Below are 57,671 nucleotides of genomic sequence, written 5' to 3'. Positions count from 1 at the left end.
CTGGCGGCGATGCTCAGCCAACTTCCCCCTGCTGACCTGGACACCCTGATGCAGGCGCTGGCTCCGCTGGAGCGGCTGGCCTCCGGCGAACCGGCCGCTGGACCCGCGGGTGAGCCAGCTGCCGCTAAAGAGGCGTGAAAAGGCCAGCCAGACAACGGCTTTCCCGGAACCCGTAGACTGCGTTACATGCCAACTGCACTCATCACCGGCGCGGGCGGCGGCCTCGGTGCCGCGATCGCCACAGCACTGGCCCCCACCCACACGCTGCTGCTGGCCGGCCGGCCTTCCGACCGGCTCGACGCCGTCGCGGAGCGGCTCGACGCGACGACCTTTCCGCTGGACCTGACCGACCCGTCCGAGATCGAGGCCACCTGCGAGATCGTGGACGAACTCGACGTGCTGGTGCACAACGCCGGCGTCTTTTTCCCCGGTCACGTCGCGGAGTCCAACGTGGACGAGTGGCGCGCCACGTTCGCCGTCAATGTGCTTGGGCCGGTGGAACTTACGCTGGTGCTGCTGCCGGCCCTGCGACGCGCACGTGGGCAAGTGGTCTTCATCAACTCCGGTGCGGGGCGCAACGTCTCACCCGGGATGGCCTCTTACTCGGCGAGCAAGTTCGCCTTGCGCGCCTTCGCCGACTCGCTGCGCGCCGACGAACCGCAACTGCGGGTGACCACCGTCTATCCCGGCCGCACCGACACCGACATGCAGCGGGAACTCGCCGCATTCGAGGGCGACCCGTATGACCCCGCGAAGCTTCTCAAGCCGGAAACGGTCGCGGCCACCGTCGCCAACGTGGTAGCCACTCCCCCGGACGGCCACGTCCACGAGGTCGTGCTGCGGCCCGCAGGCCGCTAGACGACAAGGTTGACCAGCCGTCCGGGGACGACGATCACCTTGCGCGGATTGGCGCCCGCCAGGAAGGCCTGGACCTTCTCGTCCGACAACGCCGCGGCTTTCAAGGTGTCTTGATCGGCATCGGCGGCGACCACCACGCGCCCCCGCACCTTGCCGTTGACCTGTACCGGGTATTCGACGCTGTCGTCGACCAGGTAGGCGGGGTCGGCCTGCGGGAACGGGCCGTGCGCCAGCGACGCGGTGTGGCCTAGCCGCAGCCATAGCTCCTCGGCCATATGCGGGGCCAGCGGCGCCAGCATCAGCACCAGCGGCTCGACCGCCGCGCGCGGCACCGCTTCGCGGTGCTCCTTGGTCAGGTGGTTCGTGTATTCGATGAGCTTGGCCGCGGCGGTGTTATTCCGCAGCGCCGCATAGTCTTCCGAGACTCCTGCGATGGTGCGGTGCAGCGCTCGCAGGGTGCCGGTATCCAGGCCTTGCTGACCGGCCCCATCGACCACCCGCGTCGCGCCGGTCTGCTCGTCGACCACCAGCCGCCACACACGTTGCAGGAATCGGTGCGCCCCGACAACGTCCTTCGTCGCCCACGGGCGGGAGGCCTCCAGGGGGCCCATCGACATCTCGTACACCCGCAACGTGTCGGCGCCGTACTCGTCGCAGATCTCGTCGGGCGATATCGAATTCTTCAGGCTCTTACCGATTTTGCCGAATTCCTGGAAGACCTCGATCTCGCCGCTGGGAGCAGGATAGAAGAAGCGGCCGCCGCGCTCGACCACCTCGTCGGCCGGCACATAAGAGCCCCGCGAGTCGGTGTAGGCGAAGGCTTGGATATACCCCTGGTTGACCAGCCGGCGGTACGGCTCCTTGGAGCTGACGTGTCCGAGGTCGTATAAGACCTTGTGCCAGAACCGCGCGTACAGCAGGTGCAGCACCGCGTGTTCGGCGCCTCCGACGTACAGGTCGACACCGCCGGGATCCCGTGGGCCGTGCTCGTCGGGCCGCGGGCCCATCCAATATTCCTCGTTCTCCTTGGCACACAACCGTTCCGAGTTGTACGGATCGGTGTAGCGCAGTTCGTACCAAGAGCTGCCGGCCCACTGTGGCATCACGTTGGTGTCGCGGGTGTAGGGCTTGAGGCCGTCGCCAAGGTCCAATTCGACGTGCACCCACTCGGTGGCCTTGGCCAGCGGCGGTGACGGCTCGCTGTCGGCGTCGTCGGGATCGAACAGCACCGGCGAGTAGTCCGGCACGTCGGGCAGCTCGACCGGCAGCGCGGCTTCGTCGAGCGCGTGGGCACGGCCATCACTGTCGTAAACGATCGGGAACGGCTCACCCCAGTAACGCTGCCGAGCGAAAAGCCAGTCTCGCAGCTTGAATTCGATCTGCGCCCAGCCGCGGCCATCCGCCTCCAGGTGAGCGGTGATCGCTTCCTTCGCCGTCGCCACGTCCATCCCGTCGAGGTAACCCGAGTTGACCAGCACACCGTCGCCCGGATAGGCAGCTTCCGAAACATTGCCGCCCGCAATGACTTCCACGATAGGAAGCCCGAATTGGTGGGCGAAGTCCCAGTCACGCTGGTCGTGGCCGGGTACCGCCATGATGGCGCCCGTCCCGTATCCGGCCAACACGTAGTCCGCGATGAAGATCGGCACCGGCTCGCCGTTGGCGGGGTTGGTCGCGTAGCTGCCCAGGAAGACGCCGGTCTTCTCCTTGCTCTCCTGCCTCTCGAGATCCGACTTCGCCGTGATCGCCTGTCGGTAGCCGGCGACGGCCTCCCCCGGCGTCGCGGCGCCGTAGGTCCACCGCGGGTCGGTGCCCTCCGGCCAGCTCGCGGCAACCAGGCCATCGACCAGGTCGTGCTCGGGCGCCAGCACCAGGTAGGTGGCACCGAACATCGTGTCCGGTCGGGTGGTGAAGACTTCGATGTCGACAGTCTCGCCGCTGATGTTGCGCGCCGAGAACAGCGCCCGGGTGCCGGTGGAGCGCCCAATCCAGTTGCGCTGCATGGTTTTGACCGGTTCCGGCCAGTCCAGGAGTTCCAGGTCGTCGAGCAGCCGGTCGGCATACGCGGTGATCCGCATCATCCACTGCCGCAATCGTTTCCGGAACACCGGGAAGTTCCCGCGGTCGCTGCGACCGTCGGCGGTCACCTCTTCGTTGGCCAGCACCGTGCCCAGGCCCGGACACCAGTTGACCATCGAATCGGCGCGGTACACCAACCGATGGCTGTCGATCACGTCAGCCCGCTCCCCCGCCGACAACGCAGACCATTCGCGTCCATCTTCGAGCTGCCTTGCCCCGGAATCGAATTCCGCGATCAAGTCTGCGATCGGGCGGGCCTTGTTGGCCGCAGTGTCGAACCAGGCGTTGTAGATCTGCAGGAAGATCCACTGCGTCCACTTATAGAACTCGACGTCGGTGGTCGAAAAGCTGCGCCGGCTGTCGTGGCCGAGACCCAGCCGGCCGAGCTGACGGCGGAAGTTCACGACGTTGGCCTCGGTTCGGATGCGCGGATGAGTGCCGGTCTGCACGGCATACTGCTCGGCGGGCAGCCCGAAGGCATCGAACCCCAACGCGTGCAAGACGTTATGCCCGGTCATCCGGAAATAGCGGGCGTAGACGTCGGTAGCGATGTAGCCCAGCGGGTGGCCGACGTGCAGTCCCTCCCCAGAGGGGTAGGGAAACATGTCCTGCACAAACAACTTGTCGGCGGGAATGGGGGTGCCATCCGTCGGGGCCAAGGATCCGACCGGGTTGGGCACGTTGAACGTGCCCAACTTCGCCCAGTTCTCCTGCCACGTGCTTTCGATACGGCCCGCCAGCGCCGCGGTGTAACGAAATTTCGGCGCGTCGGGGTCCGTCTGGACGGCACCGGGGTTGCTCTCGGCGGCGGTGGTCGGGGATTCGGTCACCTGAACAGGGTATAAGGGAGCCCCAGCCCGCCCGCCGGGCCACAGGATGGTCTCGGTTCCGTTGCGCACCGATCAGGGGTTCATCCCAGGTCGATTTCGAGCCTATTCACGGGCTTTGACCTGTAGTTACAGTCGGCCTCTGACAAGCCTGCTGGCAGTGCGCCATTGGAAGGACCGAGGCAGATGATTGAGATCGTCCCCGCCCGCCGTGCGCTCCTCGGGGGTATGGTCGCCGGACTGATCGCCATGGCGGTTGCCACGGGCGGCAACGCGTCGGCTGACCCCGTGCTTCCTGCGCCATCGCCTGGTCCCGCCCTCCCCGCGCCGCAGAACGCCACCGTCGCACCCGGGCAGGTGCCCACCAACCGGTTCGTCGCGACCCCGCCCGCGTCGAACCCGGCTGCCTCGCCGACGGCACCCGGCGCACCCGTCCCGGCTGCCACCGCGCCCACCGCGCCGGTACCACCCGCCGCCTCCGGGACGATCCGTGAATATCTGCAGTCGAAGGGGGTCAAGCTCGAGGCGCAGAAGCCCGAGGGGCTCAAGGCGCTCGACATCACCCTGCCGGTGCCGGCCCGTTGGACCCAGGTGCCCGACCCCAACGTGCCCGACGCGTTCGCGGTGATCGCCGACCGACAAGGCAGCAGCATCTACACCTCGAATGCCCAGGTGGTGGTGTACAAGCTGGTCGGCAACTTCGACCCCCGCGAGGCGATCAGCCATGGCTACGTCGACAGCCAGCAGCTCCTGGCCTGGCAGCCGACCAACGCCTCAATGGCGGATTTCGGCGGCTTCCCGTCGTCGATTGTTGAAGGCACATACCGCGACGGCGACATGATGCTGAACACCTCCCGGCGCCACGTCATCGCCACCTCCGGGCACGACAAGTACCTGGTGTCGCTCGCGGTGACCACCGATCGCGCGGTCGCCGTCGCCGACGCACCCGCCACCGACGCCATCGTCAACGGCTTCCGGGTGACCGTTCCCGGCGACCCGGTCCCCGCGCCGGTCCAGACCCCGGCGGCCTCGCCGGTCGGGTTGGCCCCCGCCCCGGCTCCGGCCCCGGTCGCGCAGGTGCCCCCAGTCGCGCAGGTGCCGGCCACGGCTCCGGTCGGGCAGGTACCGGTTACCGCTCCGCTCGGGCAGGCGCCCGCGGTGGCTCCGCTGCGGCAGACATCGGCCACGGCTCCGACGGGCCTGCCGGTGCAGGCGCCCATGCCCAGCCGCCAGCCCACGCCGAACCTCTTGACTCTGGTTCCCGGCCTGCCACCACTGCCCAATTTCTCGTTTCTGCAGCACTAAGCGCTGCCGCGGCTCCGCTGGAGCCGACTGAGCGAATCGGCGGCCGGGCTCGTATTGTGAGGCCATGCTGATTGCGGGGGTGCTGTGCGTGTGCGCGGCGGTGGCTTCGGCCGGGTTCGGAACGTGGTCGCTGGCGCGCGGCCAGAATGTCGCTCCCACCGCGTTGGCGCTGCGGTCGGTGGCCCCAGCCCAACTGGCGGCCGCGATCATGTTGGCGGCCGGTGGGGTGGTGGCGCTGGCAGCCCCGCCGCACACCGCCCTGGTGGTGTTGATCGTCTGCGTCGCCGGCGCCTTCGGAACGGTCGCCGCGGGGTCGTGGCAGAGCGCGCGTTTCGTGCTGCAGCAGGAAGCGGCGACGCCGGCCTGCACCGGTGCCTGCTCCGGCTGCACGCAGTCCTGCCACTGAGCGAGCGGGGTGAGCCCCCGGCGTGGGGGAGGGGCGTTAGTTGCGGCTGAGGTCGATCGGATGGGTCGCAAGCAATGACAGGGGCAGCGGCTGGCGTCGCAGCACCTGCCCCCACAGGTCGGACCTCGCCCCGACGAGAACGTCAGATGGCAAGGCCGACAAGACAATCCAGTCGTCGCGTTCGATCTCGCCTTCCAGCTGACCGATGGTCCAGCCGGAGTAGCCGGCGAAGATTCGCACCCCCTCCACCACGGGAGCGATGGTGTCGGGGTCGGCGTCGAGGTCGACCATCACCACCCGGCCGGCCACGTGCCGCAGACCGGCCACGCCCTGGGGATCGGCGCCAACCCGCAGTGTCGCCAGGCAGAGGGCCGCGTCACGCTTCACCGGGCCGCCGATGAACATCGTCTTCGGCTTGGCCGCCAATTTGGTCCACTGCGGCAGCACGTTGTACACAGCCGTTTCGCTGGCGCGGTTGAGCACGACTCCCAGGGTGCCGCCGTCGTTGTGCTCGACGATGTAGATGACACTGCGCCGGAACGTCGGCTCGAAAAGATCGGTGTTGGCAAGCAGCAATGTCCCAGCCCGCACCCGCTGCGCGGCCGGCGCGACATAGTCTTCTGGATCCTCGGGCGGCGGCACCCCACCATCATCGCATCCAGCACTTGCCGGCCGGGGGAATCAAGCGCGGGACGCGAATATTTGTACTGTTGGTAAATCGGCTCGGCAGTGACGAGCTTGCTAGGCCCAATCGTGGAAGTCGGTTTTGTGATCCAATCCCGGATGCACTCAAGCGCACCCGTCGAAATCTGGCGGTCGGTGCGCAGTTTGCCGGACTTCTGGCGGCTGCTGCAGGTGCGCATGGCCAGTCAGTTCGGTGACGGGCTGTTCCAGGCGGGTCTGGCCGGGGCATTGTTGTTCAATCCGGACCGCGCCGCCGATCCGATGGCCATCGCGCGCGCGTTCACCGTGCTGTTCCTGCCTTACTCGCTATTGGGCCCTTTCGCCGGCGCGTTGATGGACCGTTGGGACCGGCGGCTGGTTATCGTCGGTGCCAACGCCGCCCGTCTCATCCTGATCGCGGCGATCGGCACAATCCTGGCGGTCAGAGCCGGCGACCTGCCGCTGCTGTTGGGCGCGCTGTTCGCCAACGGCCTGGCCCGGTTCGTCGGCTCCGGGTTGTCGGCGTCCTTGCCGCACGTCGTGCCCCGCGAACAGGTCGTGACGATGAACGCCGTGGCCAACGCGTCCGGAGCCATCGCCGCGTTCATCGGCGCCAACTTCATGCTCGTGCCCCGGTTCGTGTTCGGAGCCGGGGACAAAGGCGCCTCGGCGATCATCTTTCTCACCGGCGTCCCCGTCGCCGCCGCATTGCTGCTGACATTGCAGTTCGGATCCCGCGTGCTGGGGCCGGACGACACCAAAAGGGCAATCCACGGACCGGTTTTCTACGCCGTGGTCACTGGCTGGTTGCACGGCGCGCGCACGGTGGCGCAGCGGCCCACGGTTGCCGCCACCCTGTCTGGCTTGGCCGCCCACCGCATGGTGATCGGCATCAATTCGCTGCTGGTCTTGCTGCTTGTCCACCACATGAGAGACCCGCAGGGCGGGGGATTGGGTGCCGCGCTGGTGTTTTTCGGTGCCGCCGGCCTCGGGGCGTTCCTGTCCAACGTGCTGACTCCGCCGGCGGTCCGGCGCTGGGGGCGCTACGCGACGGTGAACGGTGCGCTGGCGGCGTCGGCGGTCATCGAGGTCGCGGGAGCGGGATTGCTGCTGCCGGTGATGGCGGTGTGCGGCTTCTTTCTCGGAGTGACCGGGCAGATGGTGAAGCTGTGCGCCGACTCCGCGATGCAGATGGACGTCGATGACGCCCTGCGCGGGCACGTGTTCGCGGTGCAGGACGCGCTGTTCTGGGTCGCGTTCATCGCCTCCATCACGGTGGCCGCGACGCTGATCCCCGCCGACGGCCACGCGCCCGCATTCGCCTTGATCGGCTCGGGGCTCTACCTGGCCGGACTGGCCATGCACAGTTTTCTGGGCCGACGCGGCGACCCGGCGAATAATCATTCCCCAGCGAGGCCGACCGACGAGCCGAGGCAATGATGGCGGGTCCCGAATCGATCGTGGCTGACCTTCGCGCCGAGAGCGACGACCTTGATGCCCTGGTCGCGCCGCTGCCGGCCGACCGCTGGGCCGACCCGACGCCCGCGCCCGGATGGTCCATCGCCCACCAGATCGGCCACCTGTTGTGGACCGACCGCGTCGCACTGACCTCGGTCACCGACGAGGCGGGCTTCGTCGAGGCGCTGAAGGCCGCGGCCGCCGACCCGGCGGGCTTCGTCGACGCGGGCGCCGAGGAATTGGCCGCTCTAGCGCCGGCCGAAATACTCGCCGACTGGCGGGCCACCCGCGGACGGCTGCATGCCGAGCTGCTGATGGTGCCCGCGGGACGCAAACTTCCCTGGTTCGGGCCGCCGATGAGCGCGGCCTCGATGGCTACCGCGCGGCTGATGGAGACGTGGGCTCACGGGCTGGATGTCGCCGATGCGCTGGGGATCAAGCGGGCCGCCACCGATCGGCTGCGGTCGATCGCTCACCTGGGAGTGCGCACCCGCGACTACGCCTTCTCCGTCAACAACCTTCCCGCCCCCGCCGAGCCTTTCCTGGTCGAGCTGCGCGGACCCGGTGGCGACACCTGGGCCTGGGGATCGCCGGACGCGACGCAGCGAGTCACCGGTTCTGCCGAAGACTTCTGCTACTTGGTCACGCAGCGGCGCCCGCTCAGCGCCCTCGACATCACCGCGGATGGGCCCGATGCGCAGCGTTGGCTGGAAATCGCACAAGCCTTCGCGGGCCCGCCCGGCGCCGGTCGATGAGCGCGCGTGCGCGCGAAGAGAGCCGGCGCCCCTCCCACCACGCGCCGGTCGATAAGCGCGCCTGCGCGCGATTAGTGGAGCGGCCCGCCGTAATTCGCCCGGTTCTCGGCCTCGGCCTCTTCGCGTAGCGCCGAGATCGCGAGGTTCAGCCGGTCGGCCAGCTCCCCGTGCGCATATCCGGTCATCACGCCGGGGTGCAGAGTCAGCTTGAGCAGCCGGCCGTCAGAATTGGCCACCGCATGGATATCCCCGAGATCGACGCTGTAGGTGACGGCCTCAGCCTGGGCTACGAGGGCTTCCCACTTATCGGCCGCCTCGCTCAATTCACGAAGAACTGATTCGACGAGGTCCTTGTCGCTGAGATTCGCGCGACCGCCCGAATCCGACACGATCACAGTATGTCGACCCCTCCAACCAGCGTCAATTCAAACTCGCAGGTTGCCAAAGCACCTCGCGGCGGCGCTATGCGGCGGGCGTTTGGGCGGCGAGTTTCTGGTACCAGGCGAGGTGATAGTTCGCCGAAATCGAGTCCCCGCTGGCGATGCCTTCGGTTGCGGCCATCAACAGACACTTGAGTAGGAGGGTCGGGTTCACGGACGGGTATTGGACCAACAGCTGGTAGCGCGCCGTATCAAGGTGCACCCGCAGCACGTCGACCTCCTGGTCGATGATGACGGCTTCCGTGGCAGCGGCGTCCGCCAGCCTTTGCACAATGCGGGGGAGTCCGTCGAACCGGCGCGTGGTCTGGCTCAGCACTTCGCCCAGGCCCTCGATCGGGGGCAGCTCCCGCGGCTCGACCGACGACTTTGTCGTGGCGAAGTCAGCCGAGCGGTGCAGCGAATCACCGGGAGCGTAGGTCACCACGCGCGCCGCGTCGCCGATCAACGTGGCGATCCTGCCGGTCCGGCGCTCGGGTTCCAGCAACCGCACACCGGCCGGAAGGTTGATACCCGCCGGTATCCAGCCGTGGGCCAAATCCGTCACCAACACGGTCGTGCCGTCCGGAAGGTCGCCGACCGCCCAATTCAGCCGCGGCTCCTGGCGGACCACGAACTCGAGGAAGCGATTCAGCCGGTCCAAGTCGAAACCCGTTGTGATTACGTCCTTTTCGGGAGGTCGGCCGGGAACTCCCCGAGGGGGCTGCGGTTCATCGTGCGCGGCCACGGGCTCGTCCACGACAACATGGTGGCGGCCACTGTCCATCGTGTCGTCGGCGACCGGTTCGGGCTCGGTGATCGCGGGAATGACCTGCGTCTCCTCGATCGAAGTCGCCGCCGCGGCGGGTTCCGGCTCCCGGGCTGGCCGGACCTCGTCCGATGCCCGTTCCGGGACTTCCAGATCGACGTGGTGGCGACCATTGCCCACAGGCTCCCAATCCGCCGCCGACGCCGCCCCGGCAGGCTGGTCTACAACCGGCCCGACCTCCGTCAACGCGGGAAGGGCCTGCGTCTCCTCCGTCGAACCGGGCTCCGCTTCGTCCTCGTCGAACTGGTGGCGGCCCGGGTCGTCGAGGAGGGGTGGAAGCTCCCAGTCCGCTGCGGGCGCGCGCTCGACCGGCTCATGGGCGACTGGCTCGACTTCGGTGATCGCGGGGATGATCTGCGTCTCCTCGATCGCGGTCACCGCGGCGTCGGCGTCCGGCGTCCACTCCGGCGCGGCCTGGTCCGGTGCCGGCTCCAGCGCCTCCACCTGCGGGGGATCCTCGGGGGCGGACTGCCGATCGGGCTCGACGCCCTCGGCTGGCGCTTCGATGACATGCTCCATGCCCGTCACGCTCGGGATGACGTGTGTCGCCTCCGTGTCCGGCGGTTCGGGGGCGGTGGCCACCTCTGCAGCGATCTCTCGTGCAGGCGTTTCATGTTGCCGCCCGCGCTCGAGCGCATCGGGGTGCGGCACGGCTGGAGGCGGCCTGTCGACTCGCCAGCGCGGCTTACGCGCCGTCCTGGTGGGCGCTTCGGAAGGCCTGGCGCCACTAACCGCAGGAATGATTCGGGTCTGCTCCATGTCCGGTGACGGCGGTTCGGCCAGCTGCCGGCGTGGATATCCGGCGCTCACCCCGCTCTTTGCCGCGTGCAGCTGGCGCATCGTCGACTCGACTCGCCGCACGGCGCGGCCACGCGCCTCATCGATGACGCGGGCTTCTTCCGCCTGGCGGGGCAAGTCAGCCAAGCCGGCACGCTTGATCATTTTCAGCTGCTCGTTCGCGCCGTCGGCGATTCGCTGCAGGTCGGCTTTGAGATACTCTGCGAGCGCGGCATTTTCGACGGTCGTCGTCGACAGCTCGGTAGGCCAAAGCCCACCGATCACCCACGGGGTGCAATCGATGGGAGAGCTGAAAGCCGGCATCGCCAGTGATTCCCGGGTAGCTCTCCGGAGGCGCTGACGCGCCGTCATCCGACCGAAGATCGCCACCGGTTAAGCGTACCGGTATCTGATGAATGGCTTATTCGGCGAGTGAATTGTGCAGGCCTGACGGCCTGGGTAGCGTGGGGACATGGCTGAATCTGCACTGCAGCAGCAACTCGACGAAGTGCGTGCTTTACTCGCCCGCGCGCGAGAGTTGTTCGGCCCCAACCCCGTAGAGCCGCCCACCGACATCGCTCCAGATCCCGAGGCGGCCAAGACGTGGCTGCTATAGCGGTCGGCTAGATCGCCCTGTTGCGGCGTCGCAGTTTGTGTGCCAGTAGCTTCTCGATCGCCGCGTCGAGGTCTCGCGGGGTCGGAACCTCAGCCGAGGGGGTGTGTCCGGCCGCCACGATCTCGTCGCGAATCTCCAGCAATGCCTTGAGGCATGAGACGTCGGCGGTGAGCAGAATGCCTCGTGCCAGCGTCTCGGCGTCGGTCTCCATCGCCTCTTCGCTCAGCGCCACGCTGTGCATGTAGCCGCCGCGGCAGGAGCGGACGAGGATGTGCCCACTCGGATGAACGGTGTCAAAAGCGGGATTCGCGTCCGTCATCGACCGCGGTCAGCGATGCTGCCGAGGTTGCGCGCCGCATCCTGCTCGTGCCGTTCCCACATCGTCGCCGATGCCGTCAGCTTGTCCGCCAGGTCGGCGTGGTCCGCGGCCTGTTGCTCGTAGCACTGGCGCCTGAGCTCGAGCAGTTCCCGTCCGGCGTCGCGCAGTTCTCCGAAGACCGGCCCGAGCGAATCTAGGCTTTCCTGGATCGCCTCGTGCGACGAAGGAATCGTCCTCAGGTAGTCGGAGGTCTCCTGGTGGCGCGCAGCGGCTTGACGCAAGTGCGCGGGTACCACATGGATCGAATCTGCCATCCGCTGTCTCCTGTTCCCGGCCGCCGGCCCAGACCGGCGGGATCACAATTGTCAGGTGGTCGACGAGGTCGCCGGCCGCGTGGGTGTCGGTGTATCGGGTCTCGTCGGCGAGGTCACGGCTGCGGCCGACGCCGGCGGATGCTCCCAGCCTAGAAAGCTTGGCCCGGTCACGGTGGCGATGTCCTGAATTTGGCCGTCGAGAAGCGCCTTACCTGGACCGAGGGCAAGCGCATGGCGATCGACGAAGATTCCGATATCCGCCGGGCTTATCTGCGCCGGATCGATCGGGCTGGTGACCGCGGAGCCCGGCGGCGGAATCGTTATTCCTTGCTGTTGGAATGCATCTGGTATGGCAACCCCGCCGACCGCGGCTTTGATCGCTGCTGCCAATTGGGGGCTGGCGGCGGTCACCGTCTCGCCGTCGGGCAGGGTCACCGTGGTGGGGCCGGTCGGCGGCGATTCATCCTCGGCCGGGGCCGCACCCCGACCGTCATCGTTTTGGTCGCCCGACTCCTCCGCCGAAGGTTCGGTCTTGGGATCGGGGTGCTCGGAGGGGTCCAGCGGGCCTTCCTCGTCGAGGCCTCGCAGCTCCGGATCCGTTCGGTCCTCGTCGCCCAGTCCGGGAAGTGGCAACCCACTCGGTGTCGCACCGAGACTCGGTAGCCCCGGGGCGAGGCTGGGCATCGGCGGCAGCACGGGAGCCATAGGCGCGGCCGGAGCGGTCGCGGCCTCCGGCGTTCCCGCGCCCGATAGGTCATCCGTCGCCAGACCCGGGTCATCGGCCAACAACGAATCCAGCAGTGGATCCCAGTCCGAGTCCTCCGTCGGCGCCGTGGTTTCCGCATCGGTGCCGACCGCGCGGGCCGCGGCGCGCTCGTCGGGACTCTTGGATGCGTCGTACAGCGATGTCCACGCGGCCATCAGCGCCGACTTCGACGTGTCGTCCAGGCGCGCGTTGAGGACCACCGCGCGAATGTCCCGGAGCTTGCCGATCAGGAAGCGCTGGAAGTCGCGGGCTCCGGCGGGGGTGTCGAGGTCCGATCGCGCTCGTACCGCGGCTTCGGTGTCTTGTTGCAACCTGGTCAGCGCTTGGCTGCCTTCGACCGCATTGAGATGGGCGTTGAGGATAGCCGTGATCACTTGCATATCCAGCTGAGAGCTCGCCGAATTCTGGTGGGCGAGGGCAGCTTCGGCGTGCGCGATGGCTTCCGCCGCCTCGCCCCTCTCCCGATCGGGTGGAGCCGCAAGTTGTTGGCGGATCTTGTCCGTGATCGCCTGGAGTTGTTCGGGCCGTGTCGTCGGGGTGATCACGGCGGCCAGCTCGTTGGGCGACAGGCCCGCCTGCCACGCGTTCGGATCACCGGTGCGATCCCGGACATCTTTCACCGCGGCAAAAAGCTCCTCGTGCGCCGACATCAGCTAGGCGACCGCCGTCGCAATTCCGTGCGGGATGCGTTGCGACCTCTCCATGCTCGACGACCGTACCCAGGTGTGGCATCCTCGACAATTCACCGTGCCGTGGGGTTGTGGACGGCATTGCGACTGTGCCTTTTTAGCCACTGTCAGCGGTGTACTGCACCCGAAGTGATTCCAGCACAGCCTTTTTCGCTCGGCTGAGTTCGCGCGCACCCTCGATGACGGAGGCGATCTCGCGCTGTTTGTCCAGCAGGAAGCGGTGAAACTCGCGAGCGCCCATCGGCGTATCGACGGCGAGGTTCGCCTGGTGCGCGGTGGCGTGGTTGAGCTGCTCGGCGATGGCATCCAGTCGCCGGGCACCCTCGCGCATAGCGGCATGCGCGCTGGAGAGGACGTCCGCCAACACCCGGTCGGCGTCGGCCACCGTGCCGTGCTGGTCGGCGAGCGCCGACTGCCGCGCCTGTATCGCGGCTACCGAAGGTCCGCCTTTTTCCGTCATCGGCTCACCCTGTTCGTCATAGCGGTCGGCGAATAGCGACGTTGGGACCCAGCGGGCTGATCCGCACCGAGGCGCCCGAGTAGGGCGCTTCGACTACCAAATTGTTGCCGATGGCCAGCTGGACGTGTCCGGCGTGCGGGAAGACAAGGTCACCGGGCCGGATCTGTGAGCGCGGCACCGGTATCCCATCGTTGATCTGCTGATAAGTGGTGCGGTCCAAGTGAATTCCCGCCTGCGCATAGCTCCACTGGACCAGCCCAGAACAATCGAACTGGTCTGGCCCCGTCGCGCCCCACACGTAAGGACGGCCCAGACGCGACAGCGCGGCGCGCACCGCGATGGCGGCGCGCCCGGTCGGACCCGCTCCAGCGGCGCGGCGGCGCCACAGTTGGTAGCGCAGGGCCCGCAGTTCGGCGAGGCGTCGGCGGGCCCGAAGCCGGGCCGACACCACGTGGGCATGCTGCGCCCGCAGTCGTGCCGCGCGGCGGCGCATCGCTTCGCGCTGGGCCATCGGCGTCGCCGGAACGACGGCCGGCTCGGCGCGGGCTTCGTCGAGGACGTTTCTGGTCAGCTCGCGAGCCTGAGCCCGGTCCCGATCGGCGCCGGCGATGACGTCCGCCATGGCTGCGTCCGTGCCCGCGGCTGCCGCGAGACGTTGCCGGCTGTGCTCCGCGGCAAGTCGGTAGCCGCCGCGAGCCAATCCGTCGTTCAGCCCGGCCGCACGCCGCAGCACGGCGTGGTGGTGCGCGGTGCCCGGATCGAGCGGCGGCCGCCGCGTGCCGCCGGCGAACATGTCATGAGCGCGGCTGAGCAGCTCGACTTCGCTTTGGTTCACTGCACCTCCTTGCCGTGTTCGCCCGACTCGACGGCGTCAACGAAGGCGCGCACGCGGGGGAGCGCCCCCGGCGGGATAACCCCCCGATTGCGGATGTCCCACATCTCGTCGACGTCGACACCGACCAACGTGGCGATGATGGCCTCGGGCAAAGCCGACTCTGCGCACGCCCGGTCGAACCGGGCGCTCAGGCTGGTCGGCATCCGTTTCAGCAGGGCGGTCCGCGTCGCCTCGAGGGCTTGGAGATGTTCCATCAGCCGGCCCGTGGAGTCTGCGCCGGCATTCACCGCGACCCGCCAGGAGCCGGCCGCCAGCATCTCTGCCTTCACGCACTGAGCGATCACAGACAGAATATACGTCTCATATTCGTTTGATGTTGTCGCAGGCAATCGATCGATGACGGATTTGAGGGCCTCGAGCTGAGCTTCGGCATATCCTTCCAGCACTTCGGCGTCGCTGTGCCGGTCCACGACCACGGGCCCGCTACGCCTGGCGGGGACGGCAGCGGGAGGCTGGGCGGCCATCACGCGGGCCAGTTCCGCGTCCGGATCGGCCGCCACCAGCAGCCGAGAATAGGTACCCGGCGGCAAGCCCAGCCCGTTCTCAACCTTCTGAACTGTACTTTTGTGCGGCTTGCGGGCACCGCGCTCCATGAAGCTCAGCCCCATGATGCTGACACCGGTCGCGGCGGCAAGGTCGGCTAGGGACCAGTCACGTGACTCTCGCAAAGCGCGGATGGCCGCGCCGGCCGATTCACGGCTCACCGCGCGCTCCGGCCATAGGCCGGATACTACACAGCCGATACCGTATCGCTATGTATATACGTTTTTGTCTCGTTTCTCTTGCGCGGCACCCATGTCTCTGTATACGCTTTTGCCTACGTTTCACGCTCGACAAGGAGACCGACATGGGACATCCCTGCGCTGCCAACCCGGAACTGTGGTTCGGCTATCCCGACGATGATGGTGGCGACGGCGCGGCGAAGGCCCGCGCGTATGAGCGGTCGGCCGTCGAGGCGCGCATCCAGTGCCTGCGCCGCTGCCCGTTGGCGCAGCAGCGGCGGTGCGCTCAACACGCCATCGCGCACCGCGAGGAGTACGGAGTCTGGGCCGGCGTCAAACTCCCCGGGGGCCAGTACCGCAAGCGTGAACAGTTGGCTCAGGCCCACGATGTCCTGCGGCGCATCGCGTCCGGAGAGATCAACTCCCGCCAGCTGCCGGAGAATGCGGCCTTGCTCGCCAATCACGAGCACGAGTCGGTTGCGGTGGCCGCCGTGGTGCTGCACCTGCCCCTCGCAAAGGTTGGGCCTCGCTCGGCCGCGTGAGTTCCGTCCTGCTCAGGGGCCGTTTGCTGGCGTAGCCAACGGGGTAGAGCTTCGGCACGACCGAGTCTGTCGACCCAAAGGCGGGATCCATGACGTTCGACCTGACCCCGACGGCAGCGCAGCACGACCTGGCCCGGCGGGCCCACGAGTTCGCCGAAGATGTGATCCGCCCCGTGGCGCTCCACTACGACCAACGGCAAGAGTTCCCGTGGCCGGTCTTGGAGGAGGCGGCGCAGCGCGGCTTCTACAGCCCGCTGTTTTACCGCGATCTGATCGGCGACCCGACGGGCCTGTCGTTGCCGATGTTCATGGAGGAGCTGTTCTGGGGCTGCGCCGGGATCGGGCTGGCAATCGTGATGCCGGCGTTGGCCCTCTCGGCGATCGGGCAGGCCGCATCCCCGGAACAGATGTTGGAGTGGGCGCCCGAATGTTTCGGAACTCCGGGCGATCTCAAGCTGGCAGCGCTGGCGATCTCGGAGCCCGAAGGTGGCAGCGACGTACGGAATCTGCGCACCCGCGCGCGCCGCGACGGTGACGACTGGATTATCGACGGCCACAAAATGTGGATCGGCAACGGCGGAATCGCCAATGTGCACGTGGTCAACGCCGTCGTCGACGAGGAACTCGGGCATCGCGGTCAGGCGCTTTTCGTGGTCCCCGGTGGCACGCCGGGGCTCAAGCTGGTCCGCAAGTTGGACAAACTGGGCTGCCGCGCGTCCCATACCGCCGAGTTGCTGTTCGAGGGCGTCCGCGTTCCCGGTGCCAATCTGCTTGGCGGAGAAGAGAAGCTGGAGCACAAACTCGCTAAGGCGCGCGAAGTGGTGGCGGGCGGAAAGCGGTCGGGTTCGGCCACACTGGGCACCTTCGAACAGACCCGGCCCATGGTCGCCGCGCAGGCTATCGGCATCGCACGCGCGGCGCTGGAATACGCGACGGCGTACGCCACCGAGCGCGAGGCATTCGGCGCGCCGATCATCGACAACCAGGGCATCGCCTTCCCGCTGGCGGAGCTGGCCACCCAGATCGACGCGGCGCGGTTGCTGACCTGGCGAGCGTCGTGGATGGCCGCCAACAACGTGCCCTTCGAACGCGGGGAAGGGTCGATGTCGAAAATGGCCGCCAGCGAGGTGGCAGTCAAGGCCACCGAACGCGCCATTCAGACGATGGGCGGCTGGGGCTACATCACCGATCATCCGGTGGAAAAGTGGTATCGAGATGCCAAGCTGTACACCATCTTTGAGGGCACCAGCGAGATCCAGCGAATGGTCATCGCCAACGCGCTGGGGGCCGCGGTCGGCACGCCGCCGCTGCACGTGGTTCTCGAACCGTCTGGCGGGCCACTCAACCGCGTCTTTGGTCGCGGCACCCCGCTGCGCTCCCGCGCCGCCGACACCGCCCTGTCCATGCAGGACCGGGTGCCCGAGCCCGTCATGCGCCTGGCCATGAAGGTGCTCCGACCGCCGCGTAAGTAGCGAATCTGGGTACGGTCGGTGTGGACAATGAACAACCTTGAGCCGGCACCGATCGAACTTGCCTGCGCTGCGTCACCGGGCGCGGGCACCGAGGTGCTGCGTCCCCGTGAGGTTCCGTTGGGCGGCCCTCGGGCGATGCGCGTGCGCCGCACGCTGCCACAACGCCAGCGCTCGCTGGTCGGCGCCTGGTGCTTCATCGACCATTACGGTCCGTCGTCCGCGCGCATGGACGTCCCGCCGCATCCGCACACCGGACTACAAACCGTCAGCTGGTTGTTCAGTGGGGAAGTGGAGCACAACGACAGCGCCGGCGTGGACGCCGCCGTCCGTCCCGGCGAGTTGAACCTCATGACCGCCGGCGCCGGTATCTGCCACTCGGAAGTATCGGTGACGTCGGGGGCGGCCTTGCATGGCGTCCAGCTCTGGGTCGCGCTGCCCGATTCCGATCGCGACACCGGTCGCGACTTCGCGCACTACGCGCCGGCGCCTGTACCCCTTCCGGGCGCGACGGCTCGCGTGTTCCTCGGGTACCTGGCCGGCAGCCGGTCCCCGGTGCATACCTTCACTCCGTTGCTGGGCGCCCAGCTCGATCTCGACGCCGGGACTCACCTGGACCTCGATGTCGATCCGGCCTTCGAGCATGGTGTGCTCTGCGACCTGGGGGCGGTCCGTGTTGAGGAAGCCGCGCTGGCGGTTGCCGAGCTGGCCTACCTGAACCCCGGCCGCTCGTCGTTGCGCCTGCGCAACGATGGCGACCGGCCCGCGCGGGTACTGCTGCTCGGGGGTACTCCGTTCACCGAAGAACTGGTGATGTGGTGGAACTTCGTGGGACGAAGCCACGACGACATCGTGGCTTACCGCCAACTGTGGGAGGCCGGCGACGACCGCTTCGGCTCCGTCCACGGCTACCGGGGTTCGCTTACCCGTCTGCCCGCCCCGCCGTTGCCGACCACTCGGCTGCGACCGCGACCGATACCGCAAGGAAAGGAAGACACCAATGGCCACCGATAAGACCGGGGCAGAGACGACCGTCAGCCTCGAGGAGGGCCGCTACACCATCGCCGTAGAAGGCAAGCAGGTCGGCCTCGCCGACTTCGCCGACCGCGGCGACCAGCGCGTCTTCTACCACACCGAAATCGACCCGGCGTACGGCGGACGGGGCCTGGCGACGATCCTCGTCGAGGAAGCGCTGAATGAGGCGCGCGGCGAGGGCAAGCGCATTGTTCCGGTGTGCTCGATGATCGGCACCGTGCTCAAGAAGCACCCCGAATTCGACGACATCACCGACGCCGTGACGCCGGATATCTTGCGGTGGGTGCGTTCGTAGTCGCTCCGAAACATTACGGGTTATTGCATTGCGTGCCGGTCCGGTTACCGTCGTGACTTAGATGTCCAAAAGGAAAGACTCGCGGTAATCCAGCTTCGGCATTGAGAATAGCTTTAAGAGCTGCCCCTAGTGGCAATGTTGAGGATGTCTTCTACCGACCATTTCATAATGTGACTAAAGATTGTCGCGTCGCCGACCACTAATGTTGCACACGCCCCGTTCAGGCACAATTCGATATTGCCCTTTTCCAACTCAACGACTTGAACACCGGACGCGTAGCCGAGCTTATAGAGGCTGGCGCCCAGAGCTCCTGAAGCGAGGTCCGAACGAGCAGCAGTTATCCAATTCCATATGAGATACTTCTCGACCAGTTCAAACGTCGAAAATTTCGCCACATCGTTACGCCTTTGCCCGCGGTCATCCACTACGTCGACGACCCAACCTCCGTCGCCATCCCGAAGATGCACGGAATAGTCGTCCGATTTGAAGAGAATGTCGCAGTCGCCACAACTGAGGGATGTCGTGACGTTGGTCAAACCAGCTTTGGGCGCCCACACCGACCAATTGTTCGATAATCGAGAAAAGTCTGCCATTTTCACCGTACCCGTACCAATACTCCATAACGTTCCAGTTCAAATACCGTACCATTTGTGCCGTCTGGTTTGATGATCCGGAATTGTTGGCCGCCGCCTGGCTGATGGAACCACGGCGCCACTTCAGATTGTTCGATGTGCCAGCCCGGCGGTAGGAGAGATGGGTCTCCCACCGCGTATTCAAAGTAAGGCTTCACCGCACTCTCTGGTGGGAGTGATAGCTCAGCGAAAGGCGTGCCTTCGGGCGCCAAGTAAGCGCCATAAGGGCTGCCGAAACGCCCGAGAATCGTCCCCGGTTCAAGATGCGCGTCGGGAATCACTGTCCCCGGAACCGCATAGGGTTTGGTTGCCAGCGTGTCGTCGGGATAGGACAGGCTGCCGTCGGGATGAGTGAACTCTGGGCCCGGTTCCGCCGGGTGGTAGCCGTTGAACAACTCGTGCTCCGGAGGCAGGGACGGAGGCGGCGGGGCCCCGGGGGGCACTGGGGCCCGTGGACCATCCGGCGCCACCGGCACATGCGGTCCCGCTGGTGGTCCAGCATCGGGCGGAAGCTCACCGCCGCCGCCCGGGTGCGGCCCGTGCTCGACGACGGGTGCGGGACCGGGGTGGGTGGTACCCGGTACCGGTTCACCGCTTACGCCCGGAGTTGGTGAACCGTGCGGGCTCAGGTCCGCTCCGGCGCTTGCCGCACGCTCCTCGGCGCCGCCCATTGCGCGGGCTAGGACATTGTCACCGGTCAAGCCCTCCAGCGCTTCGCGACTGAAAAGCGTCTTGAGCCCTTGCCAGGCCGCTTCACCGCCGACCTTCAGCCCGTAGCCGCCAACCGCGGTGGTAATAGCGCTCCACAACGGTTCGGGGGTGGCTTCCACCTTCCCGGGATCCGGCGTGCGCATGCCGATCAACTTGCCGCCGCTGAAGGTATAGGACGTGCCCATGGCCTGATCGAAGAATTCACCCGCGCCGTCCTTGAGCTGGCCGTAGACCTGCACCGGCTGCCCATCCACGGTGTGGGTGAACATGAAACGACCGTCGGGAGTGATCGTTATCGACGCGGGGTCGACGTCCCGGTAGTCGGGGATCTTGCCCAGGTCGTCGAGCGCGTGAGCGAGGTCCGCTTTCAGCTTGGGCAGGCTCGCACTGGCGGCCTCGCCCTCGGGCGATCCCGGCCCGTGGGTGTACAGGTCGGCCATCGCCTTGTTCAAGGCCTCCTGCGCGGCACGCACCTTGCCCATTTGATCGACCACCGCTTGGTCGGTGATCCGGCGGAGATCGGCCAGCGCCTGTAGCTGGAGCTCGGTGGGCTTCGGCGAACCGTCGGCGTCGACATCGTGAAGGGCTTCGGGATCGTATCCTTCGGTTCGCAGGTTTCCCAGCGAATTGTGTAGGCCATCGGCATAGCCATTGCGGATCGAATTAAGTTGTGCCAGTGCGGCTTTCGTGTCATCGATGGCGTCCCTCTCGCAATTGCGGATGAGGGCATCGAGGGTGTTCTTGTCCTCCGCGCTGAGGTGGGGGTCCTGCTCCATTTCGACCGCTTGGCCGATCAGGCCGTCGAGCGTTTGCAGCTGCGCCTCGAGCGCAGCGATCTCTGCCGCCGCGGCCTTCTGCGCCTCTGCCAAGGAGGCGGCGATGTTCTCCAGGTCTGCGCCGATCTTGGGCAGCTGCAGGGACTGGGTGCCGAGCGACTGGGTGACCCGTTGCACTTCGACGGAGTCGTTGATCGGATGACCGCCGTCCCGGCGGTTCCACGCAGCGTTGAAGCGGCTGCGGGCCTGCTCGAACGCGTGCTGGGCTTCACTGGTGCATCGGCCCGCTCGGTGGAATACCTCCGCCAGCGAAGCGATCTGCCCCGGGCTCCCGGCTTGCAAGCTCTTGTTGATCGCCCACGGGTCGCCGCCGGCCTCGGCGATCAGCGCCGCAATGCTTATATAGCGCAGCTGCACCGCATCACCCGCAGCCGCGTAGCGTCCCACGCCGCGACGACCATCGCCACCCCTCCTGAGCTGGCAATTACGCTACTAATGCGATTGCAGACGTCAATTCACCGCAACGCCCAAGCCTGCTGAGCCCCGGCGCAACATGCCGGAAAACACGAAGGTCACGAACTCCTCGAGTCCGTGACCTCAGCGCCTGCGGTTCGGCGAACCGCTCAAGTGTGGGCGAAGGGGGACTTGAACCCCCACGTCCCGAAGGACACTGGCACCTGAAGCCAGCGCGTCTGCCATTCCGCCACTCGCCCGGAAAAACAACCGATGGACCATACCACTCTAATAGCCACATCCCCCAACCCGCCTGGTCGGGCCGGGAGGCCGTGGGGCGCTGGGACACAACGCGTCTGAGCAGGGCCGACGAAGTTCTCAGAGTTCCGACGGTGCCGCGCCGTCGCGCTGTCCCGATAACATGCTGGGGTGAGGGGACACGGGCCGAATCGTTTGCCGCGCGCCAACGGCACGCTGTGGCAACTGCACGCGAACGGCAGGGCATGAGTAGCCAACGGGGGTTGGCCGCACGGATCGAGCGCAAGCTCGAGGCCACCGTCGACAACGCGTTCGCCCGGGTCTTCGGCGGATCGATCGTTCCGCAGGAGGTTGAGGCGCTCCTACGCCGCGAAGCCCGCGACGGCGTCCAGAAACTTCACGGCGATCGGCTTTTGGCCCCCAACGAATACATCATTACCCTCGGTAGGCACGACTTCGAGAAGGTGGGCGCCGACCCTGATCTCACGTCGGACGCTTTCGCTAGGTACTTGGTCGACTACATCCATGAACAGGGGTGGCAAACGTATGGTGATGTGGTCGTCCGGTTCGAGCGGTCGTCGGATTTGCGCACCGGGCAGTACCGCGCCCGCGGTGTTGTCAATCCCGATGTGCAGCCCCGCCCGGCGGTCCACGATGCCGTCCCGCCACAATCAAGTAGTGCGTTCGGCGCAGAACGAGGAGTAGCACCAATGACTGACGATTCGAGCTACCGCCCTCCGGGGCCTGGGCGGCCTGGCGACGAGTACTACGACGAGCGCTACGCGCGCCCGCAAGACGACGCGCGCGCCGGCGACCAGCCGCAGGGCGGGCCCGACCCGCGGGCCGGCTATCCGCCCGAGCAGGGCGGCTATCCCCCGCAGCAGGGCTACCCGCCGCCACGCCAACCCGAGCAGGGTGGCTACCCGGAGCAGGGCGGCTACCAAGGCCAGGGAGGCTACCCCGACCAGCGCGGCTACCAGGGCCCCGGCGGCTACCCAGACCAGCGCGGCTACCAAGATCAGGGCGGCTACCCCGACCAGCGCGGGTACCAGGGCCCCGGCGGCTACCCAGACCAAGCCCAGGGCGGCCCCCCGCCGCAGTATGAGCAGCGTCCTCCCGCCCCCGGCGGATACGGCGGCCAAGGCTACGAGCAGGGCTACCGCCAAGGTGGCGGCTACGCCCCGCCGCCCGCTGGAGGTCAGCAGGGCTACGGCGGCTACGGCGGCGATTACGGCCGCGGACCGGCCCGCCCGGACGAGGGCTACGCTCCGCCCGAGCAACGGCCGGCCTATCCGGAGCAGGGCGCCGGATATGAGCAAGGCGGCGGCTACGAGCAGGGCTACCAGCAGGGTGGCGGCTACGGTCGCCAGGAGTACGGGGCCGGCGACTACACGCAATATGCCGAGAACGTGCCGGCCGGGGGATACCCCGGTCAGGCCGGCGGATACCCCGAGACCGCGCACCGCGACTATGACTACGGCCAGCAGGCCGAGTATGCCCAGCCGGGCGAGTACGGCCAGCCCGCTGACTACGGGCAGCCGGCGGACTACGGCCAGCAGGCCGGCGGCTACGGGGGTTACGGCGCGGGCGGTTACGGCGCGGCCGGAACGACGGTCACCCTGCAGCTCGATGACGGCAGTGGCCGCACCTACCAGCTGCGTGAGGGGTCCAACATCGTCGGCCGTGGACAAGACGCGCAGTTCCGATTGCCCGACACCGGGGTCTCACGACGTCACCTCGAGATTCGCTGGGACGGGCAGGTGGCGCTCCTGTCGGACCTCAACTCCACTAACGGCACCACCGTCAACAACGCACCGGTGCAGGAGTGGCAGTTGGCGGACGGCGACGTGATCCGCCTGGGTCATTCGGAGATCATCGTCCGGATCCACTAAACCCGCTGGGCTCAACGCTGCCGTGCTTCGCCCCGCGTCGACCGCCGTCCAAGTATCGTGACGTTGCCGATGTGCTCGGGGTCACCGGCGCCAGGGGGTCGCTGGATTCGGGGCCAGGACGGAAAGGACGCCAGATGCAGGGACTCGTACTGCAGCTGACGCGCGCCGGATTTTTAATGTTGTTATGGGTATTCATCTGGTCCGTGTTGCGGATTTTGCGGACCGATATCTACGCGCCCACAGGTGCCGTCATGGTGCGCCGCGGCTTGGCGCTGCGTGGCACGCTCCTGCCCACGCGGCAACGCCGGCACGCCGCGCGCTACCTGGTGGTGACCGAGGGTGCGTTGGCGGGGGCGCGCATCACACTCAGCGGGCAGCCGGTGTTGATCGGAAGGGCTGACGACTCGACGCTGGTGCTCACCGACGACTACGCCTCGACGCGGCACGCCCGCCTGTCGCAGCGCGGTTCGGAATGGTACGTCGAGGATCTAGGATCGACCAACGGCACTTACCTTGACAGGGCAAAGGTGACGACTGCGGTACGAGTTCCGATAGGGACGCCGATTCGGATCGGCAAGACGGCGATCGAGTTGCGCCCGTGACCCGCGCACACGACGATGATGCCGGCGTAGCCGGGGTCGAGGAGCTGCGCCCGTGACCCTGGTCCTGCGATACGCCGCGCGCAGCGACCGCGGCCTGGTGCGCTCCAACAACGAAGACTCCGTATACGCCGGTGCGCGGCTCCTCGCCCTGGCCGACGGCATGGGCGGTCACGCCGCAGGCGAGGTGGCCTCCCAGTTGGTGATCGCCGCATTGGCCCACCTGGACGACGACGAACCCGGCGGCGACCTGCTGGCCAAGCTCGACGCTGCGGTGCGCGCCGGCAATGCGGCCATCGCGGCGCAGGTGGAGGCCGAGCCAGAGCTCGAGGGAATGGGCACCACGCTCACGGCCATCCTGTTCGCGGGCGATCGAATTGGATTGGTGCACATCGGCGACTCGCGCGGCTATCTGCTGCGCGACGGTGAACTGACGCAGATCACCAAGGACGACACGTTCGTCCAGACGCTGGTTGACGAGGGCCGGATCACGCGGGAAGAGGCGCACAGCCACCCGCAGCGGTCACTGATCATGCGCGCGCTGACCGGTCACGAGGTCGAGCCCACGTTGACCATGCGCGAGGCACGCGCCGGTGACCGCTACCTGCTCTGCTCGGACGGCCTCAGCGACCCGGTCAGCGATGAGACCATCCTCGAGGCGCTGCAGATCCCCGACGTCGCCGAAGCCGCCTACCGCCTCATCGAGCTGGCGCTGCGCGGCGGCGGACCGGACAACGTGACCGTGGTGGTAGCCGACGTCGTCGACTACGACTACGGCCAGACCCAACCGATCCTGGCCGGTGCGGTTTCCGGGGACGACGACCAAATGACGTTGCCCAACACCTCCGCGGGCCGTGCCTCGGCGATCAGGCCGCGCGACGAGGCGCCCAAACGCGTTGCACCGCAACCGGAGACACCTAACCGGCCGCGATGGCCCCGGCGGCGCATGTTCTTCGTGGTGACGCTGGCGGTGCTGTTCGTGCTCTCCGGCCTGGCCATCGGCTGGTGGGTGATTCAGCGCAACTATTACGTCACCGAGTACGACGGCAGGGTTTCGATCGTCCGCGGAATCCAAGGTTCTTTGTTGGGCGTGCCCCTGCAGCAACCGTATCTGGTGGGCTGTTTGACCGCCCGCAACGAACTCTCCCTGATCAGCTATGGGCAATCCGATCATTCGAATTGTCAGCTGATGACGTTGCGGGACTTGCGCCGTCCCGGGCAGGTCCAGGTCCAGACCGGACTGCCGGGCGGCAGCCTGGACCAGGCCGAGTCACAGCTAAGACAATTGCTCGCCGAGTACCTGCTGCCCACCTGCCCGTCCCCGCGCGCCACGTCGCCGCCGGGGCAACCCGCACCCGGGAGCGGCACCCCCGAGTCCAGTGTCGCGACATCGCCAGCACCGACCGCACCACCAACCTCTGCCCCTCCCGGCTCTAGCACCCCAGCCCCCACCAGTGCCACAGGCGGACCCGCGCCCTCGTCGACGGGCCCCGCGACCACATCGCAGACGGTCACCGCGCTTCCAGCGCCTCCACTCCAACCGGGCATTGATTGCCGGACGGTGGCATGACGACACAACTCCAGCCGCCCGTCGCGGTCACGCCTCCGCTGCCCACCCGCCGCAACGCCGAGCTGCTGCTGCTGTGCTTCGCCGCAGCGATCACCGTCGCCGCGTTGTTGATCGTCGAGGCAAACCAGGACCGCGTATTGCGCTGGAACGTTGTCAGCTACGGGCTGATATTTCTGCTCGTGTTCGGGTCGGCGCACCTGGCCATCAGACGGTTCGCTCCATATACCGATCCGCTGCTGTTGCCAATTGTGGCGCTACTCAACGGACTTGGGCTGGTGATGATCCATCGGCTCGACCTGGTGAACAATCAGCTCAGCGGCCGTCATCACCCCAGCGCCACCCAGCAGATGATGTGGACTCTGGTCGGGGTTGTCACGTTCGCGCTTGTGGTCACCTTCTTGAAAGACCACCGGCAGCTTGCGCGGTACGGTTACATCTGCGGAATCACGGGCCTGGTGCTGTTGGTGATTCCCGCACTGCTCCCGGCGTCGCTGTCCGAACAGAATGGCGCGAAGATCTGGATTCGGTTCCCCGGCTTCTCAATTCAGCCCGCCGAATTCTCGAAGATCTTGCTACTCATCTTCTTCTCCGCCGTGTTGATCGCCAAACGGGGCCTGTTCACCAGCGTCGGTAAACATTTCATGGGCCTGACCCTGCCGCGCCCGCGCGACCTCGCGCCGCTGCTGGCCGCATGGGTGATCTCGGTCGGCGTGATGGCCTTCGAAAAGGACCTCGGCACCTCGCTGCTGCTCTATGCGTCGTTCTTGGTGGTGGTTTACCTTGCGACACAGCGGTTTAGCTGGGTGGTGATCGGCCTCGTGCTGTTCGCGGTCGGCAGCGTCATCGCGTATTTCGTGTTCGCGCACGTCCGGGTCCGCGTGCAGATGTGGTGGGACCCGTTCTCTGATCCCGACGGCAGCGGTTACCAGATCGTGCAGTCGCTGTTCAGTTTTGCCACCGGCGGCATCTTCGGCACCGGGCTCGGCAACGGCCAACCCGACACCGTGCCGGCCGCGTCGACGGACTTCATCATCGCCGCGTTCGGCGAGGAGCTCGGCCTCGTCGGGCTCGCCAGCATCTTGATGCTCTACACCATCGTCATCGTGCGTGGCATGCGGACCGCCATCGCCACCCGGGACAGCTTCGGCAAGCTGCTGGCCGCGGGCCTGGCCTCCACCTTGGCCATCCAGTTGTTCATCGTCGTCGGCGGTGTGACGCAGCTGATTCCGCTGACCGGCCTGACCACACCGTGGATGTCCTACGGCGGATCGTCGCTGCTGGCTAACTACGTGCTGCTGGCGATCCTCGCTCGGATCTCCAACAGCGCCCGGCATCCGTTGCGGGGTCGTGAGCGCAAGGATTCGCCGATCGCGGCCGCCAACACCGAGGTGATCCAGAAGGTATGAACACCTCGCTGCGCCGCATCTCGATCACCGTCATGGCGTTGATCGTGCTGCTGCTGCTCAACGCCACCATGACGCAGGTGTTCGCCGCCGACTCGCTGCGCGCCGATCCGCGCAACCAGCGGGTGCTGCTGGACGAGTATTCGCGTCAACGCGGCCAGATCGTCGCCGGCGGCCAATTGCTGGCCTACTCCGTGGCCACCGACAGCCATTTCCGGTTCCTGCGCGTGTACCCCAATCCGGCGGTGTACGCGCCGGTCACCGGCTTCTACTCCCTGCGTTATTCGAGCACCGGCTTGGAACGCGCCGAGGACCCGCTGCTGAACGGATCCGACGAGCGGCTGTTCGGCCGCCGCCTGGCCGACTTCTTCACCGGCCGCGATCCTCGCGGCGGCAACGTCGACACCACCATCCGCCCGCGCGTGCAGCAGGCCGGATGGGACGCGATGCAGCAGGGTTGTGGCGGCCCGCCATGCAAGGGCGCCGTCGTCGCCCTCGAGCCGTCCACCGGCAAGATCCTCGCCATGGTGTCATCGCCGTCCTATGACCCCAATCTGCTGTCGTCGCACGATCCCGAGGTGCAGGCGCAGGCATGGCAGCGGCTCCGTGACGACCCCGACAACCCGCTGACCAACCGCGCAATCTCGGAGACCTACCCGCCCGGTTCGACGTTCAAGGTGGTCACCACCGCGGCGGCGCTGCAGGCCGGCGCGACCGACGCCGAGCAGTTGACCGCGGCGCCCTCGATCACCCTGCCCGACAGCACCGCGACGTTGGAGAACTATGGCGGCCAACCCTGCGGCAGCCAGGCCACGGTGTCGCTCAAGCAGGCGTTCGCCCTGTCGTGCAACACCGCGTTCGTCCAGCTCGGCATGCACACCGGCGCCGACGCGTTGCGCAGCATGGCGCGCGCGTTCGGAATGGACACCACCCCGAGCGTCATCCCGCTGCAGGTCGCCGAATCAACCGTCGGGATCATCCCGGACGCCGCCGCGCTGGGCATGTCCAGCATCGGCCAGAAGGACGTCGCACTGACGCCGCTGGAGAACGCCGAGATCGCCGCGACCATCGCAAACGGCGGGGTACAGATGCAGCCCTACCTGATCGACAGCCTCAAGGGTCCCGATCTGGCCAACATCAGCACCACCGTTCCCTATCAGCAGCGGCGCGCGGTGTCGCCCCAGGTCGCCGCTAAGCTAACAGAGCTGATGGTCGGCGCCGAGAAGGTCGCACAGCAGAAAGGGGCCATTCCCGGCGTGCAGATCGCATCGAAGACTGGTACCGCAGAGCATGGCACCGATCCGCGTAATACGCCGCCGCACGCGTGGTACATCGCCTTCGCGCCCGCGCAGACGCCCAGAGTCGCCGTGGCAGTGTTGGTGGAGAATGGCGGCGACCGCCTGTCCGCGACGGGAGGTGCACTCGCCGCGCCGATCGGACGGGCTGTGATCCAAGCCGCGCTACAGGGAGGACCATGAGCCCGCGAGTTGGTGTGACGCTGTCTGGCAGATACCGCCTGCAGCGCCTGATCGCCACCGGCGGCATGGGCCAAGTGTGGGAGGCGGTGGACAGCCGGCTCGGCCGGCGCGTCGCGGTCAAGGTACTCAAGCAGGAGTTCTCCCAGGATCCGGAGTTCATCGAGCGGTTCCGCGCCGAAGCGCGCACCACCGCGATGCTCAACCACCCCGGCATCGCCCAGGTCCACGACTACGGCGAAAGCCAGCTGGACGGCGAGGGCCGCACCGCCTACCTGGTGATGGAGCTGGTCAACGGTGAGCCGCTGAACTCGGTGCTCAAGCGCACGGGCCGGCTGTCGTTGCGGCACGCGCTGGACATGCTCGAGCAGACCGGCCGGGCGCTGCAGGTCGCGCACGCGGCGGGCTTGGTGCACCGCGACGTCAAGCCCGGCAACATCCTGATCACGCCGACGGGCCAGGTGAAGATCACCGACTTCGGTATCGCCAAGGCCGTCGACGCCGCCCCCGTCACGCAGACGGGGATGGTGATGGGCACCGCCCAGTACATCGCCCCCGAACAGGCTCTGGGCCACGACGCGACCCCCGCCAGCGACGTGTACTCGCTGGGAGTCGTCGGCTACGAGGTCGTGTCGGGCAAGCGGCCGTTCACCGGTGACGGTGCGCTGACGGTGGCGATGAAGCACATCAAGGAACCCCCTCCGCCACTGCCGGCGGAGCTGCCGCCCAACGTGCGGGAACTCATCGAGATCACGCTGGTCAAGAACCCGGCGATGCGTTACCGCAGCGGCGGGCCGTTCGCCGATGCCGTGGCGGCCGTGCGGGCTGGCCGCCGTCCACCCCGACCCAGCCAGTCACCGCCGCCCGGGCGGGCGTCACCGGCGGCCATTCCGTCGAGCCCGACGACCAGGGCGGCCGCCGTGCCCAGCACCCGGGCCGCGGCGCCGCGCCGATCCCGGCCCGCCACCGGAGGGCATCGCCCACCCCCGGCCCGACGCACCTTCTCGTCGGGCCAGCGCGCGTTGCTGTGGGCCGCCGGAGTGCTCGGGGCGTTGGCGATCATCATCGCGGTGCTCATCGTCATCAATTCCCGCGCCGATACCCAGCAACAGCCGCCTCCCCCGACGGTCACCGACACCGGGAGTCCGCCGGCGCCGCCGCCGGCAACCAACACCCCGAGCGGTTCCGCGTCCGGCCCCGCGCTGCGGCTGAATTGGACGGATCGACCGACGATAGGTAATTCTGGACTGCAACGAGGGCCGGCCGAACACGGGTGGGGTGAACCACTGAGGCCCAGCGCGTCACCGGCCCGACACGAGATACCACGATGACCACCCCTCAGCACCTGTCTGACCGTTATGAACTGGGCGAGATCCTCGGCTTCGGGGGTATGTCCGAGGTTCACCTGGCCCGCGACGTCCGGTTACACCGCGATGTAGCGGTCAAAGTGCTGCGCGCCGACCTCGCCCGCGACCCCAGCTTCTATCTCCGGTTCCGCCGCGAGGCCCAGAACGCCGCCGCGCTCAACCACCCGTCCATCGTCGCGGTGTACGACACCGGCGAGGCGGAGACCCCGACGGGTCCGCTGCCCTACATCGTCATGGAATACGTCGACGGCGTCACCCTGCGCGACATCGTGCACACCGACGGCCCGCTACCCCCGCGCCGGGCGATCGAGATCATCGCCGACGCCTGCCAGGCGCTGAACTTCAGTCACCAGAACGGCATCATCCACCGCGACGTCAAGCCGGCGAACATCATGATCAGCAACACCAACGCGGTCAAGGTGATGGACTTCGGCATCGCGCGGGCGATCGCCGACAGCGGCAATAGCGTCACCCAGACCGCGGCCGTGATCGGGACGGCCCAGTACCTCTCGCCCGAGCAGGCCCGGGGCGACACCGTCGATGCCCGGTCCGACGTCTATTCGCTGGGTTGTGTGCTCTACGAAATCCTCACGGGCGAACCGCCTTTCACCGGAGACTCGCCGGTCGCGGTCGCCTATCAGCACGTGCGCGAGGACCCGATTCCACCGTCGCAGCGGCACGGGGGCATCTCGGCCGACCTCGACGCCGTCGTGCTCAAGGCGTTGGCCAAGAACCCGGACAACCGCTACCAGACCGCGGCCGAGATGCGCGCCGACCTGGTGCGCGTACACAACGGCGAACCGCCCGAGGCGCCCAAGGTGCTCACCGACGCCGACCGCAGCGGCCTGATCACCTCCGGCGGAAACCAGCCCGGACCGCGCACCGATCCGCTGCCCCGGCAACCCCTCCGTCGCATCGACGACGGCGACGGTGGGTCGGTCGGTCGCTGGATCGTCGCGGTCGCCGCGCTGGCGGTGCTGACGATCGTCGTCGTCATCGCGTTCAACACCTTCGGCGGCACCACCCGCGATGTTCAGGTGCCCGACGTGCGGGGCCAGGTGTCCGCCGATGCGATTGCGGCGCTGCAGAATCGCGGCTTCAAGACGCGTACCTTGCAGAAGCCCGATTCGACGATCCCGCCCGACCACGTCATCAGCACCGACCCCGGCGCGAACGCGTCGGTGAGCGCGGGCGACGAGATCACGATCAATGTGTCGACGGGTCCCGAGCAGCGCGAAGTGCCCGACGTCTCCTCGCTGAGTTATTCCGACGCGGTCAGCAAGCTCAAGGCGGCGGGATTCAGCAAATTCAAGCAGGCCAACTCGCCGTCGAGTCCGGAGTTGCTGGGCAAGGTGATCGGCACCAACCCGCCGGCCAACCAGACGTCCGCGATCACCAACGTGATCACCGTCATCGTCGGCTCCGGGCCCGAGACCAAGCAGGTGCCCGACGTCGCCGGCCAGACCGTCGACGTCGCCCAGAAGAACCTCACCGTCTACGGCTTCACCAAGGTCACCCAGGCGCAGGTGGACAGCACGCGGCCCGCCGGGGAGGTGGTCGGCACGAATCCGCCCAAGGGCCAGACGGTTCCGGTGGATTCGGTGATCGAGTTGCAGGTGTCCAAGGGCAACCAGTTTGTGATGCCCGACCTGAGCGGCATGTTCTGGACGGACGCCGAGCCGCGGTTACGGGCGCTGGGCTGGACCGGCGTGCTGGACAAGGGCGCCGATGTGGACGCGGGCGGCTCCCAGTCGCACCGCGTGGTGTATCAGAATCCGCCGGCCGGTACCGGTTGCAACCGGGACGGGATCATCACGCTGAAGTTCGGCCAGTAGCCGCCGGATCGACCGGAAGATAGGGCTGTACCGCCGCCCGGACCTCGTTCTCCAGCCGGCGCACCAGCGTGTCGTTGCGGGCCCACCCGCAGTAGGCCAGCCAGTTCGCCAGCATGCGATGCCCGCCCTCGGTCAGGATCGACTCCGGATGAAACTGGACCCCGTGAATCGGCAACTCACGGTGCCGCACACCCATGATGACGCCGCCGCGGGTTCGGGCCGTCACCTCCAGCACCGGCGGCAGCGACTCGGGAAGTATGGTCAGCGAATGGTAGCGCGTCGCCGTGAAGGGATCCGGAAGTCCTTGCAGGACACCGGCATTGGTGTGAAAGACGCTGCTGGTCTTGCCGTGCAGCAGTTCGGGGGCGCGGTCCACGGTGGCGCCGAAGGCTACGCCGATGGCTTGATGGCCGAGGCAGACTCCGAGTAGCGGCGTGCGCTCGGCGGCGCACGCGCTCACCAGTCCGATGGAGGCACCCGCGCGTTCCGGGGTGCCCGGTCCGGGGCTGAGCAGCACACCGTCGAACCGCCGGGCGATGGCGGCCTCGTCGGAGAGTCTGGCGTCGTCGTTGCGCCACACCTCGGCCTCGACGCCAAGCTGGCCGAGGTACTGCACCAGGTTGAACACGAAGCTGTCGTAGTTGTCGACGACCAGGATCCGCACCGTGCCAGGTTACCGTCCGGCGGAAATCAGTAGCCGATGGTTCCCATCGGCTGCGCGAAATGCAGCCGATCGGGCTCGGTGTGGCCGACGACCTGCACGTCCGGCTTGACCTCTTCGCGGTAGCCGAGCCCGAATCGGACCACGTATTGCCGGTACAGGGTGACCAGGGGAGCGGCGGCCAGGGCGGCCTGCATGGCCGCCGCGTTGCCGATCGCGGTGATCGTGTAGGGCGGGCTGTAGGTCCGGCCGTTGAGCAGGAGAGTGTTGCCGACGCAGCGGGGCACCGAGGTGGCGATGATGCGCTGGTCTTGCATCTGGATCGCCTCCGCGCCGGCGCTCCACAAGGCGTTGAGCACCGCCTCGATGTCCTGCTGGTGCACCACCAGGTCGTCGGGCGACGCGTCGCGCGGAAAACGGCCGTTGGCGTCGCGCGGCGCGTCCTCCAGGGTGACGGTCAGCCCCGGGCCGTGCACCGGGTTCATGCCGGCCTCGGCGGCCAACTCGGCGGAGCGGCGCAGCATCGCCGCCAGGGCCAGATCGGAGGACCGTCCGTGCGCGGCGTCGATCTTGCCGGACAGTTCGTCGCGTTGGGCGTTGAGATGATTCACCGACGCCTGGGCCTCTCGGACCAAATCGACCAGCCGGGGCGCGTCACTGCGGCGGATCTCGGCGCCGCCGGACACCCCGTGCGTGGCGGCGAGAAGCAATCCGGCCAGCAGGCACACCACCGGGACGCCGAAGCGCCAGGGTGACCGGCCTCCGTCGCTCATCTGCTCTCCAATTTCCTGGTGGACGTGCCAGGTGAGTTAGTCTCGTAGCCAAGCTGTGCGTGCAGCTGCGGTCGTTATCGTTGCACCCCGTCCCGCTCACCGTCTTGTTGAGGTAATCATGCCCAAGTCCAAGGTCCGCAAGAAGAATGACTTCACCGTCAGCGCGGTCAGCCGCACGCCGGTGAAGGTGAAGGTAGGACCCTCGAGCGTGTGGTTCGTCGCCTTGTTCGTCGGTCTCATGTTGATCGGACTGGTCTGGCTGATGGTGTTCCAGCTGGCGGCCGTGGGAAGCCAGGCGCCGGCTGCACTCAACTGGATGGCGCAACTTGGGCCGTGGAACTACGCCATCGCGTTCGCTTTCATGATCACCGGTTTGTTGCTGACGATGCGCTGGCACTGATCGACACCCGCGGCGGAATGAATTCATTTTTGGGTTGCCCCGTTACTGCGCCAGCAACATCTTGACCACCCAATCACACGCGTGTGATTTATCCCCACTGTTGATAGCGTCTGTGGATAACTCCATAGGCCGTGGTGGGAGGGCCTGAGCGGCGCATGCAGCAAACACAATGGGAGCCCCGCCTCCCGGGAATCGCTGGTTGTGGGGCCGCAGGCGTTTTGATGGCTATCGCCTCTGTGACCGTGGTCACAGACGTGCCGGGGCGGGTTTTCACCGGGATTGCCGCGGCGGGTCTGGTCTTGTTTGCGGGCGCGACGTGGCGCGCACGACCCAAGCTGGCAATTACGGCAGACGGCCTGGCGCTCCGGGGATGGTTCCGGACGCAGTTATTGCGGCCGTCGGACATCAAGATCATCCGGATCACCGAGTTCCGCCGCTACGGGCGCAGGGTGCGGCTGCTCGAGGTCGAAACGGTCGACGATCGCCTGGTGCTGTTCTCTCGGTGGGACCTCGGGACGGACCCGCTGGAGGTCCTCGACGCACTGACGGCCGCCGGCTACGCGGGCCGAGGCCCGCGTTGACCGGACGGCAGAGCGCCGGGCTTTAGGAGATCGTGATCGACTCGATGACGACCGGCTCGGTGGGGCGGTCGTTGCTGTCGGTGGACGTCGTCGAGATCGCCTCGACAACCCGCTGCGACTCCGGGTCGGTGACTTCCCCGAAGATGGTGTGCCGGCGGTTCAGGTGTGGAGTCTTGCCGACCGTTATGAAGAACTGGGAGCCGTTGGTGCCGGGGCCCGCGTTCGCCATCGCCAGCAGGTACGGCTTGTCGAATTGCAGTTCGGGGTGGAACTCGTCGGCGAACTTGTAGCCGGGGCCGCCGCGACCCGTTCCGGTCGGGTCGCCGCCCTGGATCATGAAGCCCTGGATCACCCGGTGAAAGACCGCGCCATCGTAGAACGGACCGGAGGAGCCGCCCGATGCGTTCTGGGTCGAGTACTCCTTGGTGCCCTGCGCCAGGCCGACGAAGTTGGCGACGGTCTTGGGGGCGTGGTTTCCGAACAAAGCGACTTTGATGTCGCCGCGGTTGGTGTGCAGCGTGGCGGTCGCGGTCTGAAAGGGGCTGTTGGTCACGGCATGAGAGTCTGCCACTCCGCGTGGAGATGCCCGCACCCGGTGTCACCCCGAGCCGAGCCGCGACCGAAAGGGCAGGCGCGCACAACAGTTCCGCCGGCGTCCCTATGCTGGCAGTCTGTTCGAGTACCCGTGAGCCAGTTTGACGACAGGCTTCCTCGGCGGCACAGAAAGGTGGCAGATGAGCGCGAAGGCGGAATCCCGGCTGTCCCCGCGCGAGCGACTCGCTCGCGGGCTGACCTACTCGACACTGGGCCCGGTGGACGTGGCGCGGGGAGTCGTCGGGTTGAGTGCCCAGTCGGCGCAGTCGACCGCAGCGCAGATTCGTCGCAAATATCAAGAGGGGCGCCTGGCCAAGGAACTCGCCGCTGCCCAAGAAACCCTGGCGCAGGAACTGGCGGCCGCGCAGGAGGTTGTTTCGAACCTGCCTCAGGCGCTGCAGGACGCGCGGCGGGCGCAGCGCCGAACCAGGCGTCCGTTGGTGTTCGCGGGGGCGGCCGTGGTGGTCCTCGCCGGCGGCGCCGTCGCGTTCAGCCTTGTGCGACGCTCGGTCCGCGCGAAGCCCCAAGAGCCGCAGTCGCGGCCGCCCAGTGTCGAGGTGCAACCGCGTCCCTAGTACGCAATGGCGGCACGGCCACACCTACGGCATGGCCTCGGCCCACGCGATATGCCCTTCGAAGCCGAGCGTTCTCGCCAAGTCGCGGTAGCGATTCCTGAAGTGCTCGTAAGCGTCGAAGTCACCTTGAGCGCGCGCCAGTGCGGCGCGCATCCGCTGTAGCCATGTCTCATACATCGCCAGGCCTTCAGCGGCTGGCACAGCCGCCAACCGCTCGATTGCGGCCTCGGCTTCGGTGATGTCACTTTCGGTCCCGCGGTCGAGCAGTGTCTCCACCAAGACGCCTGTCGTCAACACACCCCACGAAAGCCCCTGTCCCCCCAGCATGAGATGGTCGACCGCACCGCGCATCAGCGGTATCGCCTCGTCGTGATCCCCGCGGCGCGCCATCTCACGGGCCACATACACATCGAGCATCGGTAGATCGCACAAGAAGTGGCCCCCTTGCCGAAACACTTCGCGCACCTCGGCCAGCAGCTGTTGTCCGCGATCACGCTCGTCGTCCGTGTGGCGGTGCACCAGCGCGAGCCCCAGGGTCAGCCAGGCGACACCCAATTGGAGGTTGTCGCCGGACGGTTGTGCCATCACCAGCGCATCCTCGATCTCGCGCACCGTGGAATCGTCGGGTCGAAGAGCGCCGGCCGGTATTCCGGTCGTGTACACGTAGCTGACGACCGTGACGTAGGAAAGGGAGTCGGCGCCGTGCGCCATGGCCAGGCCGCGCTGCAGATCGTCTCGCCAGCCGGGAAGGCCCAGGGCCCATCGGGCGGTGCCCCGTTGGGCGAATGCGAGCGCCAGGGGAGACCCGAAGAGGAAGTTGCCCTTTGCCGGGTCACCGTCCGCCAGGTCGATCACTCTCTGCGACAACCGATGCATCTCAGCCCATTCGCCGGTCGCGATCTTGGCCCTGATCGGAATGAAGGACAGCCCCACCGTCATATCGGGGTCGCCGATGGACTCGATGAGGGCGATGGCCTCCGAAGCCAGCCGCGACGCCTCGCGCACCCTGTCTTGGAACGCGTGATCCACCACCAGCCCCGCCATCGCAATGGCCAGTGACGCCTTATCCCCCGCGGCGCTGCACAACTTCCGCAGCTCATCGAAGCGGTCCCAGATGTTGTTCACATGCACCCGCCAGGCGATCCCGCACAGCATGGTGCGCGGGGCGATGCGCATGGCCGCCCGCTCCGGGTCATCGGTGTCCATTGCATCGGCGAGCCGTAAGGCACTCTCCCAACCCAGCCGCGCGGCGGCGATGTCGCGGTATCTCGCCCACGTTGCCGCGCGCATGTGCCATCCATAGGCGCCCCGCAAGTCGCCCGCGGCTTCGAGATGTTCGGCGATCAACGCCGCGTTCTGGTCGGCGGCTTCCGGCTCACGCGCCTCGATGGCGCCCGCGAGCCGCCGGTGCATCTTCGCGCGATCGGACCGAAGTTGTGATTCATACGCCACGCTGCGGATCAGCGGGTGGTGAAAAGTGAACTCGGCGCTGGGCGTGAAGCGAACCTGATCGATCAACGCGGCCTTCAGGAGCGGGTCGAGCGCGGGGGAGTTGCCCACCGCGGTCAGTAGTTCAGGCGTGAACCGTGATCCGATCACCGCCGCGGCGTTCAGTGTCTGCTTGGCCTCGACATCCAACCGGTCGATGCGCGCGGCAATCGTGGCTTGCAACGTCGCCGGAACAGTGACCTCGGCCAGATCCGTGCCACAGGTGAAACCACCGCGGTCGCCCTCGAGCACACCGCGCTCGGCCAGCTCGCGCACGATCTCCTGCGCGAAGAACGGGTTCCCGCCGGCCCGTTCGGAGACGAGCGCTTTGATCCCGACGACTGATGGATCGGGGCCCAACAATTCGTCGAGCAGGGCCGCGGCTTCCGACTCACTCAGGGGCGAGAGCGAAATGGTCTGCGCGCCAGGCACACTCGCGAGCCGACCGCTGTAGTCGGGCCGGTAGGTGATCAGCACCATCGACGGCGTCCGGGGGATTACGGTGAGGAACTCCGCCACCATCGAGTCGCTGACCTCATCGATCCAGTGCGCATCCTCGATGACGTAGAGGACCGGTTGGGTACGGGCCAATGACATCGAGTTGATCAGTGCGGTCAGCCGCCGTCGCCGTGCGTCGGGATGGATCGTCGGAGGCGGTGTGTCCGGCTCTTGAATGCCGGCCAGGTCGTAGAGCAGCAGCACGTCCTCGTCGGGGGCGTCGGGGATGCGGGCACGCACCTGTGCCCGCGCCGCCTCGTCGTCGAGTTCGGTTATTCGGAGTCCCGCGCGCAGTAGTCCCGCCGCCGCGACAAAGGGGACGTCGCTGGTGTGTGATTCACAAAAAACCGTTACTACCTCGACGCCACGACGAAGCGCCAGCGCGATGGCCTCATCAGCGAGTCGCGTCTTGCCGATGCCCGGAGGCCCGGCAACGCAGACCACACACCCCCGTCCGTTCATCGATCTATCGAGCAGGCCGGCGATGGTTGCCACTTCCAGCTCCCGACCGACCAAGGCGCCTCGCAAGTCGCCACTTCGTTGCGGCCCGCCGGTCAAGCTGAGTAGGCGGCGGGCCAGAAGTGGGACAGCGCTGCCCTTGACGTGCACCTCCTCGACGTCGCCCAATACGGCGGCCGGCGCGACCAGTCGGGCGGTGGATTCGCTGAGCATCACCCCACCTGGCGGTGCCACCGATTCCATCCGTTGCGCCATCCCGACTTGCTCGCCAATTGCGGTGTAGCCCAACGGGCCAGATCCGACCTCGCCCGCGATCACCTGCCCCGAATTAAGTCCCACCCGCAACTGCAGCTCCACACCGTCGCGCTGTCGGACATCGGTAGCAAGCCGCTTGATCTCGTTTTGAACGCCCAAGGCCGCTAGGCAGGCGCGAAAAGCGTGATCCTCCAGCGTTGCCGGCGCCCCGAACACCGCCATGATCCCGTCGCCGGTGAACTTGTCCACCGTGCCCCCATAGCGATGCACCACGTTGCTACAGCGGTCGACCAGCTCGGCCATGATTTCGCGCAGCCGCTCGGCGCCCACGGCCGCGGCGATGTCCATGGAATGCACCACATCGGCGAACAGCACCGATACTTGTTTGTACTCCGCATGTGCGGCGAGCTCGGGGACGGGCGCGCCGCAACCATGGCAGAACCGCGCACCCTCGAGGAGTTCGGTGCCGCATGCTTGGCACGCTGCTACGGCCGTCATCCGACCCTCCGCCGATCCGGGCCCCCCGCGTTTGCTGGATCCTCAAAGGATAGGCCGTTGGTACTCCACGAGGGAGTGTCACCGCTCACTCGGCGTCCGCGGCAGGAAACTTTGGTGTCGAGCACACGTCAGTCCTTGGCAAAGCAGAACAACCGGTAGGAAGCTTCGCCGTTGGCGAGCCGGCGGTGGATCAATGAGCCCGGCCCACCGGCATAGTCATCAGCAATGCGGCGCAACAGCGCGATGTCCGGCAGACGACGAGTGATTTGGTTGACGAACCGGTTTTGCTCGAGCCCGCGCATCACCTCCGCGTTGATCATCCGTTCCGACACCAGCCGCATGGGAATGTTGGCCAGGTCCGCCTCCCAGGCGTCGACCTCGTCGGCGTAACGGATGTCGGCGTACAAGAACCGCCCGCCCGGGCGCAGCACACGTTCCACCTCGGCGAAGAACTTGGGGACGTCTTGGTAGTTGATCGCGGCTTCGACATTGATCACGACGTCGAAGGCCCGATCGGGGAAGGGCAGGTGTTGCGCGTCGCCCTGGACGAAGTCCAGCCCGGGCAGAGTGTGCCTTTTTCGGCAGAATTCGATTCCGACGGTGTTCAGATCCAGGCCCGTGTAGGAAGCCGGGCGCAGGGTTCGCATCAGGTACGAAGCGCCGCCGCCGTGGCCGCAGCTAACCTCCAGCACGTCCTTGCCCGCGAGGTCCGTCTGCGTGGCTGTGCGGTGGTAGAGCTGAATGGGAAAGCGATCGGCCTCATCGGCCGCCGTCAGCTCGAGGGCCATCGGCGGATCCTCTTCATACCCGTAATTCAGGAACAGCACGTCGTCCCGTATGAGCAGGCGGCTAAGAAAACGGTAGCCGTATTTGAAACGCAAATTCAGAAGCTTCAACGCGACCGGATTGCGATTCAGCCGATCGATGATGCTTTCGATCGACGTACGTTGCAGCCGTCCATCGTCTTTGCCGCATGACCGGCGTGGTGATAACGGCCGAGGTAACCTGACGCCCATGCTCAAGTCTCCCATTCCGGCCCTGCTGCGCGAACGCGCCAGTCTGCAGCCGAATCGGACGGCATTCACCTTTATGAATTATGAGCACGACCCGTCCGGCATCGAGGAAAGCTTGACGTGGTCGCAACTGTATCGACGGACGCTTAACCTTGCGCAAGAGCTTCGGCTTCACGGGTCAACCGGCGACCGCGCCCTGATACTGGCCCCCCAGGGACTCGACTACGTCACCGCGTTTCTCGGCGCGATACAGGCCGGGTTCATTGCGGTTCCACTCGGTGCCGCCAGCGACGAACGCGTTAGCTCGGTGCTGCGCGACGCGTCGCCCTCTGCGGTTCTGACCACGTCCTCCACCGCAGGAAACATCGCGGGCTACCTTGGGTCGAAGTGCGGTGAAACCGCTCCGTCACTTGTCGAGGTTGATCTGTTGGATCTCGACTCGAAGAAGGCGCCGGCCGCGAGGGCCGAGAGTTCAACGGACACGGTGTATTTGCAGTACACCTCTGGATCGACTCGCACCCCCGCCGGGGTTATGGTTTCGCACAAGAACATCTTGGCCAACTTTGAGCACATGAATGCCGGCTTCTTCGGGGATCACGGAGGAGTTGCGCCACCCGATAGCACGATGGTGTCCTGGTTGCCGCTCTATCACGACATGGGTTTGCAGCTTGGGATCATCTTTTCCGTTCTTTCGGGATTTCGTAGCGTGCTCACGGATCCGGTTTCCTTTCTGCAGCGGCCAGCCCGGTGGATGCAATTGCTGGCGCAGAACAGTCGCGCACATTCGGCGGCGCCTAATTTTGCCTTCGAGCTAGCCGCACGAAGAACCTCCGATGATGACCTGGCCGGACTTGACCTTGGCGACGTATCTTGCATTTTCAACGGTGGCGAGCGGGTGCAGCCCGCGACTCTGCAGCGCTTCGCCGAGCGGTTCGGCCGATTCAATCTTCACGACAGAGTGTTACGGCCGTCGTATGGACTGGCCGAAGCTACGTTGTACGTCTCGACCCGTGAAGCCGGTCAACGGCCGGAGGTTGTTCATTTCGACTCCGGGGAGCTGACCGAGGGTCGCGCGAAACGTCGAGCAGGCACTGGCGGCACGGCGCTCGTCAGTTACGGTGTGCCGCGGTCTCCGAAGGTTCGCATCGTTGATCCCGAGAGCCGTATTGAGTGTCCGGCGGGAACGACCGGCGAGATCTGGGTGCACGGGGGCAATGTCGCTACCGGATACTGGCAGAAACCAAGCGAGACTGAGCGCACGTTCGGCGCAACGCTTGTCGCCCGGTCGACCGACACTCCCGAAGGCCCGTGGCTGAGAACCGGGGATTTGGGTTTCATCTCGGACGAAGAGCTGTTCATCATCGGCCGTATCAAGGATCTTTTAATCGTGTACGGCCGCAACCACTCTCCCGACGACTTGGAGGGGACGATCCAGAGCATCGCACCGGGACGCTGCGCGGCTATCGCGGTTCCGGACCAGGGAACCGAAAAGCTCGTCGCCATTATCGAGCTCAAGAACCGGGCCGATCCCATCAACGGGGACGGGAACGGATTCGACGTCGTCAAACGCAAAGTCACCTCTGCAATTTCTGACGTCCATGGGGTGAGCATCGCCGATCTCGTTGTGGTAGCGCCCGGTTCGATCCCGATCACCACCAGCGGCAAGGTCCGAAGAGCGGCCTGTGTCGAGCGCTACCGCCTGAACCAGTTCGACCGGTTGGATGCGTAGGGCCGGGGGCCGGCCGCTCCGGGTCGACTGAGCACTAACCGGGCGCAATGGGGTTGCAATGAAGCTCTCGGACACGCTACGGACCGAAGCCGAGCGCGCGTCGGCAACGATGCGTTACCGCCTGGGCGGCAACGCGTTCCGATTCCTGTGCGAGACGCACCTAGAGCTTCCGCCGCATCCTCCGCGCGGAAGTCGCACCCTCGCGTTGTTTGCCCACTTCGATCCGCAGGGCGTCGTCGATCCGTACGTCGCCTATTACCTGAGGGCGCTACGCGACCAGGGCGCGACCATCGTCTTCGTCTCCGGTTCGCCTACCCTCACGCCGGAATCGGTGGGCTCCATCCGTTCTCTGTGTACGGGCATCTTCACCCGCCGCACACTTTCGTACGATTTCGGATCGTGGCACCTCGCGTGGTGCATTCTCACTCAACGCGGGTGGTCGCTAGATCAGTTCGACCGGTTTCTGGTCGCCAACGACAGCGTCTTCGGTCCGCTCTTTCCCCTGGAAGACATGTACGGCTCGTTTCACGGCGCCGACATGTACGGCGCGGTCGAGAATACCCAGATGATTTCCCATCTCCAATCTTTCTTTCTGGCTTGGGATCTCAACCCGCGCACCCGTGCGTTCCTCAACGATTTCTGGAACGGTTTTCAGTACGTGGTCCATAAGGGCGCGGTCATCTGGCGATATGAGGTAGGGATATCTGCGCGCGCTCGTAAGGCAGGCCTCGCCCTCAACCCGTTCGTCTCCGCCGCCGCCATCGACCTCGCCTATGGCCGCTCTCATATCCGTCCGTGGGCCAGTAAACGGTCCGGCCGCAACAACGGCACCCTGCACTGTTGGGATGGCCTCATCAGGGACTTCCGGTTTCCTTTCCTCAAGACGAACCTGGCGCGCTACGACATGCCGTGGCACGCGTCCATGGCGGACCTGCGCGATGTCATCGAGCGACACACCGACTATCCCTTCCAGCTCATCCAATCGAACGTGGACCGGCTCGGCCGAAAAGCGCCGCCACTGGTCAGTGGCTATGCGCGGCCGATGGCCGGCTGGACACCCGCCGGGCGCACCGAAACTCCCCGCCGGGGAATGCCCGGTTCGAAATGAGCGACACGGGTGTCTCAGAGGCTGCTTAAACCCCCGGCCAACAGCATGATCCCGGCGAGACCGGGTGCGGCGATCAAAAGCCGCCGACGGTGCACGGCGAACCACCTTTGCAGCCTGACCATCGCGAGCTGCGTCTGTGTCGGCGCGACGAGATAACTGACGAGGGGGAGCTCGACGAGAACGAGCACCACGACGGTGAAGATCACCACTGCGCCGAGCTGAGCGCCGATGGCTGCCTTCGACGAGACGATGATGATGAGCACCACCAGATAATCGGCGAGTGGCACGGTCGTGAACAGTCCGACCCCGAACGCCACCCACGGGTTTCCGGCTTGCAACGCGTGCCGGACGCGGGCGGTGACCCGGGCGGCCACGGTCGGTCGGGGCGCTGGCATGGCTGGGGACGACGACGCGCCGTGGTACGCCCACACGCCAGTGGCGATCACCAGCGCAAGCACGCCGACCGCGATTTGGAAGTAGGCGCCCGTGAAGCGCATGACCGCGGTGCGCGCATCTTCCATAACCGTCGGCGGCGAATCTCGCAGGAGTACAAAGGCGCCGACGCCAGGGACTACGCCCGCTGTCAGGCCGCCCCACCAGTAGGCAAGGAGGTTGTGCCGGGGTCGTGGGCGGGACATCAGGATTCCGCCGATGACTAGACGCATCGGGTCGAGCGACAGCCAAAGTGCGATCGGCAGCACCGTCCCCCACATCATCCGACGCGCTCCCCGCTAGCGACCGCCTCCAAGAGATCGGCTGCGGCGGTGACGCTCTCGGCAGGCTTGGTCATCCGGCCAGCGAATTCGCGGGCCCGGTCCGCGTATTGCGGCGCGAGGATTTCGCGGAGATGGCCGACGAGCGATTCGGCGGTGACGCTCACCAGGCGCTGGGCGCGGCCGACCCGCATGCGGGTGACCTGCGCGGCCCACAGCGGCTGCTCGGCCACGTCCCAGAGGATCAGCATCGGGATGCCGGCCCGCAGACCGGCGGCCGTGGTCCCCCCGCCGCCGTGGTGAACCATCGCGCGGCAGATCGGAAGGGTGACGGTGTAATTCAGCGGGCCCACGAGCTTTATGTGGTCGGAATGCGACGTGCAGTGTGGGCCGCCCGCGCCCGAATACACCAAGGCCCGTTCGCCGAGGTCCGCGCAGGCCCCGGCGATCATGGCGATCGCGTCGGCGGGCGACCCGATCGGTGTACTGCCAAACCCGAAGTAGATGGGGGGCGTTCCCGCGGTAGCCCAGGAGGCCACCTCGCCGTCCTCATGCGTCGATAAGTCCATCGTCAGCGCGCCGACGAACGGTCGCCGGCCGTTCCATTCCTTCGCCAGATCCGGAAAACACGCCTCGTCGTACGCCTGGATCTCGAGCGATCCGCGATCCGCCATCCGTTGCGCCGCGGGCGCCCCAGCCCGCGGTAGGCCCAGTTGACGGCGCTGCGTGTCATCGACCTCCTTGGTGATACGCCAGTAGAGCCACCACGCCGTCCTCAACGCAGAGCGGACCAGGGGTGCCGGTGACGGTATCGACGGAAGAGCGAGCTGGCCATTCACGCAGATCGGCATGTGGTGGAGCGCCGCCACTGGAATGTCATAGTACTCAGCCACATTGGCGACGACCCCGTGGTACGTCTGGCCGGTTACCAACAGGTCGGCCCCGTCCGCCACCGAAGTCAGCGTCGCGCTCATCTGCGCCCAACCCTCGGTGAAGAGCTCCTTGCCCGCGCGCACCACGTTGATCGGGTTCTGCGGCTTGAAGGCGTGATGATGGAGATCCGCGAGCGCCTTGACCTGCTCCTGCGAGTCCGGCCCGTACGCGACCGCGGCAAGCCCGGCCGACTCGACAAAGCCGATCAAGTTGGGCGGCACCCCCACGTGTACTTCGTGTCCTCGCCGCATCAGCTCAAGGCCGACGGCGGCGCAGGGCTCGACATCGCCGCGAGTTCCGTGGGCAGCCAAAACGATTTTCATCGGCGCTACCGGCCCCGTCAGTCGTCGTCCGCGTAGGCAAGGTCCGTGACTTCGGTCCGCGCCGCACTCGGACCGCGCCCCTCCAAGACGCGCTTGAATACCGCCGTCAGCGCGCTCAGAAATCGGGTCACGGAATCCCTGGCCACCGGATTGTTCGGAAAATTCACCCATATCGACACCTCGTCGAACAGGCGGATCACCGAGATATACAGATGGGCGGGATCCCTGGGATCGCAGTAGATCTTGACGTTCGCGTTCTTCATGTGGGAAGCGACGGTGGCAGAAAAAGGCGGGAGGCCGGCGTCCATGTAGTTGACCATGGTGCAATTCGGTCCCCACTCCCTGAGCCAGGGCGCCAACTTCAGCACGTCGTTGAACGACACATTCGCGAGATCCAGATTTGAGTCGAAGGACGCCTGCGCGGCGCGCGCGGTCTCCGCAAATGATGTCGGGTCGACGGGGACGGTGAACGGCACCACGCCGGTGAACCACCCCATGGTCGAGAATTCCGCCAGGGTCCTGCGTTTGTCGATCGGTGCGAGGCCGTAATACGTTGTCGTCCCGGTTAACTCGTATTGCGCGAGCGCCACGCAGGCGAACAGCCCGCCGCTGATACGTGCTGCCGCTCGGATGCAAAGCGATTCGAATGCGGCGGTCTGTTGCTGGTCCATCAGCCGCTGGACCACGAGATCACCGCCGGTCGGCAGCGACAAGTCGCCGAGCGGCAGGGGGAAGTCCGGCAGCGTTCCGCCGTTGCGTTCGGCGAATTCGATCCACTTTTGCACCTCAGGCGAAGACGGCGTCAGGCTGGCCAGGTGTTGCTTTTCTCGCACGCAGAAATCATCGTGACTGGCCGGAGGTGGTGACGCGCCGAGCGCACCCCCGGTAATCAAGACGCGGTAGTTCATCACGATCTCCGTGTACAACCCCGAGATGATCGTCGGGTCACAGTGCACGTGATCGACGATCGCGAAGAATGTGAAGTGGTCCGCGCGCTGGATGATGCCGAATCTGAAGCAATCCCATTGCACCGGATCGGGGGTGGACAGCACGAACTGACGCCACTCGGTCGGTGTCATCGCGTCACGCCGGATCGGAACGAACTCGACATCAGCGGGATCCTCGATGGTATGGCGCACAATGCGATCCGCGTCTTCGTATGCGAACCAGCTGTGGTACGTCTTGTGTCGGCGCAGGTGTGCATTGATGACGTGGTTCATGGCGCGGATGTCGCACCGGCCGGGTTCGTCGCCGCACCCGATCACCAGCCGGGCATAGTCGAGTCCGCGGGCCGCATAGCGTTTAAAGCCGCGCAGGTGGGCTTCCTGCATGGCGCTCAGCGGCACATCGCTAATCGGCGCGCGCAGGGCTTTGTCCAGGGAGGCCGGCGATGCTTCCCAGGAGACGATTCTGCCCGACGCCGGCACCCAGTCGTTGACCGTTCCCACGAACAGCCCGCGCGCTGGCCCCGCACCTACGAACACCCTTCCCCCTTGAGTCCGGTTGCGCCGGCACCGAGGTCGGCGGTGGCACTGAGGGTTTCACACAGTAGCCCGGCCAGACCCCGAATCGTGGTGATGTCGTTGGTGGTGACGCGGACCCCCGTTTCCGCTTCGATACGGGTGCGCAACTCAAGGTTGCCCATCGAGTCGAGGCCATACTCGGAAAGTGGGTGATCCGGATCGATGGTGCGCCGCAGAATCAGGCTGACCGCGTCGGAGACCATGCGACGAAGCCGGGCGGGCCAGTCCTCCTGCGGCAGCGCATGCAACTCAACCAGCAATTCGCTTGCGTCTGCGGTGCTTTGGCCGCAAGAGCGGAACAATTCGGCGAAGCTGCTGCGTTGCGCGTAGGCGGCGAACCACGGGGTGCCCGTCAGCCTTGCATACCCGGCGTACGGGCGATCGTGGCGCAGGAGTGCCTGAAACGCGTACGCACCCTCGTCGCCGGTGAAAGCCGTGTCACGCCAGTGCGCGATTGCGGTGCCTTCGCCATCCTGCCCGAGAGCCAAGTCTTCACCGGTCGCCGACCTGAGTTCGGCGGCGCGGCCTACCTCGGCCCATAACGCCCACCCGATCGCGGTGGCGGGAAGTCCCCGGGCTCGGCGCCACCGCGCGAACGCGTCCAGCCAGCTGTTAGCCGCGGCGTACGCCGATTGGCCGGGCGAGCCCACCAGGGCTACCGCCGAGGAGAACAAACAGAACCAGTCCAGGGGAGAGGCGGCCGTCGCGCGATGTAAGTTCCACGCCCCGAACACCTTCGGCGCCCAGTTGCGGTCGACCAGCTCGTCGCTCGTGGTGACGAGCATCGCGTTTTCGAACACCGCGGCGGCGTGCAACACCCCCCGCAACGGCAGGCCGGTGGCAGTCGCCGCCACCACCAACCGGGTCGCCGTGCCGGCGTCCGCGATGTCGCCGCACTCCACCTCGATGTCGGTTCCCATCGCTCGGATGAGTTCGATCATCTCCAACGCCTTGGCATTCGGCCGGGATCGGGAACTCAGCACGATGCGGCCACAGCCGGCCGCGGCCATCTTTTCCGCAAGAAACAGCCCAATGCCGCCCAGGCCGCCCGTGATGATGTAGGAGCCGTCGTTGCGGAAAGTCGGGCTCTGAACGGGCGGTACCACGACGCGGGTGTGCCCGGTCTGCGGCACATCGAGCAGCACCCTGCCCGCGTGTTCCGCCTCGCTCTTCGCGCGGAGAGCCGCGGCGGCATCGCCGAGCGCGTGGTGAGTGGTGTCCGGTAACGGCAATTCCCCCTCTGCCACAAGGCGGTACACCGTGCTCAGCAGCTCGCCCACCCGCTCCGGGTGGCTCTGCGACATCAGCGTCAGATCGACCCCGTGGAACGTGAGGTTGCGATGGAATGGAGGGAGCTCCAGCCGGGTGGTCGCACAGCCATCCTGCTTGCCGATTTCCACAAATCGTCCACCGGCGGCCAACACCTCCAGGCTGGCGCGTTGGGCCGCGCCCGACAGCGAGTTGAGCACAATGTCGACACCGTATCCGCCAGTGTCACGGCGGATCTGCTCCTTGAACTCGATGCGGCGAGAGTCGTAGACATGGTCGATCCCCATGTCGCGCAACAACTCACGCCGCACATCGCTGCCGGCCGTGGCGAAGACTTCGGCCCCCACGGCGCGGGCGATCGTGATCGCCGCCTGCCCCACGCTGCCCGCTGCGGAGTGGATCAGCACACGGTCGCCGGTGGAGATCCTGGCCTGATCGTGTAACGCGTACCAGGCGATGGCGTGTGGAGTGGTCACCGCGGCCGCCTGGTCATCGGTGAGACCCGGTGGCAGCGTCGCTGCCACCCGGGCGTCACAGGTCACAAACGTTGCCCAGCAACCGGTTGCGGAGAACCCGCCGACATGGTCGCCGACCCGATGGGTGGAGACGCCGGGACCGACCGCGGTCACGACGCCGGCGAAGTCCATCCCCAACTGCGGTGCATCGCCATCGCCACCAGGGAGCCGGCCGGCGGCGATCAGGACGTCGGAGAAGTTGATGCTGGATGCGATGACCGCGACCTCGATCTGCCCCGGGCCGGGTGGAATGCGTTGAAACGCGGCTAATTCCAGCGTGTCCAGATCGCCAGGCGTGCGGATCTGCATGCGCATTCCGTCGTGGGGGTGATGCGCCACGGCGGTCCGCCGGTCCTCGGGCCGCAGCGGCCCGGGGGCCACGCGGGCGGTGTACCACTCGCCGTTCCGCCAAGCCGTCTCGTCCTCGTCCGACTGACCCAGCAGTTGTCTGGCCAATTGCGCGGCGTCGGTGTCTTCGTCCATGTCGATCTGGGTGGCGCGCAGGTGTGGATACTCCGTGCTGATGGTTCGCACCAGGCCGCGCAGCCCGGCCTGTTCGAGGTTGTTCACCTCACCCGGCGCAACGGCCTGCGCGTTGCGCGTTACGACATAGAGGCGTGGCGGATCTTGCCCGATCTCCGTGATCCGCCGGGCAATTCGCGCAACATGCCGCACATAGTCCCCGCCGCGCACGGCGCACTCCTCATCGGGGTTGCCGTTTCTCGGGCCGGTGAGGATGACCGCGCCGCGGACGCCGCGGGCACCAAGATGCGCGCCCAACGATTCGGCGTTGGCCCGGTGATTGCCGTGCTGCGGCCAGGTCATGGTGGCGCAGTCGGTGCCCTCGGATTTCAACGCATCGGCCAGGCGGGTCGCCATCACGTCTGCGGTGGCGGACGTGCTGATCAGCAAGAATGATTCCGGTCCGACGTGCTCGAGGTCGGGCAGCGTTCGCTGTGTCCACTCGATGGTCAGCAGTCGCTCGTTGAGCACGCGATCGCGATGGGCTCCCTCGCCGGCCCCGGTGCTGACTTGCAGTCCGCTGACGGCCAGCAGCACTGTCCCATATTCGTCGAGCACCTCGAGGTCCGCCTCCAGCCCGGCGCCGTCGGCGGTGGACACCTTCGTGTAGCAATAGCGCGCGCCGCGGGTCGGTGCGTAGAGCCGGAGACCGCGTACGCGGAGCGGCAACAGCAGGCCGGCGCTACCCGCGACCCGGGCCGCCGGGTGCGCCGCTACCGCTTGAAAACAAGCATCAAGCAACGCGGGGTGCACGCCATAGGCGCTGTGTTGCGAGCGGATGGCACCGGGCAGCCCGACCTCCGCCAGCACCGTGCCGCCCGTATCGTCCGCGCTGTGCGCCGCGGCCAGTCCGGCGAAGGCCGCGCCATACTGCAAACCGTGGTCGTCGAACTGCTGCCGCAACTCGGTCCCCTCCAGCCGGCACGAGTGGGTCGCAAGCAGGGCCGCGACGTCGTATCCCGTTGGACGGTCCTCCCGTCCTCGCGCCCGCAGCACCGCCGTCGCCCGCCGAATCGGCTTGCTCGCCTGAAAGCTCTGCACCGCGAAATCGGCGACGCCGGGCGCGTTTATCGAGGCGTCCGCGGAGACCGGAGTTTCGTGATCCAACAGCAGCGTCGATTCGAAAGTGATGTCGCGGACCTCGCACTCGTCACCAAAGATCGTGCGAGCCGCGGCCAACGCCATCTCGCAGTACGCCGCCCCCGGGAGGACGGCCACGTTGTGTATCCGGTGATCGCCCAGCCACGGCTGGGCCGCGGTTCCGACCTCGCCTTGCCAGACGTGGCGCTCGGGTTCCTCGGGTAATCGGACGTGCGGCCCCATCAGTGGGTGCACCGGGACCGTCCACGCGCCTCGTGCCCGCGAATCCTGCCCGCCCCGGTTCAGCAGCAGTGACCGGTGGGTCCACGCCGGGAGCGGAACGTCCACCAATTGGCCCCCCGGGTAGAGCACCGAGAAGTCGACGGCCGCGCCGGCGCTGTGCAGATCCGCCAGGAAGCCGCGCACCCCGTGCCGAAGTTCCTGTTCGCGGCGCATGGCGCTGAGGGCGGCCAGCGGCATACCGAGGCTGCCCGCGGTCTGTTCGACCGCGTGGGTGAGGAGCGGATGTGGGGCCAACTCCGCGAACACCCGGTAGCCGTCCTCCAACGCCGCCTGCACCGCGGCGGCGAAACGCACCATGTGGCGCAGATTGTCCGACCAATACCAGGCGTCGCACACGGGCCGCTCGCGCGGGTCGAAAGCCGTCGCGGAGTAGAAGGGCACGTCGGGTGTCCTGGGATCGAGCTCAGCAAGGACGTCCGACAGCTCGTCGAGGATCGGATCAACCTGAGGGGAGTGCGAGGCCACGTCGACGGCGATCTCGCGCGCCGGCACGTCGCGCTGCTCCCACGCCGTGACCAGATCCCGCACGGTCTGCGCGGCGCCGCCGACCACCGTGGACTGCGGCGAGGCCACCACTGCCAGCACGACGTCGTCGACGCCGCGAGCCATGAGTTCCAGAAGCACCTGCTCGGCCGGCAGTTCCACCGACGCCATCGCGCCGGAGCCGGCGATCGTCGACATCAGCCGCGAGCGGCGGCAGATCACGCGTACACCGTCCTCCAGCGACAACGCCCCGGCCACGACCGCGGCCGCGGCCTCGCCCATCGAGTGGCCGATCACGGCCCCTGGCCGCACCCCGTAGGCCCTCATCGTGGCCGCCAGCGCGACCTGCATCGTGAACAGGGCGGGCTGGATCCGATCGATCCCGGTGACGGTTGCGGGCGCCGAAATCGCTTCCGTGACCGAGAATCCCGACTCCCGTTTGATCAGGGGCTCCACCGTGGCGACCGTCGCGGCGAACACCGGTTCCGTCGCGATCAATTCCGCGCCCATCGACGCCCACTGCGAGCCCTGGCCGGAGAACAGCCAGACCGGTCCTCGATCGTCCTGCCCAACCGCCGGCTGATAGGGGAAGTCGTCGGCGGAGACGCCCCGCAGCCCCTCGGCCAGCTCTTCGAGGGTGCCGGCGATTACCGCCGTGCGCACCGTCCGATGCGCCCTTCGCCGGGCAAGCGTGTACGCCACGTCCGACACCGCGAGCTCCGAGGCGTGTTTGTCGACCCAGTCCGCGAGCCGCCCAGCGGTGTCCCGCAGCGCGCCGGCCGACGTGGCCGACACCGGAAAGATCAGCGGGCCGTCGGTCGCCGGAGCCGGCGGCACGGCGCCCGCTGCGGCCGGTGCTTGCTCCACGATCGCGTGCACATTGGTCCCCGAGAACCCATACGACGACACCGCCGCTCGGCGTGGTCCGGCCTGGCCGTTGCTGGGCCACGGCGTGTTAGCCTGCGGCACAAAGAGATTGGTTTCGATTCGGGCCATTTCGTCGGGCAGCTGGTTGAAGTGCAGGTTGCGCGGGATCACGCCGTGCTGCAGCGCCAGGACGGCCTTCATCAACCCCAGGGCCCCGGCGGCCGACTGAGTGTGCCCGAAGTTCGTCTTGACCGACGCGAGCGCGCACGGCCCGTCGGCCCCGTACACCTCCGCCAAGCTGGCGTATTCGACGGGATCACCCACCGGGGTGCCGGGACCGTGCGCTTCCACCATGCCGACCGTGCCGGCGTCCACGTCCGCCGCCGCCAACGCCGCCCGATACGCCTCCACCTGCGCGGCCCGTGACGGCGTCACGATGTTCACCGTGTGGCCGTCCTGGTTCGCGGCCGTGCCGCGGAGCACCGCCAAGATCCGGTCGCCGGCGCGCAAGGCGTCCGGCAACCGCTTGAGCAACAGCACGACGGAGCCCTCGCCGGCCACGAATCCGTCGGCGGCGATGTCGAACGCCCGGCACCGTCCCGTCGCGGACAGCATTCCGATGGCAGAACCCGAGCAGGATTTGCGCGGTTCGAACGACACGGAGGCGCCACCCGCCAGTGCAATGTCGCTTTCGCCGTCATGCAAGCTGCGGCACGCCATATGTACCGCTGCCAGCCCCGACGAGCAGGCCGTATCCACCGTCATCGCCGGACCGCGCAGACCCATCGTGTAGGCAACGCGCCCCGAGCCCATGGCGAAGCTATTGCCCATGTAGCCGTACGGGCCCGCCAGCGCGTTGGCGTCGGCGTGCACGAATTGGTAGTCGTCGTGCATGAGTCCCATGAAGACGCCGGTGCGGGAGCCGGCCAGTGTCTTTGGAGTCAGACCGCCGTGCTCGATCGCCTCCCACGAGGTTTCCAGCAGCATGCGGTGCTGCGGGTCCATCGCGGTCGCTTCGTTGTCGGTGATGCCGAAGAACTCCGCGTCGAAGCCGGCGACGTCATCGAGGAACGCGCCCCATTTGCAGACGGACCGACCGGGCACACCCGGTTGGGGATCGTAGAACTCGTCGACGTCCCACCGGTCCGGTGGAATTTCGGTGACGAGGTCGTCGCCGCGCAGCAAGGCCTCCCACAACTGTTCTGGAGACTCGATGCCTCCGGGCAGGCGGCACGCCATGCCGACGACCGCGACGGGGGTGGCTATCGGGTGCGGAGACATGGCCCGCCCCGCGCACGCACCCTTGATGTTGGCCCGAACAATGCCGTTTCCTCCTCACAGCAAAGGCGGAGTCGCGCAGTCGGCTGCCTATCGCCGGATAGCAACCTGTCGGGTTGTCGGCTGCCTGCTGCGACGTAGATATCGAGGATGTGTGGTTTAGCGGGGGCTTTCTCGCTGGTCAACCGCTTCGCAGCGGCTACGACTTCTTCGGCACGCGATCAGTGCTTACACATTAGCGGGATCGCTATCGATCCGGGACGCAAAACCCGCGCCAAATTGGGCCGGGCGGCGAGTTACGTCAAACGTTGGCTTGCCTGGCCTTGGGCGCGGTCGGTCCGCTCGCGATCTGTGGAGCCTAGGGGAATCGAACCCCTGACACCCGCCTTGCAAAGGCGGTGCTCTACCAACTGAGCTAAGGCCCCTCGACGTGACCGGGTGGCTGACCCGTAGTGTCGTCCACCGCCACGTGCCAGACCTCGACCCCGCGTCGGGACCACGCCACCGCCGCCACCACAGCGATCAGTGTGATTGGCAGGGCAAGTCTTACGCAACGTCTTGATGGACACATGGTTGTGGGCCTAGGAGGACTCGAACCTCCGACCTCTTCGTTATCAGCGAAGCGCTCTAACCGCCTGAGCTATAGGCCCGTACACGCGTACGGCCGAGCGACGAGATTACCGCAATTGCCGCCCCACCCCCAAAAACGCTAGTCGCGGTCGGCCAACGTCACCTCGATGCCGCCGATCAGATCGGTCGCCAGGTTGTAAACGAACGCGGCGATGGTGGCCATCGCCGTCAACAACACGATGTTGACCAGGCCGATCAACACAGCGCCGCCGAAGATGGTGCCGCTGGAGACAAGTTCGCCGCTGCTGCCGCTGGTGTTGTTCAGCAGGTCGCCGACGTTGCTGTTCAGCTTCGACCACACGCCCATGCCGCCGAGGACGAGGTACAAGAACGCCACGGCGATCATCCAGACGAAGAACAACGCGACCGAGAGCAACAGCGAGACCTTCAGCGTGCTCCACGGGTCGATCCGGCGGATCTGCATGCTAGCCCGCACAGGTCCGCGCGGGCGCCGCGACACCTGGGTGCGGCTCTCGCGGGTGTCGCGGCTCTCGCGGCCATCCCGGTTCTCCGCGGCCGTCGACCGCCCCGATCCTGAGAGGCTCGACGATTCAGGCGTGCGGTCGGGTGGCGCCTTGCGCTGCGGGCTTCGCGGCATCGGGCCGGACAGGTCCGGCAACTCGCTGGCGTACGCCTCCGCCGGCGGTCCGTCACCACGCCCCTGCGGGGGGTCGCTGTCGTGCGGCGGGTTGTTGGCTGGTGGCGGGGAGGCGGCGCCCGGCGCCGCAGTGCCGGAGATGAACCGGTTCAGCCGGGCCTCGACACCACTGGGCGGGCCTGACGGGCGCGCCTCGGTGGAGGGCTCGGTCTGCCGTTGCGGCGCCTGCGGGGGCCGGGCACCGCCACGCTGCCAGGGCGGTGAATCCCCGGCGTCCGGGCCGCGGCCGGCCGGTGCGGGCGGCGTCGCGTGGCGCGCGCCGCCCCGCTCGGCCGAGCCATCCCCATTCAGGCCGTCGCCCGGTTTGGGGGCGCCCGGCTCGTTCGGTGAGGTCACCCCGACTCCTTAGCTCTCCTGCCACGGCCGTGGAGGCGTCGCATTTTGTCTGGTCGGGCCGAGTCTAATTGCCCGGCCGTTCGTCGAACCGCCCGGATTGTCACCGGCTAGCTGTCAGCGTCCGCGGCGCCTTCGGCTTCCTCCACGACTTCGTCCGCGTTCTCCTCGGCGTTGCGCGCAATGGCCAGCAGCGTGTTGTCCTCACCGAGGTTCATCAGGCGCACACCCTTGGTCTGGCGTCCCGCCTTGCGGACCTGCCTCGCCGCCGTGCGGATGACCCCGCCTCCTGAGGTGATGGCGTAGAGCTCGCTGTCATCGTCGACGATCAGCGCCCCCACCAACTTGCCGCGCCGCCGGTCGTACATCACCGTCAGCACGCCCTTGCCGCCGCGGCCCTGCACCGGATACTCCTCGATCGCGGTGCGCTTGGCGTAGCCGCCGGACGTCGCCACCAACAGGTACGTCCCTTCGCGAATCACGTTGAGCGACAACAGGTAGTCGTCGGTGTTGAATCGCATACCCTGGACGCCGGAGGTGGCGCGACCCATCGGGCGCAGCGCCTCGTCGGTCGCCGAGAACCGGATGGATTGCCCGTTGGCCGACACCAGTAGCAGGTCATCGTCCGACGAACACAGCACCGCGCCGACGAGCTCGTCGTTGTCCCGCAGGTTGATCGCGACGATTCCACCCGATCGGTTCGAGTCGAAATCGGTCAGCTTGGTCTTCTTGACCAGCCCGTTGCGGGTGGCCAGCACCAGGTACGGGGCGTCCTCGTAGCTGCGGATCTGGATGACCTGAGCGATGCGCTCCTCGGGCTGGAAGGCCAGCAGGTTCGCGACGTGCTGACCGCGTGCCGTTCTGGACGCCTCCGGCAGCTCGTAGGCCTTCGCGCGATAGACCCGGCCCTGCGTGGTGAAGAAGAGGATCCAGTCGTGCGTCGAGCTCACAAAGAAGTGCTTGACGATGTCGTCCTGCTTGAGGCCGGCGCCCTGCACGCCCTTTCCGCCACGCTTCTGGCTGCGGTACAGATCGGTCTTGGTGCGCTTGGCGTAGCCGGTCTCGGTGATGGTGACGACGACGTCCTCCCGGGCGATCAGGTCCTCGTCGCTGACCTCGCCGTCGGCCGCCACGATCCGGGTGCGCCGGTCGTCGCCGTGCTTGTCGACGATCTCGGCAAGCTCGTCGCGCACGATGCCGCGCTGCCGCTCGGGCTTGGCCAGGATGTCTTCCAGGTCGGCGATCTCGGCCTCGATCTTGGCCAGGTCGTCGATGATGCGCTGGCGCTCCAGGGCCGCCAGGCGACGCAACTGCATGTCGAGGATCGCCTGCGCCTGGATCTCATCGATGTCGAGCAGCTCGATCAGCCCGGCCCGGGCGATGTCGACGGTTTCCGACGCCCGGATCAGCGCGATGACCTCATCGAGCGCGTCGAGCGCCTTGACCAGGCCGCGCAGGATGTGGGCGCGTTCGTTGGCCTTGCGCAGCCGATAGGTGGTACGCCGGACGATGACGTCGAGTTGGTGCGCCACGTAGTGGCGGATCATCTGGTCGAGCCGCAGGGTGCGCGGCACCCCGTCGACAATGGCCAACATGTTGGCGCCGAAGCTGGTCTGCAGCTGCGTGTGCTTGTAGAGGTTGTTCAGCACCACCTTGGCCACCGCGTCGCGCTTGATCTCGACGACGATGCGCACACCGACCCGGTCGCTGCCCTGGTCCTCGACGTTGGAGATGCCGGCCAGCCGGCCGTCGCGAACCTGCTCGGCGATCGAGGTGATGAAGTTGTCGTGGTTGACCTGGTAAGGCAGCTCGGTGATCACCAAAGACGTTCGGCCCCTGGCCTCTTCGACCTCGACCACGCCGCGCATCCGGATCGACCCGCGGCCGGTCTTGTACGCATCGGCGATGCCCTGGCTGCCCACGATCAGGCCGGCGGTGGGGAAGTCGGGACCTTTGACGCGCTCCATGCAAGCGGCCAGGGTGGCTTCCTCGTCGGCCTCGTGATTCTCCAGGCACCAGAACACGGCCTCGGCCAGCTCGCGCAAGTTGTGCGGCGGGATGTTGGTCGCCATGCCGACCGCGATGCCGCCGGAGCCGTTGGCCAGCAGGTTGGGGAACCGGCTGGGCAGCACCGTCGGTTCCTGGACCCGGCCGTCGTAGTTCGGGATGAAATCGACTGTCTCCTCGTCGATTTCACGCAACATCTCCATGGCCAGCGGGGTCAGCCGCGCTTCGGTGTTATGGCTGACAAAACCGTTAGTGAGGAATGCATGGTCATCGGTGTCAACGCGCAGGCTGTACACCGGCCGCACGCCGGCCTCGGTCACCGAGGCAACCCGTGCGTAGTAGAACCGGCCATCGGTCAAGTCCGTGGCGATGGCACGGACGTCGGGGTCGGCGATGTGCGCCAGGATTTCATCGCGGCGGGTCCGCCAATGCTGGATCCGGTCCACGTTGTGGCGGTTGAGCCAGTCCCGCTCGGTCCAAAGCCCGCCCGCAAACTTCCGGATGAACGCTGCCAGCCCCGGAACATGGTCTGCATCCCTGCCCGCGCAACTCGGCATGGCGGCCAAGATCGTGGTCAGCTTCGTCCGTTTGGTCCCGCCAAAACCGATTTGGGTTGCGAACAATTCCGCGGAAGCTCGATTGGTGATTACGACCTTATGCTCGCCCACCGCATGGCGATAACGCTTAGCGACGACACCGAACTCCAGGAGCATTTGTTGCACGTCGACTGCCAGCCGTTCGCTGCGTGTCGAGTAGGAAATCTGGATCGTGTTGCGCGGGAGCGCCGAGCACGATCCATCTCCCTCGAAAAGTGCCTGCAGGAAGGCGCGCTTGACCCCTGCCGGGGATTGCCATAGCCAGTTGGGCACGGACTTGTCGGCCGACCTCTGCCCGGAGAGCTTGCCCAGCCGCGTCTTCCTGAGGTCCGTCAGGTTGTGGATGTCGAGTTCGTGCAGCAACGAGCCCGAAGCGATGGTCCGCGAAGACACGTAACGACGACCGCCGACGACTGCGTCGTACGCGCCGACAACCATGTCGAAGTAGTCGCGGTCAAGGTTGTTGAATCCTGCCCGCGTTTCCGACACGAAGCCCTCGCTGATGAACGCGCCCAATAACAGCGCTTCCATCACGTCGTGCCACTCCGCCGGTCCAAGCTCCACCGGCGGAGTGCGCTGCAGGACGACGTGATCGTCCGGACGGATTTCGTCGATCAGCTTCCACAACAGCGTCGGCGCGCCGGCGATGTCGACCAGGCAGAGCAAGGGATGATTCGCCGTGCCAGTGACTTCATAACCTTCCGCCGTCCGCACCTTATAGGTCTGGTGCTCGCCAGAATGGAACAGGCGGTCGGCGACAACGGGATTGCCGTGGCGGTCGAGAACCTTGAGTTCGACCTCGTTGTCCGAGTTGGGCGACGCGTCCGGAACGACATCGCCTATGCGCACCGATTGCCCAAATGGCAAGCGCACCAGAGTATCTGCGGACACGCAATACCGCATCGCCGCTGGCGGGTCGTTGCCCGGCGAGCCGAAGTTGCCCTGGCCGTCGACAAGCGGATACCGCAGCGACCATGGCTGCGCCATGCGCACCAGGGTGTCGTAGATCGACGCGTCGCCGTGGGGGTGGTAGTTACCCATCGTCTCGGCGACCGAGCGCGCCGACTTGGCGTGGCTGCGGTCCGGGCGGAACCCCGAGTCATACATCGCATAGAGCACGCGGCGATGGACCGGCTTGAGCCCGTCGCGCACCTCGGGCAGCGCGCGCCCGACGATCACGCTCATCGCGTAGTCGATGTAGCTGCGCTGCATCTCCTGCTGAATGTCAACCGGCTCGATGCGGTCGCCTGCCTCGTCGCCAGGCGGCAGCGTGGTGTCAGTCATCTATTCCCCTTTGTGGGTTGGCGTGCCTGACGAGTACGTCAGACATCCAGGAAGCGAACGTCTTTGGCGTTGCGGGTGATGAAGCTGCGGCGGGCGTCGACGTCTTCACCCATCAGGATCGAGAACAGTTCGTCGGCCGCGGCGGCGTCGTCCAGGGTGACCTGGCGCAGCACCCGCACCGACGGGTCCATCGTGGTCTCCCACAACTCTTTCGCGTCCATTTCACCCAGACCCTTGTAACGCTGGATGCCGTCCT

46 protein-coding genes, 3 tRNA genes and 1 pseudogene (1 of these 50 running past the window's edge) are annotated in these 57,671 nt (G+C 66.8%); 23 read left to right on the top strand and 27 right to left on the bottom strand.

The features are described 5' to 3' along the window. Together BRW65_RS24360 and BRW65_RS24355 are read left to right on the top strand one after the other, a co-directional pair. Nucleotides 1–138: the 3' end of a MarR family winged helix-turn-helix transcriptional regulator gene (locus BRW65_RS24360; protein ID WP_073878966.1), read on the top strand. 366 nt of this gene lie to the left of the window's left edge; only the last 138 of its 504 coding nucleotides appear in the window; its start codon lies beyond the left edge, outside the window; it ends in the stop codon at nucleotides 136–138. A 48-nt stretch (nucleotides 139–186) separates the two neighbouring features. Beyond that, complete coding sequence (locus BRW65_RS24355) at nucleotides 187–858, top strand: SDR family oxidoreductase (protein ID WP_073878964.1); 672 nt, start codon at nucleotides 187–189, stop codon at nucleotides 856–858. On the opposite strand, the gene leuS is transcribed toward BRW65_RS24355, so the two are convergent. Further along, nucleotides 855–3,767, bottom strand: coding sequence for a leucine--tRNA ligase (leuS, locus tag BRW65_RS24350; RefSeq protein WP_073879009.1), 2,913 nt, complete (start codon nucleotides 3,765–3,767; stop codon nucleotides 855–857). The genes BRW65_RS24355 and leuS overlap by 4 nt on opposite strands. A gap of 183 nt (nucleotides 3,768–3,950) precedes the next feature. Here leuS and BRW65_RS24345 point away from each other — a divergent pair, with 183 nt between their 5' ends. Then, entirely contained in the window at nucleotides 3,951–5,069 is a 1,119-nt protein-coding gene (locus BRW65_RS24345; protein WP_073878962.1) for an LpqN/LpqT family lipoprotein, read from the top strand. A gap of 64 nt (nucleotides 5,070–5,133) precedes the next feature. Continuing rightward, on the top strand, nucleotides 5,134–5,475 hold the full coding sequence (locus BRW65_RS24340) for a hypothetical protein (RefSeq protein WP_073878960.1): 342 nt from the start codon (nucleotides 5,134–5,136) through the stop codon (nucleotides 5,473–5,475). A 36-nt stretch (nucleotides 5,476–5,511) separates the two neighbouring features. On the opposite strand, the gene BRW65_RS24335 is transcribed toward BRW65_RS24340, so the two are convergent. Continuing rightward, nucleotides 5,512–6,117 carry a YqgE/AlgH family protein gene (locus tag BRW65_RS24335; RefSeq protein WP_067280019.1) on the bottom strand — a complete coding sequence of 202 codons (606 nt, stop codon included), beginning with the start codon at nucleotides 6,115–6,117 and terminating at the stop codon, nucleotides 5,512–5,514. Nucleotides 6,118–6,258: 141 nt separating this feature from the next. Here BRW65_RS24335 and BRW65_RS24330 point away from each other — a divergent pair, with 141 nt between their 5' ends. Together BRW65_RS24330 and BRW65_RS24325 are read left to right on the top strand one after the other, a co-directional pair. Further along, nucleotides 6,259–7,578, top strand: a complete 1,320-nt coding sequence (locus BRW65_RS24330) for an MFS transporter (RefSeq protein WP_073879007.1) — start codon at nucleotides 6,259–6,261, stop codon at nucleotides 7,576–7,578. Beyond that, nucleotides 7,578–8,351 (top strand): TIGR03084 family metal-binding protein, encoded by a 774-nt coding sequence (locus BRW65_RS24325; RefSeq protein WP_073878958.1) that lies wholly within the window; start codon nucleotides 7,578–7,580, stop codon nucleotides 8,349–8,351. Before BRW65_RS24330 ends, BRW65_RS24325 begins: the two co-directional genes overlap by 1 nt. A 71-nt stretch (nucleotides 8,352–8,422) precedes the next feature. Here BRW65_RS24325 and BRW65_RS24320 read toward each other — a convergent pair whose 3' ends face one another. Both BRW65_RS24320 and BRW65_RS31870 read right to left on the bottom strand, forming a co-directional pair. Beyond that, complete coding sequence (locus BRW65_RS24320) at nucleotides 8,423–8,743, bottom strand: DUF2710 family protein (RefSeq protein WP_432206451.1); 321 nt, start codon at nucleotides 8,741–8,743, stop codon at nucleotides 8,423–8,425. A gap of 70 nt (nucleotides 8,744–8,813) precedes the next feature. Then, a complete protein-coding gene (locus tag BRW65_RS31870) occupies nucleotides 8,814–10,763 on the bottom strand; it encodes a DUF5631 domain-containing protein (protein ID WP_244168187.1) in 1,950 nt (649 codons plus the stop codon). An 82-nt stretch (nucleotides 10,764–10,845) separates the two neighbouring features. Between BRW65_RS31870 and BRW65_RS31865 the strand changes: the two genes are divergently transcribed. Then, a complete protein-coding gene (locus BRW65_RS31865; RefSeq protein ID WP_167374087.1) occupies nucleotides 10,846–10,989 on the top strand; it encodes a hypothetical protein in 144 nt (47 codons plus the stop codon). 7 nt (nucleotides 10,990–10,996) lie between these two features. On the opposite strand, the gene BRW65_RS24310 is transcribed toward BRW65_RS31865, so the two are convergent. The 6 genes from BRW65_RS24310 to BRW65_RS24285 all read right to left on the bottom strand — a co-directional run bounded on the left by BRW65_RS24310 (nucleotide 10,997) and on the right by BRW65_RS24285 (nucleotide 15,136). Beyond that, nucleotides 10,997–11,308 (bottom strand): DUF2694 family protein, encoded by a 312-nt coding sequence (locus BRW65_RS24310; protein WP_067279683.1) that lies wholly within the window; start codon nucleotides 11,306–11,308, stop codon nucleotides 10,997–10,999. Beyond that, nucleotides 11,305–11,622 carry an ESX-1 secretion-associated protein gene (locus tag BRW65_RS24305; protein ID WP_073878956.1) on the bottom strand — a complete coding sequence of 106 codons (318 nt, stop codon included), beginning with the start codon at nucleotides 11,620–11,622 and terminating at the stop codon, nucleotides 11,305–11,307. The genes BRW65_RS24310 and BRW65_RS24305 overlap by 4 nt, the downstream gene beginning before the upstream one ends. A gap of 51 nt (nucleotides 11,623–11,673) precedes the next feature. Further along, on the bottom strand, nucleotides 11,674–13,038 hold the full coding sequence (locus BRW65_RS24300; RefSeq protein WP_073878954.1) for a DUF4226 domain-containing protein: 1,365 nt from the start codon (nucleotides 13,036–13,038) through the stop codon (nucleotides 11,674–11,676). Nucleotides 13,039–13,174: 136 nt separating this feature from the next. After that, nucleotides 13,175–13,537: a DUF4226 domain-containing protein gene (locus BRW65_RS24295; protein ID WP_073878952.1), complete on the bottom strand. Its 363-nt coding sequence runs from the start codon at nucleotides 13,535–13,537 to the stop codon at nucleotides 13,175–13,177. 16 nt (nucleotides 13,538–13,553) lie between these two features. Further along, nucleotides 13,554–14,372: a C40 family peptidase gene (locus tag BRW65_RS24290; protein WP_073878950.1), complete on the bottom strand. Its 819-nt coding sequence runs from the start codon at nucleotides 14,370–14,372 to the stop codon at nucleotides 13,554–13,556. Continuing rightward, nucleotides 14,369–15,136, bottom strand: coding sequence for a helix-turn-helix domain-containing protein (locus BRW65_RS24285; RefSeq protein WP_073878948.1), 768 nt, complete (start codon nucleotides 15,134–15,136; stop codon nucleotides 14,369–14,371). Before BRW65_RS24285 ends, BRW65_RS24290 begins: the two co-directional genes overlap by 4 nt. A gap of 143 nt (nucleotides 15,137–15,279) precedes the next feature. Between BRW65_RS24285 and BRW65_RS24280 the strand changes: the two genes are divergently transcribed. The 4 genes from BRW65_RS24280 (at nucleotide 15,280) to BRW65_RS24265 (ending at nucleotide 18,495) form a co-directional block, all read left to right on the top strand. Continuing rightward, complete coding sequence (locus BRW65_RS24280) at nucleotides 15,280–15,696, top strand: WhiB family transcriptional regulator (RefSeq protein ID WP_073878946.1); 417 nt, start codon at nucleotides 15,280–15,282, stop codon at nucleotides 15,694–15,696. 89 nt (nucleotides 15,697–15,785) lie between these two features. Next, entirely contained in the window at nucleotides 15,786–17,168 is a 1,383-nt protein-coding gene (locus BRW65_RS24275) for an acyl-CoA dehydrogenase family protein (RefSeq protein WP_073878944.1), read from the top strand. Between the two features lie 27 nt (nucleotides 17,169–17,195). Continuing rightward, nucleotides 17,196–18,179 (top strand): pirin family protein, encoded by a 984-nt coding sequence (locus BRW65_RS24270; RefSeq protein WP_073878942.1) that lies wholly within the window; start codon nucleotides 17,196–17,198, stop codon nucleotides 18,177–18,179. Then, entirely contained in the window at nucleotides 18,166–18,495 is a 330-nt protein-coding gene (locus BRW65_RS24265; protein WP_073878939.1) for a GNAT family N-acetyltransferase, read from the top strand. The genes BRW65_RS24270 and BRW65_RS24265 overlap by 14 nt, the downstream gene beginning before the upstream one ends. A gap of 113 nt (nucleotides 18,496–18,608) precedes the next feature. On the opposite strand, the gene BRW65_RS32425 is transcribed toward BRW65_RS24265, so the two are convergent. The 3 genes from BRW65_RS32425 to BRW65_RS24250 form a co-directional block, all read right to left on the bottom strand. Next, nucleotides 18,609–19,094 (bottom strand): hypothetical protein, encoded by a 486-nt coding sequence (locus BRW65_RS32425; protein ID WP_244168186.1) that lies wholly within the window; start codon nucleotides 19,092–19,094, stop codon nucleotides 18,609–18,611. Next, entirely contained in the window at nucleotides 19,091–21,031 is a 1,941-nt protein-coding gene (locus tag BRW65_RS24255; RefSeq protein ID WP_073878999.1) for a TNT domain-containing protein, read from the bottom strand. The genes BRW65_RS32425 and BRW65_RS24255 overlap by 4 nt, the downstream gene beginning before the upstream one ends. A 213-nt stretch (nucleotides 21,032–21,244) precedes the next feature. Continuing rightward, nucleotides 21,245–21,327, bottom strand: a tRNA-Leu gene (locus BRW65_RS24250). Between the two features lie 243 nt (nucleotides 21,328–21,570). On the opposite strand from BRW65_RS24250, the gene BRW65_RS24245 reads away from it, so the two are divergent. The 7 genes from BRW65_RS24245 (at nucleotide 21,571) to pknB (ending at nucleotide 31,466) form a co-directional block, all read left to right on the top strand. Beyond that, nucleotides 21,571–23,217 (top strand): DUF3662 and FHA domain-containing protein, encoded by a 1,647-nt coding sequence (locus BRW65_RS24245; RefSeq protein WP_084187954.1) that lies wholly within the window; start codon nucleotides 21,571–21,573, stop codon nucleotides 23,215–23,217. A gap of 134 nt (nucleotides 23,218–23,351) precedes the next feature. Then, nucleotides 23,352–23,819, top strand: coding sequence for an FHA domain-containing protein FhaB/FipA (locus BRW65_RS24240; protein ID WP_073878934.1), 468 nt, complete (start codon nucleotides 23,352–23,354; stop codon nucleotides 23,817–23,819). 52 nt (nucleotides 23,820–23,871) lie between these two features. Beyond that, on the top strand, nucleotides 23,872–25,386 hold the full coding sequence (locus BRW65_RS24235) for a PP2C family protein-serine/threonine phosphatase (RefSeq protein ID WP_073878932.1): 1,515 nt from the start codon (nucleotides 23,872–23,874) through the stop codon (nucleotides 25,384–25,386). Then, nucleotides 25,383–26,792: an FtsW/RodA/SpoVE family cell cycle protein gene (locus BRW65_RS24230; RefSeq protein ID WP_073878930.1), complete on the top strand. Its 1,410-nt coding sequence runs from the start codon at nucleotides 25,383–25,385 to the stop codon at nucleotides 26,790–26,792. The genes BRW65_RS24235 and BRW65_RS24230 overlap by 4 nt, the downstream gene beginning before the upstream one ends. Further along, a complete protein-coding gene (gene pbpA / locus BRW65_RS24225; protein ID WP_073878928.1) occupies nucleotides 26,789–28,267 on the top strand; it encodes a D,D-transpeptidase PbpA in 1,479 nt (492 codons plus the stop codon). The genes BRW65_RS24230 and pbpA overlap by 4 nt, the downstream gene beginning before the upstream one ends. Then, nucleotides 28,264–29,595, top strand: coding sequence for a serine/threonine-protein kinase (locus tag BRW65_RS24220; RefSeq protein WP_073878926.1), 1,332 nt, complete (start codon nucleotides 28,264–28,266; stop codon nucleotides 29,593–29,595). The genes pbpA and BRW65_RS24220 overlap by 4 nt, the downstream gene beginning before the upstream one ends. Then, nucleotides 29,592–31,466 carry a Stk1 family PASTA domain-containing Ser/Thr kinase gene (pknB, locus tag BRW65_RS24215; protein WP_073878924.1) on the top strand — a complete coding sequence of 625 codons (1,875 nt, stop codon included), beginning with the start codon at nucleotides 29,592–29,594 and terminating at the stop codon, nucleotides 31,464–31,466. The genes BRW65_RS24220 and pknB overlap by 4 nt, the downstream gene beginning before the upstream one ends. Here pknB and BRW65_RS24210 read toward each other — a convergent pair. Beyond that, complete coding sequence (locus BRW65_RS24210; protein WP_073878922.1) at nucleotides 31,444–32,130, bottom strand: aminodeoxychorismate/anthranilate synthase component II; 687 nt, start codon at nucleotides 32,128–32,130, stop codon at nucleotides 31,444–31,446. The genes pknB and BRW65_RS24210 overlap by 23 nt on opposite strands. Nucleotides 32,131–32,156: 26 nt before the next feature. Beyond that, nucleotides 32,157–32,900, bottom strand: coding sequence for a DUF881 domain-containing protein (locus tag BRW65_RS24205; protein WP_073878920.1), 744 nt, complete (start codon nucleotides 32,898–32,900; stop codon nucleotides 32,157–32,159). A 118-nt stretch (nucleotides 32,901–33,018) separates the two neighbouring features. On the opposite strand from BRW65_RS24205, the gene crgA reads away from it, so the two are divergent. Both crgA and BRW65_RS24195 read left to right on the top strand, forming a co-directional pair. Then, the gene (gene crgA, locus BRW65_RS24200; RefSeq protein ID WP_067756253.1) at nucleotides 33,019–33,300 is read left to right on the top strand and encodes a cell division protein CrgA; all 282 of its coding nucleotides are present in this window, start codon (nucleotides 33,019–33,021) and stop codon (nucleotides 33,298–33,300) included. Between the two features lie 155 nt (nucleotides 33,301–33,455). Beyond that, nucleotides 33,456–33,881: a PH domain-containing protein gene (locus BRW65_RS24195; protein WP_073878997.1), complete on the top strand. Its 426-nt coding sequence runs from the start codon at nucleotides 33,456–33,458 to the stop codon at nucleotides 33,879–33,881. Nucleotides 33,882–33,903: 22 nt separating this feature from the next. Here BRW65_RS24195 and BRW65_RS24190 read toward each other — a convergent pair whose 3' ends face one another. Then, complete coding sequence (locus BRW65_RS24190) at nucleotides 33,904–34,452, bottom strand: peptidylprolyl isomerase (RefSeq protein ID WP_067756256.1); 549 nt, start codon at nucleotides 34,450–34,452, stop codon at nucleotides 33,904–33,906. A 163-nt stretch (nucleotides 34,453–34,615) separates the two neighbouring features. Here BRW65_RS24190 and cwsA point away from each other — a divergent pair, with 163 nt between their 5' ends. Further along, nucleotides 34,616–35,050, top strand: a complete 435-nt coding sequence (cwsA, locus tag BRW65_RS24185) for a cell wall synthesis protein CwsA (RefSeq protein ID WP_073878918.1) — start codon at nucleotides 34,616–34,618, stop codon at nucleotides 35,048–35,050. A 24-nt stretch (nucleotides 35,051–35,074) separates the two neighbouring features. Here the strand turns inward: cwsA and BRW65_RS24180 are convergent, their stop codons facing one another. Then, nucleotides 35,075–38,248, bottom strand: coding sequence for an AAA family ATPase (locus tag BRW65_RS24180; RefSeq protein ID WP_073878916.1), 3,174 nt, complete (start codon nucleotides 38,246–38,248; stop codon nucleotides 35,075–35,077). Between the two features lie 128 nt (nucleotides 38,249–38,376). Continuing rightward, nucleotides 38,377–39,264, bottom strand: a complete 888-nt coding sequence (locus tag BRW65_RS24175; RefSeq protein WP_084187952.1) for a phthiotriol/phenolphthiotriol dimycocerosates methyltransferase — start codon at nucleotides 39,262–39,264, stop codon at nucleotides 38,377–38,379. Here BRW65_RS24175 and BRW65_RS24170 point away from each other — a divergent pair. After that, nucleotides 39,263–40,990, top strand: a complete 1,728-nt coding sequence (locus tag BRW65_RS24170; RefSeq protein WP_073878914.1) for an AMP-binding protein — start codon at nucleotides 39,263–39,265, stop codon at nucleotides 40,988–40,990. The genes BRW65_RS24175 and BRW65_RS24170 overlap by 2 nt on opposite strands. 58 nt (nucleotides 40,991–41,048) lie before the next feature. After that, nucleotides 41,049–42,098, top strand: coding sequence for a rhamnan synthesis F family protein (locus tag BRW65_RS24165; RefSeq protein WP_073878912.1), 1,050 nt, complete (start codon nucleotides 41,049–41,051; stop codon nucleotides 42,096–42,098). 14 nt (nucleotides 42,099–42,112) lie between these two features. Here the strand turns inward: BRW65_RS24165 and BRW65_RS24160 are convergent, their stop codons facing one another. From BRW65_RS24160 to BRW65_RS24120, 9 genes and pseudogenes are all read right to left on the bottom strand, one after another. Further along, entirely contained in the window at nucleotides 42,113–42,814 is a 702-nt protein-coding gene (locus tag BRW65_RS24160; protein WP_084187950.1) for a GAP family protein, read from the bottom strand. Further along, nucleotides 42,811–44,067 carry a glycosyltransferase gene (locus BRW65_RS24155; RefSeq protein WP_073878908.1) on the bottom strand — a complete coding sequence of 419 codons (1,257 nt, stop codon included), beginning with the start codon at nucleotides 44,065–44,067 and terminating at the stop codon, nucleotides 42,811–42,813. The genes BRW65_RS24160 and BRW65_RS24155 overlap by 4 nt, the downstream gene beginning before the upstream one ends. Nucleotides 44,068–44,084: 17 nt before the next feature. Further along, nucleotides 44,085–45,494, bottom strand: coding sequence for an acyltransferase (locus BRW65_RS24150; RefSeq protein WP_244168185.1), 1,410 nt, complete (start codon nucleotides 45,492–45,494; stop codon nucleotides 44,085–44,087). Between the two features lie 47 nt (nucleotides 45,495–45,541). Continuing rightward, complete coding sequence (pks2, locus tag BRW65_RS24145) at nucleotides 45,542–51,910, bottom strand: sulfolipid-1 biosynthesis phthioceranic/hydroxyphthioceranic acid synthase (RefSeq protein ID WP_073878906.1); 6,369 nt, start codon at nucleotides 51,908–51,910, stop codon at nucleotides 45,542–45,544. A 349-nt stretch (nucleotides 51,911–52,259) separates the two neighbouring features. Beyond that, nucleotides 52,260–52,332: transfer RNA gene (locus BRW65_RS24140), tRNA-Ala, on the bottom strand. A 151-nt stretch (nucleotides 52,333–52,483) separates the two neighbouring features. Then, a tRNA-Ile gene (locus tag BRW65_RS24135) sits at nucleotides 52,484–52,557 on the bottom strand. A gap of 59 nt (nucleotides 52,558–52,616) precedes the next feature. Continuing rightward, the gene (locus BRW65_RS24130) at nucleotides 52,617–53,531 is read right to left on the bottom strand and encodes a DUF3566 domain-containing protein (RefSeq protein ID WP_073878905.1); all 915 of its coding nucleotides are present in this window, start codon (nucleotides 53,529–53,531) and stop codon (nucleotides 52,617–52,619) included. A 107-nt stretch (nucleotides 53,532–53,638) separates the two neighbouring features. Next, entirely contained in the window at nucleotides 53,639–57,415 is a 3,777-nt protein-coding gene (gene gyrA / locus BRW65_RS24125; RefSeq protein WP_073878904.1) for an intein-containing DNA gyrase subunit A, read from the bottom strand. Between the two features lie 38 nt (nucleotides 57,416–57,453). Beyond that, nucleotides 57,454–57,671: pseudogene (locus BRW65_RS24120) on the bottom strand (DNA topoisomerase IV subunit B); the annotation flags it as partial.

The organism is Mycobacterium paraffinicum, from assembly GCF_001907675.1.
GTDB lineage: Bacteria > Actinomycetota > Actinomycetes > Mycobacteriales > Mycobacteriaceae > Mycobacterium > Mycobacterium paraffinicum_A.
Note: the sequence above shows the minus strand (reverse complement) of the source record. Positions and strands in the feature narration are given on the sequence as shown.

What these genes read in the sequence shown, in the direction of transcription:
- pknB (WP_073878924.1), top strand. Translation starts at nt 29,592, where the DNA reads ATGACCACCCCTCAGCACCTGTCTGACCGTTATGAACTGGGCGAGATC.
- pks2 (WP_073878906.1), bottom strand. Translation starts at nt 51,910, where the DNA reads ATGTCTCCGCACCCGATAGCCACCCCCGTCGCGGTCGTCGGCATGGCG.
- BRW65_RS24300 (WP_073878954.1), bottom strand. Translation starts at nt 13,038, where the DNA reads ATGTCGGCGCACGAGGAGCTTTTTGCCGCGGTGAAAGATGTCCGGGAT.
- BRW65_RS24305 (WP_073878956.1), bottom strand. Translation starts at nt 11,622, where the DNA reads ATGGCAGATTCGATCCATGTGGTACCCGCGCACTTGCGTCAAGCCGCT.
- BRW65_RS24265 (WP_073878939.1), top strand. Translation starts at nt 18,166, where the DNA reads ATGGCCACCGATAAGACCGGGGCAGAGACGACCGTCAGCCTCGAGGAG.
- BRW65_RS24220 (WP_073878926.1), top strand. Translation starts at nt 28,264, where the DNA reads ATGAGCCCGCGAGTTGGTGTGACGCTGTCTGGCAGATACCGCCTGCAG.
- BRW65_RS24205 (WP_073878920.1), bottom strand. Translation starts at nt 32,900, where the DNA reads ATGAGCGACGGAGGCCGGTCACCCTGGCGCTTCGGCGTCCCGGTGGTG.
- BRW65_RS24245 (WP_084187954.1), top strand. Translation starts at nt 21,571, where the DNA reads ATGAGTAGCCAACGGGGGTTGGCCGCACGGATCGAGCGCAAGCTCGAG.
- BRW65_RS24195 (WP_073878997.1), top strand. Translation starts at nt 33,456, where the DNA reads ATGCAGCAAACACAATGGGAGCCCCGCCTCCCGGGAATCGCTGGTTGT.
- BRW65_RS24310 (WP_067279683.1), bottom strand. Translation starts at nt 11,308, where the DNA reads ATGACGGACGCGAATCCCGCTTTTGACACCGTTCATCCGAGTGGGCAC.
- BRW65_RS24340 (WP_073878960.1), top strand. Translation starts at nt 5,134, where the DNA reads ATGCTGATTGCGGGGGTGCTGTGCGTGTGCGCGGCGGTGGCTTCGGCC.
- cwsA (WP_073878918.1), top strand. Translation starts at nt 34,616, where the DNA reads ATGAGCGCGAAGGCGGAATCCCGGCTGTCCCCGCGCGAGCGACTCGCT.
- pbpA (WP_073878928.1), top strand. Translation starts at nt 26,789, where the DNA reads ATGAACACCTCGCTGCGCCGCATCTCGATCACCGTCATGGCGTTGATC.
- BRW65_RS24155 (WP_073878908.1), bottom strand. Translation starts at nt 44,067, where the DNA reads ATGAAAATCGTTTTGGCTGCCCACGGAACTCGCGGCGATGTCGAGCCC.
- BRW65_RS24240 (WP_073878934.1), top strand. Translation starts at nt 23,352, where the DNA reads ATGCAGGGACTCGTACTGCAGCTGACGCGCGCCGGATTTTTAATGTTG.
- BRW65_RS24230 (WP_073878930.1), top strand. Translation starts at nt 25,383, where the DNA reads ATGACGACACAACTCCAGCCGCCCGTCGCGGTCACGCCTCCGCTGCCC.
- BRW65_RS31865 (WP_167374087.1), top strand. Translation starts at nt 10,846, where the DNA reads ATGGCTGAATCTGCACTGCAGCAGCAACTCGACGAAGTGCGTGCTTTA.
- BRW65_RS24270 (WP_073878942.1), top strand. Translation starts at nt 17,196, where the DNA reads ATGAACAACCTTGAGCCGGCACCGATCGAACTTGCCTGCGCTGCGTCA.
- gyrA (WP_073878904.1), bottom strand. Translation starts at nt 57,415, where the DNA reads ATGACTGACACCACGCTGCCGCCTGGCGACGAGGCAGGCGACCGCATC.
- BRW65_RS24160 (WP_084187950.1), bottom strand. Translation starts at nt 42,814, where the DNA reads ATGATGTGGGGGACGGTGCTGCCGATCGCACTTTGGCTGTCGCTCGAC.
- BRW65_RS24175 (WP_084187952.1), bottom strand. Translation starts at nt 39,264, where the DNA reads ATGGGCGTCAGGTTACCTCGGCCGTTATCACCACGCCGGTCATGCGGC.
- BRW65_RS24330 (WP_073879007.1), top strand. Translation starts at nt 6,259, where the DNA reads ATGCACTCAAGCGCACCCGTCGAAATCTGGCGGTCGGTGCGCAGTTTG.
- BRW65_RS24180 (WP_073878916.1), bottom strand. Translation starts at nt 38,248, where the DNA reads ATGACGGCCGTAGCAGCGTGCCAAGCATGCGGCACCGAACTCCTCGAG.
- BRW65_RS24325 (WP_073878958.1), top strand. Translation starts at nt 7,578, where the DNA reads ATGGCGGGTCCCGAATCGATCGTGGCTGACCTTCGCGCCGAGAGCGAC.
- BRW65_RS24275 (WP_073878944.1), top strand. Translation starts at nt 15,786, where the DNA reads ATGACGTTCGACCTGACCCCGACGGCAGCGCAGCACGACCTGGCCCGG.
- BRW65_RS24170 (WP_073878914.1), top strand. Translation starts at nt 39,263, where the DNA reads ATGCTCAAGTCTCCCATTCCGGCCCTGCTGCGCGAACGCGCCAGTCTG.
- BRW65_RS24295 (WP_073878952.1), bottom strand. Translation starts at nt 13,537, where the DNA reads ATGACGGAAAAAGGCGGACCTTCGGTAGCCGCGATACAGGCGCGGCAG.
- BRW65_RS24280 (WP_073878946.1), top strand. Translation starts at nt 15,280, where the DNA reads ATGGGACATCCCTGCGCTGCCAACCCGGAACTGTGGTTCGGCTATCCC.
- crgA (WP_067756253.1), top strand. Translation starts at nt 33,019, where the DNA reads ATGCCCAAGTCCAAGGTCCGCAAGAAGAATGACTTCACCGTCAGCGCG.
- BRW65_RS24165 (WP_073878912.1), top strand. Translation starts at nt 41,049, where the DNA reads ATGAAGCTCTCGGACACGCTACGGACCGAAGCCGAGCGCGCGTCGGCA.
- BRW65_RS24345 (WP_073878962.1), top strand. Translation starts at nt 3,951, where the DNA reads ATGATTGAGATCGTCCCCGCCCGCCGTGCGCTCCTCGGGGGTATGGTC.
- BRW65_RS24355 (WP_073878964.1), top strand. Translation starts at nt 187, where the DNA reads ATGCCAACTGCACTCATCACCGGCGCGGGCGGCGGCCTCGGTGCCGCG.